This is a genomic window from Paenibacillus sp. FSL R7-269 (assembly GCF_000517865.1).
Taxonomy (GTDB): Bacteria; Bacillota; Bacilli; order Paenibacillales; family Paenibacillaceae; genus Paenibacillus_AQ.
In genome coordinates this window covers 1-57,671 of the sequence record NZ_ASPS01000097.1, presented here as the reverse complement: position 1 = coordinate 57,671, position 57,671 = coordinate 1, and the positions used below count along the sequence as shown (strand labels likewise).

46 protein-coding genes are annotated in these 57,671 nt (G+C 54.3%); 8 read left to right on the top strand and 38 right to left on the bottom strand.

Annotation, left to right across the window (positions count from 1 at the left end; translation table 11 throughout):
* Positions 1–218 precede the first annotated feature (218 nt).
* The 7 genes from cysI to C162_RS29460 form a co-directional block, all read right to left on the bottom strand.
* Complete coding sequence (cysI, locus tag C162_RS29490) at positions 219–1,934, bottom strand: assimilatory sulfite reductase (NADPH) hemoprotein subunit (protein ID WP_036700819.1); 1,716 nt, start codon at positions 1,932–1,934, stop codon at positions 219–221.
* Between the two features lie 33 nt (positions 1,935–1,967).
* On the bottom strand, positions 1,968–3,818 hold the full coding sequence (locus C162_RS29485) for an assimilatory sulfite reductase (NADPH) flavoprotein subunit (protein ID WP_036700995.1): 1,851 nt from the start codon (positions 3,816–3,818) through the stop codon (positions 1,968–1,970).
* 250 nt (positions 3,819–4,068) lie between these two features.
* The gene (gene lspA / locus C162_RS29480) at positions 4,069–4,533 is read right to left on the bottom strand and encodes a signal peptidase II (protein ID WP_036700817.1); all 465 of its coding nucleotides are present in this window, start codon (positions 4,531–4,533) and stop codon (positions 4,069–4,071) included.
* Positions 4,534–4,743: 210 nt separating this feature from the next.
* Complete coding sequence (locus tag C162_RS29475; protein ID WP_036700815.1) at positions 4,744–5,718, bottom strand: aldo/keto reductase; 975 nt, start codon at positions 5,716–5,718, stop codon at positions 4,744–4,746.
* 216 nt (positions 5,719–5,934) lie between these two features.
* Positions 5,935–9,228, bottom strand: coding sequence for an ATP-binding protein (locus C162_RS34760; protein ID WP_051494027.1), 3,294 nt, complete (start codon positions 9,226–9,228; stop codon positions 5,935–5,937).
* Entirely contained in the window at positions 9,215–9,589 is a 375-nt protein-coding gene (locus C162_RS29465) for a response regulator (RefSeq protein WP_036700813.1), read from the bottom strand. The genes C162_RS34760 and C162_RS29465 overlap by 14 nt, the downstream gene beginning before the upstream one ends.
* Positions 9,590–9,643: 54 nt before the next feature.
* A complete protein-coding gene (locus tag C162_RS29460) occupies positions 9,644–11,278 on the bottom strand; it encodes a GGDEF domain-containing response regulator (protein WP_036700811.1) in 1,635 nt (544 codons plus the stop codon).
* A gap of 233 nt (positions 11,279–11,511) precedes the next feature.
* On the opposite strand from C162_RS29460, the gene C162_RS29455 reads away from it, so the two are divergent.
* Together C162_RS29455 and C162_RS29450 are read left to right on the top strand one after the other, a co-directional pair.
* Complete coding sequence (locus tag C162_RS29455) at positions 11,512–11,781, top strand: ACT domain-containing protein (RefSeq protein WP_036700808.1); 270 nt, start codon at positions 11,512–11,514, stop codon at positions 11,779–11,781.
* Between the two features lie 25 nt (positions 11,782–11,806).
* Entirely contained in the window at positions 11,807–13,165 is a 1,359-nt protein-coding gene (locus C162_RS29450; protein WP_036700806.1) for a PFL family protein, read from the top strand.
* A gap of 344 nt (positions 13,166–13,509) precedes the next feature.
* Here the strand turns inward: C162_RS29450 and C162_RS29445 are convergent, their stop codons facing one another.
* The 3 genes from C162_RS29445 to C162_RS29435 all read right to left on the bottom strand — a co-directional run bounded on the left by C162_RS29445 (position 13,510) and on the right by C162_RS29435 (position 16,675).
* The gene (locus tag C162_RS29445) at positions 13,510–14,406 is read right to left on the bottom strand and encodes a sigma-70 family RNA polymerase sigma factor (RefSeq protein WP_051494041.1); all 897 of its coding nucleotides are present in this window, start codon (positions 14,404–14,406) and stop codon (positions 13,510–13,512) included.
* A 96-nt stretch (positions 14,407–14,502) separates the two neighbouring features.
* Positions 14,503–14,949, bottom strand: a complete 447-nt coding sequence (locus C162_RS29440; protein WP_036700804.1) for a carboxymuconolactone decarboxylase family protein — start codon at positions 14,947–14,949, stop codon at positions 14,503–14,505.
* Positions 14,950–15,220: 271 nt separating this feature from the next.
* Positions 15,221–16,675, bottom strand: coding sequence for an MFS transporter (locus C162_RS29435; RefSeq protein ID WP_036700799.1), 1,455 nt, complete (start codon positions 16,673–16,675; stop codon positions 15,221–15,223).
* A 166-nt stretch (positions 16,676–16,841) separates the two neighbouring features.
* On the opposite strand from C162_RS29435, the gene C162_RS29430 reads away from it, so the two are divergent.
* Positions 16,842–17,333: a MarR family winged helix-turn-helix transcriptional regulator gene (locus C162_RS29430; protein ID WP_235218567.1), complete on the top strand. Its 492-nt coding sequence runs from the start codon at positions 16,842–16,844 to the stop codon at positions 17,331–17,333.
* Between the two features lie 9 nt (positions 17,334–17,342).
* Here C162_RS29430 and C162_RS29425 read toward each other — a convergent pair whose 3' ends face one another.
* Both C162_RS29425 and C162_RS29420 read right to left on the bottom strand, forming a co-directional pair.
* Positions 17,343–18,803: a response regulator transcription factor gene (locus C162_RS29425; RefSeq protein WP_036700787.1), complete on the bottom strand. Its 1,461-nt coding sequence runs from the start codon at positions 18,801–18,803 to the stop codon at positions 17,343–17,345.
* 241 nt (positions 18,804–19,044) lie between these two features.
* Entirely contained in the window at positions 19,045–19,920 is an 876-nt protein-coding gene (locus tag C162_RS29420) for an SMP-30/gluconolactonase/LRE family protein (RefSeq protein ID WP_235218566.1), read from the bottom strand.
* 126 nt (positions 19,921–20,046) lie between these two features.
* Between C162_RS29420 and C162_RS29415 the strand changes: the two genes are divergently transcribed.
* Positions 20,047–20,673 (top strand): GyrI-like domain-containing protein, encoded by a 627-nt coding sequence (locus C162_RS29415; RefSeq protein WP_036700983.1) that lies wholly within the window; start codon positions 20,047–20,049, stop codon positions 20,671–20,673.
* A 2-nt stretch (positions 20,674–20,675) separates the two neighbouring features.
* On the opposite strand, the gene C162_RS29410 is transcribed toward C162_RS29415, so the two are convergent.
* The 5 genes from C162_RS29410 to C162_RS29390 form a co-directional block, all read right to left on the bottom strand.
* Complete coding sequence (locus tag C162_RS29410) at positions 20,676–21,341, bottom strand: hypothetical protein (RefSeq protein WP_036700780.1); 666 nt, start codon at positions 21,339–21,341, stop codon at positions 20,676–20,678.
* Complete coding sequence (locus C162_RS34755; protein ID WP_051494026.1) at positions 21,334–22,020, bottom strand: hypothetical protein; 687 nt, start codon at positions 22,018–22,020, stop codon at positions 21,334–21,336. Before C162_RS34755 ends, C162_RS29410 begins: the two co-directional genes overlap by 8 nt.
* Positions 22,021–22,053: 33 nt before the next feature.
* Positions 22,054–22,695 (bottom strand): DUF4004 family protein, encoded by a 642-nt coding sequence (locus C162_RS29400; RefSeq protein WP_036700777.1) that lies wholly within the window; start codon positions 22,693–22,695, stop codon positions 22,054–22,056.
* Between the two features lie 271 nt (positions 22,696–22,966).
* Complete coding sequence (locus C162_RS29395) at positions 22,967–24,298, bottom strand: vWA domain-containing protein (RefSeq protein ID WP_036700776.1); 1,332 nt, start codon at positions 24,296–24,298, stop codon at positions 22,967–22,969.
* Positions 24,299–24,497: 199 nt separating this feature from the next.
* The gene (locus tag C162_RS29390; protein WP_036700774.1) at positions 24,498–25,109 is read right to left on the bottom strand and encodes a 50S ribosomal protein L25; all 612 of its coding nucleotides are present in this window, start codon (positions 25,107–25,109) and stop codon (positions 24,498–24,500) included.
* 358 nt (positions 25,110–25,467) lie between these two features.
* On the opposite strand from C162_RS29390, the gene C162_RS29385 reads away from it, so the two are divergent.
* Positions 25,468–25,743, top strand: a complete 276-nt coding sequence (locus tag C162_RS29385) for a GNAT family N-acetyltransferase (protein WP_036700773.1) — start codon at positions 25,468–25,470, stop codon at positions 25,741–25,743.
* Between the two features lie 12 nt (positions 25,744–25,755).
* A complete protein-coding gene (locus C162_RS29380; protein WP_036700770.1) occupies positions 25,756–26,613 on the top strand; it encodes a GNAT family N-acetyltransferase in 858 nt (285 codons plus the stop codon).
* 175 nt (positions 26,614–26,788) lie between these two features.
* On the opposite strand, the gene C162_RS29375 is transcribed toward C162_RS29380, so the two are convergent.
* From C162_RS29375 to C162_RS29360, 4 genes are all read right to left on the bottom strand, one after another.
* Positions 26,789–27,622: a hypothetical protein gene (locus C162_RS29375; RefSeq protein WP_156949738.1), complete on the bottom strand. Its 834-nt coding sequence runs from the start codon at positions 27,620–27,622 to the stop codon at positions 26,789–26,791.
* Positions 27,571–28,023 (bottom strand): flavodoxin, encoded by a 453-nt coding sequence (locus C162_RS29370; protein ID WP_036700768.1) that lies wholly within the window; start codon positions 28,021–28,023, stop codon positions 27,571–27,573. The genes C162_RS29375 and C162_RS29370 overlap by 52 nt, the downstream gene beginning before the upstream one ends.
* A gap of 257 nt (positions 28,024–28,280) precedes the next feature.
* Complete coding sequence (locus C162_RS29365) at positions 28,281–28,646, bottom strand: VOC family protein (RefSeq protein WP_036700766.1); 366 nt, start codon at positions 28,644–28,646, stop codon at positions 28,281–28,283.
* Between the two features lie 105 nt (positions 28,647–28,751).
* Positions 28,752–29,570, bottom strand: coding sequence for a helix-turn-helix domain-containing protein (locus C162_RS29360; protein ID WP_036700765.1), 819 nt, complete (start codon positions 29,568–29,570; stop codon positions 28,752–28,754).
* Positions 29,571–29,850: 280 nt separating this feature from the next.
* Here C162_RS29360 and C162_RS29355 point away from each other — a divergent pair, with 280 nt between their 5' ends.
* Positions 29,851–30,714 carry a class I SAM-dependent methyltransferase gene (locus tag C162_RS29355; protein WP_036700763.1) on the top strand — a complete coding sequence of 288 codons (864 nt, stop codon included), beginning with the start codon at positions 29,851–29,853 and terminating at the stop codon, positions 30,712–30,714.
* A 3-nt stretch (positions 30,715–30,717) separates the two neighbouring features.
* The gene (locus C162_RS29350) at positions 30,718–31,464 is read left to right on the top strand and encodes an RluA family pseudouridine synthase (protein WP_036700760.1); all 747 of its coding nucleotides are present in this window, start codon (positions 30,718–30,720) and stop codon (positions 31,462–31,464) included.
* Between the two features lie 51 nt (positions 31,465–31,515).
* Here C162_RS29350 and C162_RS29345 read toward each other — a convergent pair whose 3' ends face one another.
* The 17 genes from C162_RS29345 to C162_RS29265 form a co-directional block, all read right to left on the bottom strand.
* Positions 31,516–31,959, bottom strand: a complete 444-nt coding sequence (locus tag C162_RS29345) for a MarR family winged helix-turn-helix transcriptional regulator (protein WP_036700758.1) — start codon at positions 31,957–31,959, stop codon at positions 31,516–31,518.
* A 179-nt stretch (positions 31,960–32,138) separates the two neighbouring features.
* Positions 32,139–34,580 carry a DNA gyrase subunit A gene (gene gyrA, locus C162_RS29340; RefSeq protein WP_036700755.1) on the bottom strand — a complete coding sequence of 814 codons (2,442 nt, stop codon included), beginning with the start codon at positions 34,578–34,580 and terminating at the stop codon, positions 32,139–32,141.
* A gap of 383 nt (positions 34,581–34,963) precedes the next feature.
* On the bottom strand, positions 34,964–36,946 hold the full coding sequence (gene parE, locus C162_RS29335) for a DNA topoisomerase IV subunit B (RefSeq protein ID WP_036700752.1): 1,983 nt from the start codon (positions 36,944–36,946) through the stop codon (positions 34,964–34,966).
* A gap of 72 nt (positions 36,947–37,018) precedes the next feature.
* Complete coding sequence (locus tag C162_RS29330) at positions 37,019–38,008, bottom strand: ABC transporter permease (protein WP_036700746.1); 990 nt, start codon at positions 38,006–38,008, stop codon at positions 37,019–37,021.
* Positions 38,001–38,984, bottom strand: coding sequence for an ABC transporter ATP-binding protein (locus C162_RS29325; protein WP_036700740.1), 984 nt, complete (start codon positions 38,982–38,984; stop codon positions 38,001–38,003). The genes C162_RS29330 and C162_RS29325 overlap by 8 nt, the downstream gene beginning before the upstream one ends.
* Before the next feature lie 48 nt (positions 38,985–39,032).
* Positions 39,033–39,950 (bottom strand): GDSL-type esterase/lipase family protein, encoded by a 918-nt coding sequence (locus tag C162_RS29320; RefSeq protein ID WP_051494024.1) that lies wholly within the window; start codon positions 39,948–39,950, stop codon positions 39,033–39,035.
* A gap of 410 nt (positions 39,951–40,360) precedes the next feature.
* Complete coding sequence (locus C162_RS29315; RefSeq protein WP_051494023.1) at positions 40,361–41,152, bottom strand: CAP domain-containing protein; 792 nt, start codon at positions 41,150–41,152, stop codon at positions 40,361–40,363.
* Between the two features lie 456 nt (positions 41,153–41,608).
* Positions 41,609–43,570: a WG repeat-containing protein gene (locus C162_RS29310; protein WP_036700738.1), complete on the bottom strand. Its 1,962-nt coding sequence runs from the start codon at positions 43,568–43,570 to the stop codon at positions 41,609–41,611.
* Between the two features lie 1,203 nt (positions 43,571–44,773).
* Positions 44,774–45,781, bottom strand: a complete 1,008-nt coding sequence (mglC, locus tag C162_RS29305; RefSeq protein ID WP_036700737.1) for a galactose/methyl galactoside ABC transporter permease MglC — start codon at positions 45,779–45,781, stop codon at positions 44,774–44,776.
* Positions 45,782–45,891: 110 nt separating this feature from the next.
* Positions 45,892–47,403 carry a sugar ABC transporter ATP-binding protein gene (locus C162_RS29300; RefSeq protein WP_036700736.1) on the bottom strand — a complete coding sequence of 504 codons (1,512 nt, stop codon included), beginning with the start codon at positions 47,401–47,403 and terminating at the stop codon, positions 45,892–45,894.
* Between the two features lie 161 nt (positions 47,404–47,564).
* Positions 47,565–48,635 (bottom strand): galactose ABC transporter substrate-binding protein, encoded by a 1,071-nt coding sequence (locus C162_RS29295; protein ID WP_036700733.1) that lies wholly within the window; start codon positions 48,633–48,635, stop codon positions 47,565–47,567.
* Positions 48,636–48,763: 128 nt separating this feature from the next.
* On the bottom strand, positions 48,764–49,786 hold the full coding sequence (locus tag C162_RS29290; protein WP_036700732.1) for a substrate-binding domain-containing protein: 1,023 nt from the start codon (positions 49,784–49,786) through the stop codon (positions 48,764–48,766).
* Positions 49,783–51,609 (bottom strand): sensor histidine kinase, encoded by a 1,827-nt coding sequence (locus C162_RS29285; protein ID WP_084649087.1) that lies wholly within the window; start codon positions 51,607–51,609, stop codon positions 49,783–49,785. Before C162_RS29285 ends, C162_RS29290 begins: the two co-directional genes overlap by 4 nt.
* A gap of 2 nt (positions 51,610–51,611) precedes the next feature.
* The gene (locus tag C162_RS29280) at positions 51,612–53,261 is read right to left on the bottom strand and encodes a response regulator (RefSeq protein ID WP_036700729.1); all 1,650 of its coding nucleotides are present in this window, start codon (positions 53,259–53,261) and stop codon (positions 51,612–51,614) included.
* A 598-nt stretch (positions 53,262–53,859) separates the two neighbouring features.
* Entirely contained in the window at positions 53,860–54,324 is a 465-nt protein-coding gene (locus C162_RS29275; protein WP_036700727.1) for a GNAT family N-acetyltransferase, read from the bottom strand.
* Positions 54,314–55,504 carry a formate-dependent phosphoribosylglycinamide formyltransferase gene (gene purT, locus C162_RS29270; protein WP_036700725.1) on the bottom strand — a complete coding sequence of 397 codons (1,191 nt, stop codon included), beginning with the start codon at positions 55,502–55,504 and terminating at the stop codon, positions 54,314–54,316. The genes C162_RS29275 and purT overlap by 11 nt, the downstream gene beginning before the upstream one ends.
* Before the next feature lie 210 nt (positions 55,505–55,714).
* Positions 55,715–57,671, bottom strand: a 1,957-nt coding sequence (locus C162_RS29265) for a dynamin family protein (RefSeq protein ID WP_200869246.1), incomplete at its 5' end; no start/stop codon positions are given.

The following is a 57,671-nucleotide window of genomic DNA, read 5'->3' as shown; positions in this document are numbered from 1 at the left end:
AATCCATTACTCACTATATATAATGGCTCTTGATTATAATGGGGTAGTGCTACTCTATATTATGTAAGAAAACTTCCGAAAATCCAAATAAACAAACAAAATAAACCTGTCTTCCGCAAAAACACCAGAAAACAGGCTCATAACTAACCTTCCTATGATGGCTATTCCGTACAAGTTACTGGTAGTTATAGCATATACAGACCGCCAGGCATCAGCTGTTAGTCGTGGAAGTTGAGCCCCGAAGTAACTGCCTTGACATACCCGCTGCGGATCACATAATCGCCGAAGTGCTCACCGGCATTGCGCTCTCTTGCGTAGCTATGAATAATCGGCCCCAGGGTGTCCAGAATCTCCCGCTCGTCAATGTTCTCCTTATACAGCTTGTTCAGCCGGTCTCCGGTAAAGCCTGCACCCAGGTACATATTATATCTGCCCGGACCTTTCCCGATAAAAGCAATCTCGCCCAGCGCCGGTCTGGCACAGCCGTTAGGGCAGCCGGTCATACGGATGATAATCTCTTCATTGCGCAGCCCGGCTTCATCTATGATAACCTCCAGCTTATCCAGCAGGTGCGGCAGATAACGCTCTGCTTCCGCCATAGCCAGCCCGCAGGTCGGCAGGGCTACACAGGACATCGCACTTCTGCGCAGTGCAGAATGATGGGCCCCGTCCGTCAGCCCGTACTGCTTGGCAAGCTCTGTAATCTTGCGCTTCTTCGCCTGGGTCACTCCGCCGATAATCAGATTCTGGTTCGGGGTCAGCCGGAAGTCTCCGCTGTGAATCTTGGCAATCTCGCGCAGGCCGGTCATCAGCAGGTAGCCCTCCTGATCCTGAATCCGTCCGCTCTGGATATAGAGCGTCAGGTTCCATTTGCCGTCCATCCCCTTCACCCAACCATAGCGGTCGCCATTATGATCGAAGTGATAGTCGCGCGCCGGCTCCAGTGTCCAACCCAGCCGTTCGTGCAGCTCTCCCTTGAACCACTCCAGCCCGTGCCGGTCGATCGTATACTTGAAGCGGGCGTTCTTGCGGACTGAACGGTTGCCGTAATCACGCTGAATCGTAACTGTCTTCTCGGCCAGATCAATCATCTGCTCCGGACGGCAGAAGCCAATGATCCGTCCCAATTGGGGATACGTATTCGTATCGCCATGCGTCATTCCCATACCGCCGCCGACCGAGACGTTGAAGCCAGCCAGCTTGCCGTCCTCCAGAATGGCGATGAAGCCCAGATCCTGGGAGAACACATCTACATCATTGGATGGGGGCACCGCCAGGCCAATCTTGAATTTGCGGGGCAGGTAGACCGGGCCGTAGATCGGCTCAACCACCTTGCTGTCCACAACCTTTTCGCCGTCCAGCCAGATCTCATGATACGCACGGGTACGCGGGGCAAGATGATCACTGATTTTGTGGGCCCACTCCTGGACCTCGGCATGAACCTCCGACTGATACGGGTTCGGACCGCTCATCACATTACGGTTAACATCTCCGCAGGCCGCAAGCGTGGTCATCAGGGTGTCGTTGATCGTTCTGATCGTCTTCTTGAGGTTCCACTTCAGCACCCCATGCATCTGAAAAGCCTGCCGTGTCGTCAGGCGCAGTGTCCCGTTGCCGTACTTATGGGCCAGCTCATCCATGACCAGCCACTGTGCAGCAGACGCCACACCACCGGGCGCTACTACCCGCAGCATGAACTGGAACGCCGGCTCCAGCTTGGAGCGTTCCCGCTCACTGCGCAGATCCCGGTCATCCTGCATATAGCTGCCGTGGAATTTCAGCAGCCGGTTGTCATCCTCCGGCAGACCTCCTGTAATCGGATTGCTAAGGGTCTCGACAAGCGCACCGCGCAGATAATTACTCTCCAGCTTAATATGTTCAACATCACTCGGCGGTCCGCCAATCGGCTTTACCGCTGGTTCATTGTTTGCCATTGCTGATTCTCTCCTCTTCCGCTTAAGTCCCGCTTAATAGACATCCCGCTGGTAACGCTGCTCCTGCTGAAGGGTCTCCAGATAGGCGGCAGCCGCTTCTGCACTTAGTCCGCCTTCCTCCTGGATCACTGTAAGCAGTGCGGAATGCACATCATGAGCCATATGCTTCTCATCGCCGCACACATAGATATGTGCCCCTTCCTGCAGCCAGCGGTACAGCTCCTTGCTCTGCTCCAGGATACGGTGCTGTACATACACCTTCTCCTCAGTGTCGCGTGAGAAGGCCACATCCAGCCTGCTGAGGACACCGTCCTTCAGCATCCGCTGCCAATCCGTCTGGTAGAGGAAGTCTGTAACGAAATGACGGTCTCCATAGAACAGCCAGCTTGGACCCTCAGCACCCTGCTCCTCACGCTCCTCCAGGAAGGAACGGAACGGGGCAACTCCTGTGCCCGGACCGATCATAATTACCGGTACACTGGAATCAGCGGGCAGCTTGAAGTTCGGATTGTTCTGGATATATACCGGCAAAGTAGCACCCGGCTGTACACGCTCAGCACAGTGTACCGAGCAGACACCGTAACGCTCACGGCCATGTGACTCGTAACGCACAGCCCGCACCGTGAAGTGTACTTCATCCGGGTTGGCATTGTAGCTGCTGGCAATGGAATACAAGCGGGCCGGAAGCTTGCGCAGGATGGTCACGAAGATGCTGGCCGGAGCATTCCAGGGTCCATAGTCTTGCATAAGATCCAGCAGATCCCGGCCCTGGATATATTCCTTCAGTTCCTGTTCCCGCCCGGAGGCCAGCAGGTCCTTCAGGGCAGGTGCCGAGTTAAGCGTGGCAGCCTGCTCCAGGAGCGGCTTCGTCAGCACCGTAATTTCATAATGCCGCAGCAGCGCTTCCTGTAGCGTGCCTTCTGCGCCCTTCTTGTTCAGCGGAACACGTTCATTCGCATCCCAGCCCATAGCGGCAATGATCTCTTCTACCAGCTGCGGGTGGTTCTCGGGATAGACGCCAAGCGAATCCCCCGGCTCAAAGGTGATATTCGATCCGGCAAGCGACAGCTCCAGATGGCGGGTCTCGCGGTCTGAGCCGCGCCCGTTCAGATTAAGATTCTCCAGTACTTCGGCATGGAAAGGATGATTTCGTGAAAAGCCTGATTCCAGCGACTCCGCGCTCTCAGCAGCCTGAACCGCTGCATCCGCAATTCCTGAAACGTTCTGTGCGCCGTTAAGCGAGCTGATGACCTGGCCGAACCACTCGGCCACCGGCTCATCGTAATCGAGGTCGCAATCTACACGCGGGCTTAACCTTTGAGCGCCCAGTTCCTCCAGCTTCTGATCGAAGTCTTTGCCGGTCTGGCAGAAGAATTCATAGGAGGTATCGCCTAGCGCGAGTACCGAGAAGCGCAGGCCTGGAAGCTGCGGTGCTCTTTTGCTGTAGAGGAATTCATGGAAGGCACGGGCATTATCCGGCGGTTCCCCCTCGCCATGGGTGCTAACCAGCAGCAGCAGGTTCTCTGTCTTCTTCAGTCCATTCGGCTTGAAGCTGTTCATTGCAGAGACTGTGACCTTAAATCCCTGCTCCTCCAGCTTGCGGGAGAGGCTCACCGCGAGCCGCTGGCAGTTGCCGGTCTGGGAGCCGAACAATACGGTCACTTCACGCGATGCTTGCTGCGAAGCGGCTGTTGCTGACTCTACTACTACTGCTGGAGCAGCGGATACTGCTTGGACGCTTGATCCCTGGTTGCCCTGCACCGACAGCGCAGATAAATACCCGCTTAACCATACCTGTTGTGAAGGTGTCAGCGTAGGCAGAAGCTGGTTCAGCAGCTCTGCCTGGTTCTCATTAAAAGGACTGTTCGTAACTTGTAGTTGCAACAATATCGACCTCTCCTTAGCGTGCAATCTTCTTTCCTCTTAATATCATGAACTCAGGCTAACACAATACCGGCAAACGATCAACGAATCTTATAACAGCCATCATGTTCTTAAAAAGGTAAATACTTGCATAAAATGCACAAAACCCGGCTAAATCATAGTAAAACGCTCTGATTTAGCCGGGTTCATTACTAATTATGATAAGTTGCATTAGATAAAATGATAGACCGGAGTGCTAAGAGGCTGGAATTTATAACGGTCTGCGGGCTGCGGGTTGCCGGAAATGGTCCACAAGCAGGTACACCAGGATCAGAAGGCCTCCGGCATTGATCGCCAGATCGGCCAGATTAAGAATCCCTCCCCGGTCCCCGAAGACCAGGAAATCAGTCACCTGGTGATAGAGTACCCGGTCGATGGCATTACCGATGGCCCCGCCTACCAGGAAGCCGCTGGCTGCTTCGAGCAAGGGGCCGCGGATTTTACCCTGACGCCGGTAATAGAAGATTACTGCTACAAAAATCATGGCAACAATCGCAAAATATTTGCCAAACCCCTGAAATGAGCTAAAGGCCGCGCCGCTGTTCTCATAGTATACAAACCGCAAATGCGGTGTCCAGGAGGGAAGCATCTCCCCAAGCTCCATATGGGTACGCACTATCCATTTCGTTGCCTGATCAAGCATCAGAACGAGGACAGCTATCAGATAAAAAAGCATCGGCAGTTCCCCTATCTTCTCTAGTTGTTCAACTCACAGGATCAGTCTACCACATTTATCTGGATACTTACAAAAATATAGCCGGACCATCCCATCAGGGACAGTCCGGCCGTAATTGGTCAGATGATTCCGTATCATACACCTGCTGCGGGATATGCCGGGTTCCAAACCCTGCTTACCTTAGGCATGGTTAACATTCGTTGACTTCGCTTACCAGGCATACGCTTCCGGTGCCGGCTTGCCCGGTCCCGGAAAAATCTCATCCAGCTTCTTCAGCGTGGCCTCATCCAGCGTAATCTCGGTCACCCGCAGGGAGTCCTCGAACTGCTGGGTCGTGCGCGGCCCGATAATCGGTGCGGTCACAGCCGGATTCGCCAGTACCCAGGCCAGAGCAACCTGATCTTCATGCTCCCCCAGCTCTTTGCAGAGCGCGGAGAACTGTTCCAGCTGGCTGCGGTGCTGCTCCAGCTTGGCTGAACGGGCGCTGCGCACCCCGGTCTTGGCGAGTGCATTACGTCCCAGCAGGCCTCCGGCCAGCGGACTCCACGGAATGACACCTAGGCCCAGCTCCTGTGAGGCAGGCAGCACTTCAAGCTCTGGCGTCCGCTCGAGCAGGTTGTAGAGATGCTGCTCGGAGACAAGGCCGAGGAAATGGCGCTCCTTCGCCTTCGCCTGGGCAGCAGCAATATGCCAGCCCGCAAAGTTACTGGACCCGATATAGTCGGCTTTACCCTGGGACACGAGGATCTCGAATGCTCCCCACAGCTCGTCCCACGATACGTTCCGGTCGATATGATGCATCTGATATAATTCAATATGATCGGTCTGCAGGCGCCGCAGCGAGCCCTCGAAATGCCGTCTGATCTTGTAGGCAGACAAGCCTGAGCCGGAATTAGGACCGTCCTGCTCGTCGGACATGTCATTGTAGACCTTGGTGGCCAGCACTACCTTCTCGCGCCGTCCGCCGCCCTGCTGAAACCAGCGGCCGATAATTTCCTCCGTCCAGCCCCGCCGGTCCTGGCCGCCGTATACATTCGCTGTATCGAAGAAATTAATTCCCGCATCGAGGGCCGCATCCATAATTCTGAAGGCTTCCTTCTCCTCCGTCTCCGGCCCGAAATTCATTGTCCCCAGACACAACTGGCTCACCTTCAGCCCCGATTTACCCAAATAACTGTACTTCATCGCAATTCCTCCCTTTCACTCCTGCTAGATTGGCTGCTTCATATTCACTATAACCCTTAGAGTCTACTCTAAAGCAAGTTTTGCCGGGAACCGAATAAGCATACAAAAAAACAAGCCCCCCGAAAGAGACTTGTTCCGCTATAACTATATTCCATCATATTATTGCATTACCCATATACTCACTAAGCAGATACTCAGCACTACTCGATACTCACTCTAGCTTTCGCCAAGCGCCGAACCATGTCCGGCCTCACCGTTATCCGGGAACAGCACCTCGCCTGTCTTCAGCTGAATGTCCACAATCTCCTGAAGCGTACCCGACAGCTCGCCAGGCGGATAGGGCTTGGTCAGATATTTCCGCACGTTATCCATCATGCTCTTATTGTCCTTATCCAGCGCCGAGGAGATGACAATCGGCACCTTCTCGGTCCGGGGATCATTCTTGAGCATGCAGATCAGATCCCAGCCGTCCAGCTCATCGCCCAGCATCAGATCCACAATAATCGCTACGAAGGGCGTTTTGACGGCCTGGTCAAAAGCTTTTTGCGGATGATAGTGGTGGGTGACCCGGAAGCCCTTGCCCTTCAGCTCCTCCGAGAGCAGCAGCGACAGGCTGTAATCATCCTCCACAATCATTACATTCGGCTTCTGCTCCTTGCTGGCGTTCCATCTATGGGAAGGCTCCTCCTCCGGGTGGCCGGTCTCGGCCTGCATCAACGGAAGACGGAACCATACTGTCGAACCTTCGCCTTCAACAGACTCAATCCCGATTGTTCCCTTCTGCTTCTCAATAATTTCCTTGCAGATAGCCAGGCCGAGCCCCGTACCGCCAATCCGCTTGGATGCACTATTGTCCACTCTGCGGAATTTCTGGAACAGCTGCCCGATCTGATTCTTAGGAATCCCGAGTCCATGGTCCTGAATCCTCACCATAATGTTGCCCGGTTCGTTATGAAGCATGACCTTCACTTCACTTGCGCCCGGCGAGAACTTGATCGCATTGCTCAGCAGGTTGGTCAGCACCTGGATAATTTTATCCTTGTCTACTTCAACCTCTGGATTCAGAGCCTCATCCTCCAGCAGAATATGGTGGGTACCGCTCAGCTTGTACTGATCTATGACACTCAGGACCGTTTCACTAAGGTTGACCTTCTCCACATTGTACAGCTGTGTGCCGGACTCCATCCGCTGCAGGTCCAGGAAGTCGTTAATCAGCTCCGTCAGACGCTTGGCTTCCTTATGAATCGTCTCCAGATATTTCAGCTGCTTCTCCGGCTTCATCGTTTTGGACAGCAGCAGCTCCGTGAAGCCTAGTACACTCGACAGCGGAGTCCGCAGCTCATGGCTGACCGTGCTGACCAGTTCCGACTTCATCAGATCGAGCTCATATTCGCGGGTAATGTCACGGTGGACAAATAGCGTCCCCACCCGGACCTCCCGGCGGAAGACCGGTATGGCATAGGCATCCACATGCTTCAAGTCTTCCTTGCCGATAGAATACTTCATCGCACTGGAGTCAACGGTATGCTCGGACATCGCTTTCAGGTAAAAGCGCCCCAGCTCTTCGGATTCATTCACCCTGAGGGTGAAGTGCTCCATCCAGCGCTCCTTGGGAATCAGCATGCCTTCCGTCCAGTCCTCATAGCTGAACAATTGGCTCAGCGCCTTGTTGATATGCTGAATGACGCCCTCCGTGTTGACGAATTGGATGCCTTCATTGACGTTGTTCACAATATCCCGGTTCAGCTCACGGCCATTCTCGATCTCCTCGTACATGAACAGCCGTTCAATGGCCAGGGCGACCCGGTTCATTATCCCCTGAATTTCACTGGTCTCTTCCTCTGTGAACGGATGCCCGATGCGGGTTCCGCAGAAGACCGCCAGAATCTCATCCTCCGCATTCACTACAGTCGTATAGTAATCGTAACAATACACCTCATTGGCGGAAATCCCCTGCTCTCTGACTGAGCCTACCCGCTTCACCACATACGACTTTTCCACGCTCAGGCGGTACAGAATCTCCTTGCTGCCCTCACCGATGTACCGCTCCACATTCTCCGGCGGAACCCCTTTGACCACCGCTATCTTATCCTTGACCAGCAGGAAAAGGCTGGAGTCGAACGAGAACAGGCGGTTCATGAATTTGTTGAACTTGTCGGCGAATTCATGCTTGTCGAGCGTATAGGTAATTTCATGATTCAGCTGATTGTTAAGCTCCAGCATCATAGACGTCTGCTCCGTGCTTTTCAGCGTCTCCGCCAGCTCCTGCTGCACATTCTTCATTGAAGTAATATTATTGGCAATCAGGATATACTGGTAAATCTGGCCTTCATCGTTCAAGTAAGGCATGATTGTCAGCTGCAGCCAGAGCGGCGAACCTTCCTTCGCCGTAAGCTCTGCCTCCCCGCTCCACACGCCGCCGGTCGACAGCTTGCGGACCATTTGCTCTACCTGTGGTTCTGAAATATTATGCAGCTCAAACAGCCGGTAAGTGTATCCGATAACCTCGGAGCTCTTGTACCCTGTATAGACGCTCAGATTATCATTCGTGTAAGTGAACACGCCTTTGTTCGACAGAATGCCGACAGCAGAGGTCTGATTCAGCGCCTTCATCATGCTCTCGATCTCGCTGAGCGACCGCTCCAGCCTGAACTGCTGATCCTGCAGCTCGTCCTGCTGGGCATGCAGCTCTTCATTCTGCATCATCAGCTCTTCCTCTTTGTCCTGGATGCTATGGGCCATATTCAGGAAGGCGTCATAGAGCCGCCCGATCTCATCCTGCTTATGCAGCTTACCGAGCAGAACCGCATCCCCGGCAGCCAGCGAATTCGTTGCTTCCTCCAGCTTCACAATCGGATCGATGATAATTTTGAGCATCCGCCAGATCAGCAGGGTGAAGAACAGCAGCAGCAAGGTACTAAGCAGAAAAGCAATGAAGGTGAACGTATCCGCCTGCCTGATGGAGCGGGAGTTCAGCTCATTCAGCAGCACATCCGAATTGGTTTCGAATTGCTTGGTATAGCCCAGGTATTCGTTCACAGCCTTGGTGCTGCCGCTCTGGGACAAGCTCCGGATTCCCACGTAATCATTATTTTTCACCAGCCGCATCACTTCGGGCAAGGTCCGGCTTTTGTACTGTTCATAGAACACCTTAAGGTCATCTCTGTACCGGATTTCTTCAGCTGACAGCTTCAGGGAGGAGTACTGCTCCAGAATACCGTCAAGCCTCTTAAGCGCAGCGTTCAGCAGCGCAAGCTCATTGTCACTCTGAGTAGCCACATAACCTCTCGCCCGGAAAAAGACCTCGTTCAGCGTCACCGCCAGCTCGTTGATCGTCCCCGTCTTATGTTGCAGCACTTCACGTTTGTGATCCAGCTGTTCCTGCTGGACATTGATATAGAAGACAAGCCCGATTCCTCCCGCCATGATGGCAACGAACAGGAGCAGAAGAATCCGGTAATATTTCGTTTTGATGCTCCGGTCGGCAAGCTTAAGCTTAAGGTTTCTCACTCAGAATGTCCTCCACGAGCTGCAACAGCTCCATCGGGCTGAAAGGCTTGGGCATAAAATATCGGGCTCCCGCCTCTCTGGCCCGGTTACGGTCCATCTCCTGTGCCTTGGCGGTCAGCATCATAATCGGCGTCCGGCTCTTCAGCTCCCCGTCCAGCTCGCACAGCACTTCAATGCCGGTCATTACAGGCATCATGTAATCCAGAATGACCAGATCATAAGATTCTGCCGCCAGCCTGGCGAGCGCCTCGCCCCCATTCTCGGCGGTATGAACCTCCACATTCTCCAGATCCTCCAGCGTATCCTCAATCAGCATGCGCAGAACCTCTTCATCATCTACAATCAGTACCTTTTGTACCATAGCCCACTCTCACCTTTCAGTCATCCCTGCTTGGGATGCATTGCATTTAGACATTTAGAACAGAAACCGGTGGGACAGGCGCTCAATCCGGGTCAGCAGCTCCGGCAGATGGAACGGCTTAATGACATAATCGTCCGCCCCCATCTGCAGAGCATGGATAATATCCCGCTGGTTATTACGGCCGGTCAGCATAATCACTAGGATGTTCAGCTCAGGATAACTGCTGCGGATCTTCTCCAGCACCTCCAGCCCGTCAAGCCCCGGCATGACACCGTCCAGCAGAATAACATACTTCTCTTCAGGAGCATACCAGTCCGATTCCAGCAGAAGCGCACCGTCCGCATAACTCGTAACCTTCACTCTTGCGTTAGCCCCGGGCTGCCAGGCAGCGAATTGGGTCGTCACGATTCTGCGGATCAGCGGATCATCATCCACAATAATGACATTCAGCAGCGTCTCGCGCTGGCCCAGCAGCAGTTCCTCGCTGTACAGAGTGCTCTGGTTTCTGCCGTTATGCTTGCTGGCATATAGCGCCAGATCGGCTTCCTCTACCAATATATCGGCATCCTGCACCGCTCCGGTGATCTCGGTCACTCCGCAGGAGAACGTTACATGAAAGCTCTCACGCTTGGCCTGGAATTCCCGGGCAGCGAAGACTTCCTGAATCCGCTCCATCACAAGCAGCGCCTGCTCCGCAGGAGTATTGGGCATGAACAGGGCAAACTCCTCCCCGCCATAGCGGCAGAAGGTATCCTCCGTGCGGATGGACTGCTTCACCAGCTCCGAGAAGCTCTGCAGCACCTCGTCTCCCATCAGATGCCCGTAAGTATCATTAACCTGCTTGAACAGGTCCAGATCCAGCAGAGCGAGGGAGAAGGTCCGGCCTGTCCGTCTGAAATCGGCGATCAGCTGCTTCATTGTCTGGTTGAAGTACTTGCGGTTGAACGCCCCGGTCAGTTCGTCGACAATGATGGATTCCTGCCACTCCTTTTTCAGCTCAAAGCGGTTCTTGATCAAGACCAGGAACAGCTCGATGTCTACCGGCTTTTGTATGTAATCCATAACACCCAGCGAATAGGCATACTTCTGAACCTCAATCGAATGCTCGCCGCTGATAATAATGATCGGAATCCGCTCTTTCTTGGCTTTGCCGATAATCTGCTTCAGTACATCAATCCCGCTGCGGTCCGGCAGCAGAATATCAAGCAGAATCAAATCCGGCTTCGTCTCATAAAAAAGCTTCAGTCCGCGTCCGGCCGACAGCGCAATGCTGACATAATAGGACTTACGCTCCAGCGATTCCCGCAAAATAGAAACCAGCTCCACATCATCGTCCACGATCAAAATCTCGAACTGCTGATGGACATTGCCATGGGACAATGCGATCCCCGGAGTCAGCGGAGGCACCGCACCCACAGGCTCCGGCTCCTTAAACAGCTCCAGCAGCGGATAAATATAATCGCCCCACTCTGCTTCCGTCCAGCTTCTATGGTTATCATCCGAGAAATAGAGCAGCGCATTGCCGGAGAACCTCTCTACAGCATCGAGACCCACAGTGCCCGAGGTGCCCTTCAAGTTATGCAGGAAACGGTAGATATCCCTCTCCTCGACTGCTGACTGTTCCGACCATTTGTGCAGCGTTTCTCTGGTACGCTCTTCAACCAGCTCTTTATATTTTCTCGTTGTCATAATAGCTCCTTCAGTCCAGCTTATCCTACAAAAATCCAATAAATCATATTTCACATCAAGTGTCAATGTTATTATAACCTCAGGAAAATGCAAGCTCAAATCTCTGATCAGCCCGACACAAAAGCTTTGGTTGATAACCTATCCTTGATTTGACATAATAATTAAAATCGTTCATTCCGTTAATGCGGCAATGAGCGAAGATTATAGATCATGGATAACGGGAGGCTTTTCAATTGAAGGGGATTATTACTGTACTCGGGAAAGACAAGGTAGGCATTATCGCCAAAGTATGTACATACCTCGCAGAGCACAATCTGAACATTCTGGACATCTCCCAGACGATTGTGCAGGATTATTTCAACATGATGATGATCGTGGACATCTCTGCCCCCAGCAAGTCGTTCGAGGAGATTGTGGAGGAGCTTCAGCAGGTAGGGGAAGACATCGGTGTGGAAATCAAGCTGCAGCATGAGGATATCTTCAATATTATGCACCGGATTTAACCGGCGAGGAGAGGAGTGAGCGCTAGTGATCTCGATTGTAGAAGTTCAGGAGACGAATAAAATGATCCGGGAAATGAACCTGGATGTCCGCACCATTACGATGGGTATCAGCCTGATGGACTGCGCCCATACCGACATGAAGGTGTTCAACCAGAAGGTGTATGACAAAATTACCCGCTCTGCCGAGAAGCTCGTGAAGACCGGTGAGGATCTGGAGCGCCAATTCGGGGTACCGATTGTCAACAAACGGATCTCCGTGACGCCGATTTCGATAGCTGCGGGGGCTGTACATACCGATACCTACGTGCCTGTCGCCCAGATTCTGGACAAGGCTGCCAAGGAGGTAGGCGTCAACTTCATCGGCGGGTATTCCGCGCTGGTGCAGAAGGGCTGTACCAAGGGCGACCGGATTCTGATTGACAGTATCCCGGAAGCGCTGGCGGTAACCGAGAGAGTCTGCTCCTCCGTCAACGTCGGCTCCTCACGCAGCGGCATCAACATGGACGCAGTGAAGCTGATGGGTGACATCATTCTCCAGACGGCGGAGCGCACGAAGGACCGCGACTCCATCGGCTGTGCCAAGCTGGTTGTATTCTGTAACGCAGTCGAGGATAACCCGTTCATGGCCGGCGCCTTCCACGGGGTGGGCGAGCGGGAGTGTGTGATTAACGTGGGCGTAAGCGGCCCGGGTGTGATCAAGCGGGCGCTGGAAGAAGTGAAGGGACAGGACTTCGAGACACTGTGCGAGACAATCAAGCGTACCGCCTTCAAGGTCACACGTGTCGGCCAGCTGGTCGCCCAGGAAGCCTCCAAGCGCCTGAATGTGCCCTTCGGCATCATCGACCTGTCGCTGGCACCTACGCCTGAGATCGGCGATTCTATCGCAGAGATTTTCCAGGTCATGGGCTTGGAGGAAGCGGGTGCTCCAGGCACCACTGCTGCACTGGCCATCCTTAACGATAATGTCAAAAAAGGCGGAGTGATGGCCTCCTCCTATGTCGGCGGCTTAAGCGGCGCTTTCATCCCGGTCAGTGAAGACCACGGTATGATCCAGGCGGTCCAGCGCGGGGCGTTGACTCTGGAGAAGCTTGAAGCTATGACTTGTGTCTGCTCGGTAGGCCTTGACATGATTGCCATTCCCGGCAGCACCAGCAAAGAGACCCTCGCAGGCATCATTGCCGATGAAGCCGCCATCGGTATGGTCAACAACAAGACCACGGCGGTTCGCGTCATTCCGGTTATCGGCAAGGACGTCGGTGAGATGGTCGAATTCGGCGGCTTGCTCGGATACGCTCCAGTCATGGCTGTCAATCCGTTCAGTTGTGCGGGCTTCGTCAACCGCGGCGGACGGATTCCCGCGCCAATCCATAGCTTCAAGAACTAAGTGGGCGTGCAGGCTTAAATGCATTCTGTACATCTAAACCTACTGATTTTCGACCCATTCTGAGTTTAGTTGTATATAGTACATCTATAAGGCCGTTTATTTTTACTACTCACACTTTTAGGCAGATTTAGTTGTACAGACTACATTTAAACGTGGCATGTGTGAATTTTCGCTGTTTTTAAGTGTACGTTCTACAACTATCTCTAAATTTCACTGGGAGCTGAAGACTTACATCGCGGATGATGTGATTTGAATTATTCTTCATATCACCCCTAACAACTAATAAGACACGTTGCCTTCCCGATCAGGGAGAGTAACGTGTCTTTATTAGTTGTTACCGGGCATCAGCGCTGCGGCGGCTCTGACGGTACGGTAATGTGGGACAGCTTCGCAGGGTCCATTAAGAGATACAGGTTCTGAATCCGTTCTCCGCTGGAATCCGTGCTCAGGCAGAGCACGCACTTCACGACTCCCTGATCCGTGAAGATCAGACCCGGCTCACCGTTCAGAAGCCCGCAGGAAGGCTTCCATTCCCGCAAATAGTGCATAACCCGCTTCGAGGTCAGCAGTGCAGTAACTCCCCGGCGGCCGGTCATCGGCCGGAGAATCGTATGCACCTCGCGGCCCCCGCCGTCGGCAACCAGGACCGGATGCTCGCCCAGCAGCTCCAGCATGCTGCCCACATCATAGGAGGTGAACGCGGCAGTGAAGCGGATCAGCAGTTTCTCGGTGACTGCTCCATATCGGAGCGAGGGTAACCGGGAAGCCGGCTCTGTCTGCAGGATTCGCTTGGCCCGGCTGAAGATCTGCCGGCAGTTGCTGCCCGATTTGCCTACCATTCCGGCAATGGCTTCATAGTCGTATTCGAAGGCTTCCCGCAGTACGAATACCGCACGCTCCGTGGGAGACAGGCGCTCCAGCAGCACCAGAAAGGCATACGACAAATTATCCTTACGTTCTGCCGCCGCTTCCGGGCCATCGTATCCCTCGCTTACCGGCTCCGGCAGCCACTCCCCGATATAAGTCTCTCTGCGGCTGCGAGCCGAGTTCAGCATATTGAGGCAGCGGTTCGTCACGCCTTTGGCCACATAGGCTTTGATATTCTGAATGCCGCTCCGGTCCCGGTGCTGCAGCTCGGCGAACATATCCTGCACCGCATCCTCCGCATCAGCAACCACGCCTAACATCCGGTACGCAATGGAGAAGGCATAGCTTTTATAATTCCGGTACATCTCCTCCATACCCGGATTCTCAGCCGCAGGTGTCTGGGCCTGAGCCGTTATTTTACCCCTGTCCACTTCACGCAGCTCTCCTTCCTTACACTCCTGTCCTTATCCTTAGCCGAAGCAGCCCGGGAACATCCCGGTCGTAATGGCAATCCGGTTCCAGCTGTTGATCGTATTGATCGCCATAATCCAGTCTACCAGTTCCTCTTCGCTAAAATGCGTAAGCATCTTATTATACAGCTCCAACGGAACGCCCGCTTCACTGATCAGCGTGACCTGCTCGGCGAATTCCAGCAGCACACGTTCCTTCGCACTGAACAACGGCGCTTCGCGCCACACACTCAGCAGCAGAATATGATCGGCATAGTTGCCCAGCTTCATCAGATCCTTGCCATGCATATCCAGACAGAACGCACAGCCGTTGATCTGGGAGACCCGTATTTTAACCAGTTCATACAGCACTTTATCCTTGCTGCGGCTTCCTGCATGCTGCTCCAGCGCCATCATTGCCCGGAACGCCGGGCCGTTAACCTCACGATAATTCATTCGTAGACTCATATTGGGTCGCCTCCATTGTGGTTGTGTTGCTCTTCATAACTGTAGACAAGATGGAGCCGGATGTTGTGACAAAACATCCCCACAAACTCTCCCCACAAAGTGAAGTAATGCTTCGGAGTGAATTCAAATACTTTGCGGGGACCCCGAAAACATTACACAAAGTGAAGCTTTAGATCGATGATGAATCAGGTACTTTGCGGGGACCCCAAAACTCTGATTTTTTCAAAAAAAGCAGAACAGCGAAATCCGCAGCCCTGCTCTTGTATACACTCTATATGCTCAGGCTCTTAGCCCTTCTCGAAGAGAATAGCCGCCAGCCGGTAAGCAGCGCCGATAACAGGCAGATCCCGGACGAAGTCAGGAAGACTACATGCATCCCCGAGAGGAACAGCTCCGGACGTCCTTCCACCAGCCCGGTTACCCGGTAGCCGGCCTTGCTGCTCATTACATTGAACAGGATCGAAGTCGCTACGGTAATGCCGACGACCATCCCCACATTACGGACCAGCGAATTCACGCTGCCTGCCGAGCCCAGCTGTGTTCGCGGCACCGTGGACATAATCAGCGAGTTGTTCGGTGAGCCGAACATCCCGCTGCCGATGCCGAGCATGGCGATCCAGACACCGACCAGCATAACCGGGCTGCCCTCATGCAGCCGGGCCAGCCCGAACTGGGCTACCACCATCACGATCAGCCCTGCGAAGGTGAGCAGCTCCGAACCGATTTTGTCGGACAACGCCCCGCTTAACGGAGCAACTATCACCATACAGATCGGGTACAGCATAAGCAGGAACCCTGCATCGAAGGGAGACATGTTCAGCATATTCTGCGCATAGAACGGTGCGATAATATTGAAGCAGAAGTTCGAGACGAACACCAGAAAGGCACAGAATATGCTCAATGAAAACAAGGGATTCTTGAACAGGGTAAGTTGAAGCAGCGGCTGAGCACTGCGCTGCTCCACGATCAGGAAGACGATGAAGGTAATTACCGCAGCGGTGAGTGCGGCAAGAATCCGCGTATCCCCGTATCCAAGCTGCTGGCCGAGCAGTAGTCCTGCGAACAGAGAAACAATGAAGACGGCAAACAGCAGGCTGCCGGGAACATCAATCCCTGACTTCACACGTACCAGATCCTTCGGCAGCACCTTCCAGCCCAGCGCAATCGCCAGAATTCCAATCGGCACATTCACCCAGAAAATATACTCCCAGCCCATCGATGATACGATAATTCCGCCCAGGCTGGGCCCCGCTATACTGCCGAGGGACACGAAGGTTCCAATCAAGCCGAGAGCCTTGCCGCGTTCCGTTGACGGGAAAATATCCGTAACAATGCCCTGGCTGTTCGCCATGGTCATCGAAGCGCCGACCGCCTGCACTACACGCGAAGCAATGAGTAACGGCAAGTTGTGGCTTAATCCGCAGAGCAGCGAGCCGAGGGTGAAGACGACCATGCCCAGCTTGAACATCTTGATTTTGCCGGCGATGTCGCCCAGCTTCCCGAAGAACAGAATCACTGAACAGATCGCCATCAGATATCCGGTTGTCACCCACTCCACCTGGGCTACCGGCAGCCCCAGCTCCTTCACCAGCACCGGCAGCGCAATATTCACAATACTTCCATCCAGTGTAGACATAAAAGTAAACAAATTAAGAACGATCAGAATCAGCCAGCGCTTCTTCTGTATCCCGGCATCCTCCTGATAGGTCGCCTCTAAGCTGCTCATCCTATAACACCTCTTGTATCCAATGTAATATAGTTGCACACGCAACAAACTAATCCTACACAGTGTACTGCAAATTAGTTGCGTACGCAACAAAATTACGGTAAGATCTGAGGCATACGGTTTTCTTAGGCAGGCTACCGTTATAATCCTCAGCGAGGTGTCCATTGTGACTTCAAATAAAGAACCGGTCATTGAACCAAACAGAGAACCAAACAGTGAACCGATCAGAGAACCCATCGGGAAGCTGATCTCCCATCTCCACCGTCAGAACCAAAAAATACTGGCCAAGGAGCTGCTTCCCTACGGAATCGGCAGCGGTGGCCAGCATAGCTTCTTGAAGCTGGTGTTGAGTCATCCAGGGATCACCCAGGATCAGATGACCAGCCGGATTAAATGCGATAAAGCGACAACTACCCGCTCCGTCAAGCTGTTGGAGGCCTCGGGATATATCGAACGCCGGACGGACCCGAATGACCGCCGCTCCTTCCTGCTGTATCCAACTCCCCAGGCGCTCGACTTCGCCCCTGTCTTCCAGGCGCTGCTGGACGATTTCAACCGCGAGCTGTCCATGGATCTCACCGAGAGTGAGCTGGATGTGCTGTTAGATCTGCTCCGCAAGGTCACCCGCAACTCAGACCGGCTGAACGGGCAGGGTTGAGTGTATTAATTAAGTGGAGAAAATCAGGCTGTCCTTGCTGTCTCCGGGTTCAGCTGCGAAGCGTGCATCTTGAAGCCTGCCCTCAGCGCGGTATTCACTCGGCAGCTTGCCGACATGCTCCCGGAACAGCTTGCTGAAATAACGCTCATCTCCGAAGCCGGACCGGCAGGCAATTTCACACACCGGGACAGGGGTCTCCAGCAGCAGCGCTTTCGCCAGCTCCAGCCGCATGCGCCGCAGGCACTCCCCGAAAGTCTCACCGGCAAAGCGGGCGAAGCACCGGCTGAAATAGCCGCGGCTCATATGGATGGCAGCGGCAACATCGCCTTGATTGATTTTATCCCCGGCATGGCTCCTCATATAACGCACAGCGGTGATCAGGCAGAGCATCACCTCTTGGCTCAGGCCCAGCTCAATCATCCGGCGCTGGACATGCCCCGCGAACTGATTCAGCCAGACTTGCCAGTGCCGCCAGTGCCGGTTGCACTCTGCCGCCAGCGCAAGCTGCTGCGCTTCCTCCGCTGTAAGCAGCAGCCGGCTCCAGCTCCGCAGCAGCTCCTGGCCAAAGTCCGCCACTGCCTCAGGGTCCGGCTGCTGCATCGCAACCCCGCTGAGGAACAGGTCCCATTCTCTCCGCTCCAGCGTCCAGCGGAGATTCTGCGCCTGTCCCAGCGCGGAAGGGCCGCCCGTCTCCGGCCGTTGCCGCACGGCCAGCGCCTGCAGTTCACCATAGTGCAGCCTCGGGACCGCCTGGCCGCCCGCAGCATAGAACAGCGCCTGACGGGCCGACTGTTCCAGCACCGCAGCGATTCTCTTCAGCGGCTGACCGCGCACCCCCTCCAGCAGCGCCGCTGTCCAGCTTGTCCCAAGCACCGCTCCCACCTCTCCTCCGATCCGCGCTGCATCCACAGGATACGACAGCGGAGACAGCCACATCCCCTGCATAGCATGTAGTGTGGAATTTCTCACCAGAGACAGCGCATACAGCTGCTCTTCCTTTAGTTCCGCCGTAAGCGGCACATAGAGCAGCGCCTTGTCCTCAGCGATCACCCTATGCTCTGCCTTTGCAGGGGTGCTTTTGTTCCCGTCCTCCCACCTGATCCGCTCCACCAGTCTGCGGATGATTTCATCGGCATTCTCCGGCTCCAGCAGCGTCTTGACAATGTAATCCACCGCTCCCAGCCGCAGCGCCTCCTGCACCTCATCGAATTCATGATGGCAGGTCAGCACTACGCAGCGTACCGCGGGATACCGCAGCCTCACCTCTCGGATCAGCTCGAACCCGGTCATACCCGGCATCGACAGATCCACGAACAGCAGATCTGTCTCCTGCTCGCGCAGCAGCTCCAGCGCTGCTTGCCCGTCCCCGGCCTCTCCGGTAATCACCACCCCGAGGGACGGCCAATCCAGCAGTGAGATGAAACCCCTGCGCACCAGACGCTCATCATCTACGACAACAGCCTTAATCATCGAAGTCCTCCTTGCTTTTGATAGGAATAATGATTGATACTGGGTTCCGCTTTTCTCACCGCTCTTCGTGGAAGCGTTTCAATATATAGATACAATACCATATTTTGTTTATTCTGAAAATAAAAAGGCGGAACATAAAAAGAGCTGCTCACAGGCAGAATATCCGCCGTAGAAACAACTCCACTTCTGCTATTAGGTGCTAGGCAAGACTACCCGCCCGACTTCTCTCCCGCTGTCCTCCCTAAAAAGCCGCCCGATTAGCCTCACGGCCCCTCACTCCCGGCTTGAACCGGAACAATCCGCCCGCCTGCGGCCAGCGTTCAAGCTCTTCTGCACTCATGTATCCGCATGCTGTAGTGATGTACAGCTCGTCCAGATTCTCGCCGCCGAATGTGCAGGAGGTTACGTAATGCGACGGAACCTCAATTCTCTCCAGTTGCTCGCCTGTATGGGGATTCCACCGCGAGATACAGCCCCCGCGCCAGTGGGCGACCCAGAGCATGCCTTCACTGTCGATCGTCATTCCATCCGGCCAGCCTTCGCCTTCCGCCAACTGGATGACCGTCCGGCGCCCGCTTACCGAGCCGTCTGCCAGCGAATAATCCATCACATCGATCCCCTTGGTCAACGTGTCAATGTAATACATGACCCCTAAGCTGTCGTTCCAGGCCAAGCCGTTGGAGATGCCGATTCCAGTCAACACCTGCCGGACCTTACCAGCGGATTCCATTACATACAGGCTGCCGTCTCTTCCCGCAAACCTTCTGTTCATCGAGCCGAACCACAACCGTCCACGGCTGTCGCATTTGGCATCATTCAGCCGGTTCCCGGGAATTCCGGACTCCACCACTGCCAGCAGCTCCACAGGCTGATGCTCCATATATCTGTAGATCCCGTCCTCCATCGTCAGAATCCAGCCGCCTCGCTCCGCCGGTACGGCTGCACTTACCTTTCGCTCAAAGGAATGAATATCATCTGTACCCTTGCCAGGGTCATAGAGATGTAATTCATTGCTGTCAACATCCATCCAATACAATCTGCCCTTCCTGTGATCCCAATGAGGACCTTCTCCGAGTGCCGCCTTCGCAGCAACCACGCATTCCATCGTTCCGCTCAATATAAACCCTCCTCGAATAAATACTTTCTATGTACTACTGCCCCTCCAGCCTCCAACCTGACATACACCTGTCCGGTTCGCATGATATGCTAAATGCAGCACAATCCTATGAATGAGGTGACCCATATGAAGTTCGAATGGAGAAAACAAGACAAAGCCCTATACCTGCCTCCTGCCGAACCGGGACTGATTCAGGTACCCGCCTTCCCTTATTTCACCCTGCAGGGTGAAGGTAATCCCAACGGCAGCGCATTCGCGGAAGCAGTCGCTGTGCTGTATTCCTTATCCTACGCAGTCAAAATGCTGCCGAAAAAAGGCCCCGCACCCGAAGGCTACTACGACTACACCGTCTTCCCACTGGAAGGGCTATGGGATCTCAGCGAAGCCGGACGCCGCTCATCCGTTCTTGATAAGAACGAGCTGGTGTACACCTTAATGATCCGGCAGCCGGATTTCATGACCCCGGCGCTGGCCGCTGTAGTCCTGGAGCAGGTCAAGCGCAGTAAGCCGCATCCGCTGCTGGACAAGGCTGTCTTCGCCCGCTGCGAAGACGGCCTCAGTGTACAAATGACGCATATCGGCTCCTATGATGATGAACCGCACAGCTTTACCAGAATGGAGCAGTTCTGCGCTGCTCAAGGACTGCTGCGGGAGTCTCTCCTGCACCGCGAAATCTATATCTCGGATGCCCGGCGTGCCAGCCCGGAGAAGCTGCGAACCGTGCTGCGGTTCAAGGCCGCCCGGCAGGATTAACGCTACATTTTCACCGTGTTCCGTACTATTGAGCTCTTATGAACCTCCAGCACCTCCCGGTACTCCACCGTCTCAATCTCGCAGCCGGGGCCGATCACAATACTTCCGCCCCGGACAGTCTGCGCCTGTGTATGCTGAAGCTCAATCTGATCCCCTTCGATCAGCCGGGCCGTGAAGCTCAGCTTCTTCCCGGGTCTGAGCAACGCGCCGGAACGGCTGCGCTTGATCGAGATCCTGCCGCCGCCGACCGTATCCGCTCTACAGGGACCGAACAACGTCAGGTCGAGCTTCTCCGCATTGAGCAGTCCGCTGACCTCCAGGATTCCGGTAAGCTGCACCTGCTCTGCTTCACAATCGCCCGTAACTATAATCCCGCCGGTCAGCTTGATATCCTCAATCCGCAGCCCGCCGCCTGCCGTAAGCTCTCCTTGTCCGCGCAGGCTGGCTGCGTCCACCCGGCCCTTGACCTCACACTCTCCGGTGATTTTGATATCCTGCGCCCGAAGATTTCCCTTAACCGCAACCTCTCCGGTTTGCGCCAGCTTATGGCAATCCACATCTCCGCCAAAGGTACATTCTCCCGTCACCTTCACATCCTTAAAAACTCCGCCGACAGAGCTCGAAGTCCCGAGTATCTTCAGATCATGACGTTCTACCGCTTCATTCACCGATCTTCTCCTCCTCTCCCACCTGGGCACCGGGATGTACAGTCAGTCCCGATCTATACTCCACCCGGCCAATCGAGCAGCCCTCTCCGATAATAACCGTCCCGCCTCTAACTACATCTGCACTCGCGTATTCCAGATCTAGCGTATCGCCCTCGATGAGCTTGGCCCGCAGCCCGATTTTGAGCTTAGGAATCATCCCGCCTAATAGTCTGCCCCAGGCTGCATTGCCTTTTTTGCGGATCACCAGGCTCTCTACGCCAATCTCCCCCGCCTCAGACTGCCCCTGTAGCCCGAACTCAATCCGGCCCGCACTGAGCAGGCCCCCCACCGTGAATACCCCTTCACCGGTCAGCTCCTCCAGTTCACAATCGCCCTTCAGCTTCAGCATCCCGTCCATTACACAGCGCTCTCCCCGCAGACTACCCTCTGCATTCACCACTCCATTCAGCTTCATTTCACCAACCTGCAGATTGCCCTTCAGATTGAGGGTTCCGTTCATCTCCAGCTCATCGGCCGTGAGGTCGCCCTTCTGTTTCATCACGCCGTCGCAGCTATAGGTATGTGCGTGGAGCGCTCCGTTAATTTTACTGACGCCGTTGATATTCACGCTGTGATATCTGCCCCCGGCAGCCGTGTTGACCCCATCCATCACCAGATCCGGCAGTTCACTCTTCTCCATGGTCCAGCCTCCTCTAGTTTACTATTCCTTGCTCTATAAGCCGCCTTCACTCAAGCGCCCATTCAGTAGTTCCGCCAGATCGGCAGAACGAAGCCTGCTCACCACCCGTACCCCCTCATCGAAGGCCAACCCCGCGCCCGGCAATGCCATAATGAAGAAGCTAACCCCCATCTTCCGCACAAAAAACAGCTCCCACCCCTTCTCCCCGTATCCCGGCGCATGACTCTCCAGCGTCTGATAGAGCCGGTCTGCTTCCTCCCAGCTTAGCTCCCCCTTGCTGAGCAGCCCATCTGCCGCGAATACATTCAGAATCTGCTCGAAGGTCAACGGTAAATCCTCAGCCTCCGGTCTACCGAACCGCTCCAGACTGCTAACCGTAACAATGTTACGTTCTTTTAGCTGGGATACGGTTAACCTTATTCTGTACGGGGATGCCGGCTCTGACAGCTTATCTGCCAATTCATCCAGGGAGAGATCATCCTTCTTTTGTAAAATATGCTGCACCCGCCCCAAAATCCGCGCACGCGGAAAAAAGGTTTCCTGTCCCGTAAAGGTAGATTTGCGGATGAACCATTCCTCAGGAATCAGCTGCTTCCGCTTCCAGCGGTACAATTGCCCGTAAGAGATTCCCGTCTCATCGAGCAGCTCTTTTTTGGAGATTAAATCCTCTTCCATATCACCACTCCTTGCATCTATCGTAACATAACACTGTTACGTTGTAAACTAACAAGCAGCCTGAAACTGCCCCCTCCTGTTCAAAGGCGGCTTCTCCTCTCCACTCATGCACAAGTAGAAACGGCATAGCCGTCCTTTTAAAGGACGGTACCGTTTCAGCGAGAAATAGAAGGATAACTTATCGTGTGAAACATATAAATACTTATATTTTCAAAAAACAGGGCAGACCCCAGCCCTTCCCCGGCTTCGGATCTGCCCTCTATACTCCATTCTAAGAACGCACAACGCCCTTCTGCCGCGCTTCCCGCAGCCATTTCGGGTACTCGTTGAACAGCCGGTCATACAGGTCCTCATCGCTCACCTCGTCCAGATCATCCAGCGCGAAGAAGTCGGCATTATCCACATAACGGCCCTGCAGATCATCAAGCTCACGGAGTACGCCATAATCCGCATTGCCCAGCCCTACAAACTGCCAGAAGATATTATGCTTCGAGCTCTGGATCAGCAGCTTCGATATTTTGGGCGTCTCATAGATGCCCCCGTCGCTGAAGAACACCACATAGACCGGCAGGTCGCCCGGCTCCTCCTTCGTATATTTCTTGATCAGATCCGCCATAACCACCGGCTCGTTGTTCCCGATGCCCAGTCCCCCGAACATCTTCGGTCCCGGATAGGTCCGCTTCACATAATCCTCATAGCCGTGTTCATTTACGCTCGGCATTCTCTTACTCTTGGTGGCGAAGAACCAGACATCCAGCATCCCGTCATCATCCATCTTAGCCGCCACAGCCAGCACCCGTTCAAAAGCCCGCTGCACGACTCCCTTCGCATATAATTGCGCCATAGAGCCAGATGCATCGAACACCACGGCCACCCTTGCCTTCTCCTGGTCGAGATTCTTCTTGCGCAGTGAAATTCCAACCTGCTGCTTCAGAAGATCAATCTTCGTCAAATTCAGTGCTGGCCGGGGAGCCTCCTCCTGGACTGCATCCTTAGGGGGTCCGCTGTATGTAGCCGCTGCTTCGGTATGGCCTGATACCGGCCCAGCCTCTGCTCCGCTGCCGTTATCCGGCGCCTCGTCTTCTACCTCAACCCCGTGCGCTTCCGCCAGCGGCTTCAGTCCGCCATGGAAGCCCCGTCCGACCGCGCGCAGCTTGAAGCCCCCGCCGTGGCGGTACAGCTCTGCCAGCACGAGCGAGGTCTCGGCATTGCCTTCCACAATCTCATACACCAGCTCCGTGTCCTTCCCTGCCGCGCTGATCCTGCAACCTCTGACATCGGCGAAGGTTCCGGGGCCGTCCAGCGTAGCCGCGAAGACACATTTATCGATGCCCGAGGCGCTAAGCGCACTTAGATCAATTGCGAACTCCCCGCTGTATTTATCAATAGAATTGAATACGACCGTGTGCTTGGGGTCAGCCGGCTGATTATAAAAGATAAAGAAATCATCGGACGGTACCTTCCCGTTCTCGCCCACCATGAAGCAGCTGATATCCAGAATAGCCGGAGAACTGCTGCAGGATATCTTCACGGTTGCCTGGGTGGAAGCCTCGTCCAGCTTCGCATTGGAGCCGCTTACCAGCTTGATTATATTAGGATTCATGAATGCACTCTCCTACTCTCTCATATGTAATTCCAGGATGTACCAGATCGCGTTCTGCAAAAAGGAGCAGACCATTCCCTGCTAAGGATATGTCTGCTCCTGGTTGATCAAAGACTATGACTCTCCATACAGCCGTTATCTCAGGCTATCTGCGGAGTGCTCTGCTTATAGCGATTCGATGGCTGCAGCCAGAAAAGTCTTATTCTTCAGACTTCTCAGCTTCGGCTGCTCCCTCGGCTGGAGCGGCAGCAGCTTCATCAGCCGGCTCTTCCATCACGAGCGGAGGCGAGATCCGTACAATCAACGTATCTTCAGGGGTAAGAATCTCCCAGCCTTCATGCTTCGGCAGATCGGATACCAGCAATTGATCACCGATCTCCAGGCTGCTAATGTCTACATCAAAGGAAGCTTCCAGCTTGTCCGGCAGGGTACGGATGTCCAGCTCATACAGCTCGATCTGCTGCACGCCGCCGCTCTTGACGCCGGCAGGGTCACCGGTGAAGTTGAAGGCTACCTTGGTATCCAGCTCCGCCTTCATATCAATCTGCTGCAAATCTACATGAAGCAGTGTACGGGATAACGGCTGGCGCTGCACTTCCTGAATAACTGCATTCTTCGAGCCGGAGCCCGGGAATTCGACCTTCAGGATGGCACGCGGGTTTTTGCCGAGAATATCATTAAGTGTTTTGGCATCTGCTGAGAAGGACTGGGTATCTGAACCTGCACCGTATACTACAACCGGTACAAAACCTTTACTGCGCTGGGAAGAATTCGATCCGGATCTTTCAGTCAAGCGTACTGTGGTATTCATGATATTTCCTCCTAATAGTTTTTTGAGCGCTACGCCCTTCGTTCGTAAAGCCGGGCAAATCGCCCGGGGGCGGCGTACGCCAAGTAGTGTCAGCATAGCTGCAATAAAAAACAAGACCAATTAGCCCTTATGTCTAATCAGTCTCTTATTAACCATATTTGCCTGCTATGGAATCAGTATAGCACCGGGAAATAAACAAGTCAAAATAGGGTATTTTTCAAATCCAATCCATATTTAAAAATGATTATGCTAAATAACAGACTAAAAATGGCCTCCGGTGCCGCTCTTCTCCTTTCTCGCTTTTTGCAGCACAGGGTAGTAAAATAAAAGCACTATATCCTGAATGGAGTGAAGATACATGGAACTGATTGCTAAGGGAGAAGGACGTTTCTATATCGCTGGTGACGGAAAAGACCTGGCCGAGATTACATACAGAACCGAAGAGAACACAGGGAATTTGGTGATTGATCATACCTTTGTCTCCGAAGATCTGCGCGGCCAGGGTGCGGGAGAGAAGCTTGTTCGGGCGGTTGTAGACCTGGCCCGTGAGCAGAATGTCAAGATTGCACCGGTGTGCCCGTATGCGGCCCATCAATTCGAGAAGCACACGGAATACAAGGATGTGCTCAAATAGGAGGAAGATCGTTTGACGAATACAGATACACTGACACAGATTGAAGAGCTGCAGCGGCGCTGCGAGCAATATGAGGGCATTGCCTTGAAGCTGAACTGGGACATGCTTCGGCATCCCGGAGAAGCAGGCGGTGCGCAATACCTGGTGACCTATGACAATGATGTGCTGACCGGATTCATCGGCCTGTACGGGATCAGCGGTGATATGGAGGTCTGCGGCATGGTCCGGCCGGGCTACCGCCGCCGGGGGATCTTCAGCTCCCTCTGGAAGCAGGCAGAGACCATCATCCGGCAGGACAAAATGAAGACACTGCTGCTGAACACCCCTGCGGCTTCGGCTTCAGGCAATGCCTATCTGAAGACCTTGCCGGTTGCCCTCAGCCATTCGGAGTTTCAGATGAAATGGGAGGGTAAGGGCAGCAAAGTCAGAGCCTCAGAGGTCAGTTCAGCCTCCGGCAATGTGCTGCTCCGGCCTGCTCGCCCTGAGGAGACGCCTCTGCTCATCGCCTTCGACTGCGACGGATTCCAGATGACCGAAGAGGACGCCGCTGAAATGTATGAGCTAAATGAACAGGAAGGCTCACAGGAGCACATTATCATTGAGCTAAGCGGCCAGCCCGCCGGGAAAATGCGCCTGTGGTCCGAGGACAACGAGACCTGGATCTACGGATTTGTGGTGGACAAAAAGCTGCGCGGTCTCGGCATCGGCCGGAGTGCCCTCCAGCAGACCATCGAGCGGGAGCAGCGGAATTATAACGGAGTGAATCTGGAGGTTGCGCTGGATAACCCGAATGCGCTGAAGCTCTATGAGAGCTGCGGATTCGTCGTGCTTAACCAGCAGGATTATTACACCTTTCCATTGAACAGCTAGCTTGGCAAGGAGTTTCAATAAGCATAAAGCATACATTGGATTCGTGCGCCTGCGTATGAGCACAATGTATGCTGTTTTTCGCATACAATTCCTAAACAAGCAAAAAGCATCCCCTCACGGTCAAATGACCCGGAAGGAGATGCTTTTTGTGTCGTCTTCATTTCAGCGTCTGCTTCTACATCAGTCCATAGCCCCGCACCTGGGCTTCATCCCGGTCACTGCGGCGGTTGCTGCATTTCACGCAGCCTGCTGCCTGCTCTTCCCGCTCCAGGAAGACAGACAGCAAGCGCACATAATCCAGCGATTCCTGCAGGGGCATGTCTGCCCCGTCATACAGCTGCCTGCGGCCATCCAGCAGCGAGTAGATGGCGATCGTCTCCGCCGGCTTCCCGTAAGCCTTATGGCAGAATACATTCGCCATATGCAGAAATCCGGTAATCACCTGCTGGTCAGCGTGTACCATGAATTTCTGGATATTCAGACTGCGTCCCGTAAGCTCCGAATTCCAGGCCAGCTGAAAAATCACCGCCAGCTCAATCTCAAGCTCCCGGACAGGAACATGCCACTGCTCGAAACGCATCACCGGAATCTCCCGGGCGAAACTGCCCGTGACTATCCGCATCAACTCATCGGCCACTGCCTGCTTGACATCCCAGTAATGCATTAGGGAAGGAAAATCGTTGCCCTTCGGCGGCCAGCGGCGCTCCAGCAGAAACTGGACCGGCGTCTCCCGGCGCACCTCGGGCCGGAGACTGTAGAAGTCATTAAGCGTATGTCCGACTGCATATTGAACCTGCTGTCTCCAGCGGGGAAGGCCGGTAGCAGGAGCTCCGCTGCCGGCCACCTCGGCCCCGCCCAGCATGATGTGCTCCATGCGGTAATCATTCAGGCGTCTATACCGGCCAGCTTCAGTATCCGGCTTCGTTCCTGTGAAGTCTCCTGCCGCCGCGCCCATCCTTAAGAGACCGCCGCGCAGGTCTCGATGAACTGGCGCCCGTAGGTGCGGCAAGCCTCTTTCTCCGCTGCATTCGGACCGTATTCAATCTTCAGGCTGGGCTGCACAATCTCGGCTCCGCGCTCCTTCAGCTTCTCTTCAATCTGATCCACCGCTCCGCAGTAGATCTCGTACCCGGTATCTCCGCTTCCGAAGGCCGCCGCCTTACAGGCGCTAAGATCAAGCCCATCCAGCTCTTCATAGAAATCCAGGAATTCATCCGGCAGCTCGCCGTCTCCCCATGTGTATGCTCCCAGCAGTACAGCCTCATAAGCTTTTATCTCATCCGCATTACAGTCGGTGACCGATTTCAGTACCGCCTCTCCGCCTGCCGCGCGTATTCCTTCCACGATCAGTTCAGCGATTTCCTCCGTATTGCCAGTTAAGCTGGCATATGCCACTAGCACTTTAGCCATGACTTTAATCCTCCCAAGGTACAAATGAAATTATTCTCTATATCCGGTCTCCTAAGCCAACCTCGTCTTGCTTACTTCACGCTGTGCTAATCTCATTCTATTTGATAATGATTATCATTGTCAACAATTAAAAAGCGCTTCTGCTCTTATCCTGGTCATCCTTCCCGCACAACACAAACAGCGCCAGCTCAGGACATAACTGCTGCCCGGAGCTGACGCTGCTCATTATTGCTTTTGTCATATGAAGTGTGGAACGATTAATACCCGCCTTCCAGCAAGGTAATTGCGTTGCCGTCGGGATCACGGAAATTCATCTCTTTACCGCCGTACTCCATGGTTGCCGGAGGCTGGCAATCCAGTCCTTTCGCCTTCAGCTGCTCGTACGTTTCATCCAGACTCCCGCAGGAGAATACCAAATTAACGGTTCCGGTAGTAAGGTTCTCCCACTTGTCAGCGTTCCATATAATGATGCCGGGCTGGCTGGCGTCTATCGCAATTTTGGCCCCGCCAGCTTCTCCATAGCCCTCGAATGGAACAGGAATGCCGAGTACCTCCGAGTAGAATGCTACCAGAGCTGCGGGGTCTTTACTGTACAGATTGATGCCGTCAAATGTTGTGATCATAATGATATCCTTCCCTTCATTGCTTGTGATGTGATCGGGCTGGTGTCAGCCGTTCTATGCTCATTGTACTTCTGCCTGCATGGCTTGTATTGCAAAAAAACGACATCAGCTCCGGGCATGGCTCAGCGCATCCAGCGGGGTCTTGCCTGCGAATTTCTTGAAGTTGTTGATCAAATGCGACTGATGGCTGTACCCGTAGGTGAACACTAGATCCTGCATTACACCTTGGGTCTGCTCAGAACGGTACAGATCCAGCCAGACATTCTGGAAGCGGATCAGATCGGCCACTTTTTTGGGCGGAAGACCGATATGCTGCCGGAACAGCCGTTCAAGCTGGCGGCTGCTTAAGCCCGAGCTGCTCTCCAGTGCCCCTGCCGTCATGATCCCGCGTGAAGTAAGCAGCCTATGAACCGCGTTCATCATCCCGTCACTGCTCCGATTTCCCCGTTCCAGTCTACGCAGAAGGAAGACTTCAGCAGCAGCAATGCGCTCAGTCATTGTACGGATATGCTGGAGCCTGTCTCCCAGTTCCTTACGGAAGGTCCGGAAATAATGCTCTACCGGAACATGCACATTCAGTACCTCTGTCAGCGGCTCGTCTGCGAAGAGATGAACGGCCCAGAAATGAAACCGGATAGCGAAACGCTGCGCCGACATAGGCTGTGCTGCTTGTCCTGTCTCGAACGGACTGTCATTAATCCCGCAAAAAATACCGCCCGACTCCCCTGTCCGCTCATCCCATTCCCATATAATATCCATGCAACTGTCAGGTATAACGGTCTCCGTCCGCTGCGGCGGCGGGGGCTGTGCTCCTGATCCCCAGAAGCAGCGGATATACGGCTGAAGCAGCCTGCCCGGCAGATACTCGCCGCCCCCGGCCGGATTGGCTGTAATCGGATGATACAGCGCCGAAAGATTATACAACTGAGTGCAGCCTCCTTCCCTTGCTGTAACCTTGTATTCAGATCATACACAATCCCTGTACGAAGCGCCAGAACGCCAGCTTTTCGATGGAATAAGCGCTCTGCTTATCGAATGATTATCTTGTAAACGGATCTGTCCTGCATTTCCTGGTAATATTATACGCCTGCTGCTTGTTGGCTACACTGGGAATAGTCGCAGCTTTGCAACCATTTTGTTTGTAGCTGCGGGCTTAAATGTTGTACAATAAAGGCTAAATGACTTTTTGAAGGATGGATTAATAATGTATATAGCCAGTGATTGGAAAGACTATGAAGTGATCGATACCGGGGGCGGGGAGAAGCTCGAACGCTGGGGCGATATTATCCTGCGCCGGCCGGACCCGCAGATCATCTGGCCGCTGGCCAGCGAGAGCGCCAAATGGCGGGATGTGCACGGACATTATCACCGCAGCTCCGCCGGAGGCGGACAGTGGGAGATGAAGAAGACGATACCGGAGGACTGGAAAATCAGCTACGGCAAGCTGAAGTTTAACCTCCGCCCGACGAACTTCAAGCACACCGGGCTGTTCCCGGAGCAGGCGGCCAACTGGCGCTGGATGATGGACAAGATCGCAGCGGCTAACCGCCCGATCTCCGTCCTCAACCTGTTCGCATATACCGGCGGAGCCACTGTTGCGGCAGCAAGTGCCGGAGCCTCCGTCGTGCATGTTGATGCGGCCAAAGGAATGGTGCAATGGGCCAAGGAGAATGTAGCCCTGTCCGGTCTTGCTGACAAGCCGCTCCGCTTCATTACCGATGATGTATTCAAATTCGTCCAGCGCGAACAGCGCCGCGGCAGCAAATACGATGCTATTATTATGGACCCTCCGTCCTACGGAAGAGGGCCGGGCGGAGAAATGTGGAAGCTCGAATCCAGTCTCTATCCCTTCCTGGAGAGCTGCATGGAGATAATGAGCGACCGTCCGTTATTCATGCTGATTAACTCCTACACGACCGGTATCTCGCCAACCGTACTGCGCAACATGCTGTCGATGACCATGGGTAAGCGCTATGGCGGCAAGCTGAATTCCGGTGAGATCGGCTTGCCGATTACAGCCTCCGGCATGAATCTGCCTTGCGGAATTCTGGGCCGCTGGGAGGCGTAAGCCATGACCGGAACGAATAACGGTACAGCAGGAGAGTCCGGCAGCAGCCCCTCCCGGTTCGAGATTCTCTATGAGGACAACCATCTGCTAGGCATTGTTAAGCCGGTCAACATTCCCGTTCAGGAGGATGCTACAGGCGACCCGGATCTCCTGACCCTGCTGAAGGAAGATGTGAAGGAACGCTACGCGAAGCCGGGCAACGTCTTCATGGGACTGGTTCACCGGCTTGACCGGCCTGTAGGCGGGGCGATGATCTTCGCCAAGACCTCGAAGGCAGCCTCCCGGCTATCTGCGAGTGTCCGCACCCATGCCTTCCAGAAGGTGTATCTGACAGTGGTGCATGGTCAGCTTCCGGGCGCAGAGGGCCGGCTGGAGCATACGCTGCTGAAGGACCCTAAGAGCAATACCGTCCAGGCTGTCCGGGAGGGGACGCCGGGCGGCAAGCAAGCCATCCTTGATTATACCGTGATCGGTACCGCAGAAGGCTATTCTCTGGTGAGGATTGACCTGCTGACCGGCCGCTCCCACCAGATCCGCGTTCAGCTCAGCAACATTGGCTGTCCGCTCTATGGAGATCAGAAGTACGGCGCGGCCGTGAACAGACCGGGACAGCAGATTGCCTTATGGTCCGCTCTCACCCGGTTCCCGCATCCGGTGACCAAAGAGGAAGTGGAGCTGCTCTCCCTGCCTCCCCGGTCCTATCCCTGGAATCTATGGACTCCGCAAATTCAAAAGCAGGCTATCCTTTAACGGACAGCCTGCTTTTTTACATTAATAAATGAATAGGTTCTCAGTTGGTGCTTATACGGACTGTACCGAAGCTGCGGCGTCCACTGCCGGGGCAACCGCCATCTTTCCCATAAGGTAGAGCAGCAGCTGCTGGTTATGGGAGGAAATGGGGTCCAGCGCTTCTGCAAAAAAGTCACTGCGGACCTTCAGTCCGCGCAGCGTCTCCTGCTGGCCTGTCTCGGTGATGCTCACCCAGACAATTCTGCGGTCCGCGGCATCGCGTTCACGAACAATCAGATTATGCTTCTCCATCCGGTCAAGCAGCATCGTCACGGCCGCCGGGCTGGTCGCCAGATGAGGGGCCAAATCAGAAGGCTTCATCGCATCACGCTCCTGCAGCAATTCCAGTACGGTTAGCTGGGCATCAGTCAGTGTAGGGGCAAGCTTGCTGTCCATATGTAGCTTATAGTCCTTTAATATCTTATGCCAGATTTTACTGAATTCAGTGGAGTGCACACTTATTCCTTCCTTTCCTGCGGATCTCTATCCGGTATATTAACTTTTTCGCCAGAAAAATTCCAAATCCTTCAAGGACGAAAAATAAAATCTTATCTGCAACTGTTGCCCCCAAATTAAAAGCGCAGGCAACCCGTTACTCCTGAGCTGCCCGCGCCATTCCATGCGGTCTTATATTCTTACTTGACGGCCTGAAAAAGAATAGAGATCTCGTCCTTCTTCTCGACAGCAACCAGCTGCTTGCCTGTAGAACGGCGCTCAGCAATCGGTGCCGACTCGGAGGAGAACGAATGTACAACGCCGCTCTGGGTGATAGCGGTCAGCTCCAGCGGCTCCTTGCAATAGAATGCGCCTGCCAGCCTGCTGCCATTCGGGCGGACACGCTTGCCTTCCTTGAACTCGAAGGTTGGCATCCCTTTGCCTCCGCGGCTCTGGGAAGGATAATCCACCATCAGGGAACGCTTGGCATAGCCGATGTCGGATATAGCCAGAATCTCGCCTTCATCCTCACTGACCCAGAAGCAGGAGACCACTTCATCTCCTTCACGGAGCTGTATTCCCCTAACTCCTGTGGCCACCCGGCCCATAGGATTCACTTCATTCTCACGGAAACGGATGCTCATACCGTCACGGGTAACCAGCACGATGTCCTTGTCACCCCTGCTCTGCGCGACTGTAATGATCTCATCGCCTTCGGCCACCTTGCAGGCGGCAACGGCTCCGGAACGGCTTGTGGAGTACTCCTTAAGCTCTGTACGCTTCACCTGGCCCTTGCGGGTGATGAAGACCAGACTTGCCTGCGGATCCTCCAGGTTGCCGACTGGCAGCACACTGACGACACCGTCTCCCTTCGCCAGTCCGAGCACGTTAACGATGGCCGTCCCCGGATCTTTCCATTTGAACTCTGGAATCTGATGAACGGGAAGCAGGAAGTATTGACCCTTGCGGGTGAAGACCAGCAGGCTCTCCCGGGTATTCAGATCCAGCAGCTTGACGATATGATCGCCATCCTTCACACCTGAAGAGTGGCGCTCCCCGCCCGAACGGGTGAATGACAGCATACCGGTCCGCTTGATATAACCGTCCGCAGAGAGTGCAACCAGCACATCCTCCGCATTAACCAGAACCTCCATGTTGACCTTAAGCTCCTCTACCTCTCCCTGAATCAGGGAACGGCGGTCGATTCCGTATTTGTCACGGATCTCCAGCAGCTCCTTGCGGATAACGGTAATCAGCTTCTTGTCGCTATCCAGAATCCCCTGAAGCACAGCAATCCGGGCCAGCATCTCATCCAGTTCCTTCTGAAGGGAGTTAATCTCCAGATTAGTGAGGCGGTAGAGCTGCAAGGTAAGGATGGAATCCGCCTGCCGTTCGCTGAAGCCAAACATCCATACCAGATTATTCTGGGCATCCTGACGGTTCTTCGAAGCTTTGATGGCAGCGATGACTTCATCCAGAATATTCAGCGCCTTGACCAGTCCCTCCAGGACATGGGCACGGTCCTCCGCCCGTTCCAGATCGAACCGGGTACGGTGGGTGACCACTTCACGCTGATGGGCAATGTAGGCTTCAAGGATCGCTTTGAGCCCCAGCTGCTGCGGAGCCTTATTAACTATGGCAACCATATTGAAGTTGTAGGTGACTTGGAGGTCGGTTTTTTTGAGCAGGTAGGCTAAGACGCCTTGTGCATCTGCCTCCTTCTTCAGCTCCACCACGATGCGCAGGCCCTCACGGCCGCTCTCATCGCGGACCTCGGCGATTCCTTCGATTTTTTTCTCCAGACGGATGTTCTCCATGGAGGTCACCAGCCGTGACTTCACGATCTGGAAAGGCACCTCGGTGATTACGATCTGCTGCTTCCCGCCGCGCAGGTTCTCAATCTCCGTCTTGGAACGCAGATAGATACGGCCTTTACCGCTTCGGTAAGCATCCATAATGCCGTCTCCGCCCATAATGGTTCCGCCTGTCGGGAAATCCGGCCCTTTGATGAAGGTCATGATATCCTCCAGTGCAATGTCCGGCTTCTGCATGACAGCAATACAAGCGTCAATGACTTCCCGCAGGTTATGCGGGGGAATCTCCGTGGCGAATCCGGCTGAGATCCCGCTGGTCCCGTTCACCAGCAGGTTCGGATAACGGGAGGGAACCACCACCGGCTCCTTGGCCGTATTATCGAAGTTGTCCTTGAACAGAACGGTGCGCTTCTCAATATCGCGCATCATCTCCATGGCAATCGGAGACAGACGCGCTTCTGTGTAACGCATTGCCGCTGCCGGGTCATCATCCATGGAACCCCAGTTGCCATGTCCATCTACCAGCACATGCCCCATCTTCCACGGCTGTGCCATCCGCACCATCCCGTCGTAGATCGAGGAGTCCCCGTGGGGATGGTAGTTACCCATGACATCACCGACGGTTTTGGCTGACTTGCGGTATGGCTTATCCGGCGTATTGCCGGAATCGTACATGGCATACAGAATCCGGCGCTGCACGGGCTTCAGCCCGTCGCGCACATCGGGGATCGCCCGGTCCTGAATGATATATTTGGAATACCGGCCAAACCGGTCACCGACGACCTCTTCCAGAAAAGCCGGCAAAAATTGCTCTGATAAACTGCTCATATCCTCTTCACCTTCTGTTCCTCATTCTGTCCGCTTTTTTAAAGATTGATGATCTGACCGCTGCGCTCTTGCGTTAATAAATTCAAAAACCAAACAATATTTTGATAACAGGTAAGACCGTAACTGCGGTGATTTTGGCCTTCGGCCGCTGTTGTCTCCAGATTTTCTGATTTAGAACCGCTGATCGCGGTAAAAATCCGGAGACAAAGGCGGACGCTGACGCTCCTACAGTTCCAAAATCCCCTCCGTTACTTTCCCTTGTATCAGTTTAACAAAACATAGTTCACAATCCATTGAATTCAAGAACCAACCGCTGCGCGTAAACCAATCATCAAAAAATTAAAACGCGGAAGTAATCGTCACTTCCCATTACTCTCTTACATTTACTCCACGATCTCCGTGAAGTCGACGTTCTCGACAATCCAGCGCTTGCGCGGATCGACTTTATCACCCATCAGAGTGGAGACGCGGCGTTCGGCTTTGGCGGCATCCTCGATCTGCACCTGAAGCAGCGTACGCGAATCGGGATTCATCGTGGTCTCCCACAGCTGGTCCGGGTTCATCTCACCCAGTCCTTTGTACCGCTGCAGCTCGAAATTCTTCCCGAATTCCTTCAGATAATTCTGCAATTCCTCATCGCTCCAGGCATAGCGGACCGTCTCCAGCTTACCCGATTTACGCGTCAGCTTATACAGCGGCGGCTGAGCGATATAGACTTTACCGGCATCGATCAGAGGCTTCATGTAGCGGTAGAAGAAGGTCAGCAGCAGCACCTGGATATGCGCTCCGTCCGTGTCGGCATCGGTCATAATAATGATTTTGGAATAATTGCTGTCCTCCACGGCAAAATCAGGCCCGATTCCCGCACCGATTGCCGAAATAATCGCCTTGTATTCATCGTTCTTCAGGATATCCAGCAGTTTGGCCTTCTCCGGGTTCATCGGCTTGCCCTTCAGCGGCAGGATCGCCTGAATCTTGGAATCCCGGCCCTGCTTCGCAGAGCCTCCGGCCGAATCGCCCTCCACGATGAAGATCTCGGTACGTGTAACGTCCTTGGACTGTGCAGGCGACAGCTTGCCGCCCAGGTTCGAGCTCTCGCTGCGTTTCTTGCCGCTGCGGATCTCATCACGGGCCTTACGGGCCGCTTCACGGGCCTTGGAGGCCTGAATCGATTTCTTCAGCAGGCTCTGCGCCACCTGGGGGTTTTCTTCCAGGAAGCGGGCCATTTTCTCCGAGACAATGAAGTCCACGGCACTGCGGGCAGAAGCACTCCCCAGCTGATCCTTCGTCTGTCCGACAAATTCCACATCCGACATCTTGATGCTGATGACCGCCATCATGCCTTCGCGCAGATCATTGCCCTCCAGATTCTTGTCCTTCTCCTTGAGCAGCTGCGTCCGGCGGGCGTAATCATTCAGCACACGGGTATAGGCTGTCTTGAAGCCTGTCTCGTGTGTCCCCCCGCTGCGTGTAGGTATGGAGTTCACGAATGAAGCAATGGTCTCCGTATATCCCGCATTATACTGCAGCGCGATTTCCACTTCGATCTCGTCCTTCTCGGAGCTGAAATGGATCACATCGTGCAGGACATCCTTGCCTTCATTGAGGAATTGCACGAACTGGCTGGCGCCGCCTTCATAAAAGAATTCATCCTGACGCCCGCTGCGCTCGTCGCTCAGATTGATCCGCAGCCCTGAGTTCAGGAAGGCAATCTCCTGCACCCGTTCCGCCAGCGTATCATAGTTAAACGATATCCCTGCGGAGAAGACGCGAATATCCGGCTTGAAGGTAATCTTCGAACCGGTTTTATTCGTATTCCCCAGTATCTCAAGACCGGTTACAGGCTCACCGACATGCTCTTTGCCACTCTTGTCGACCCAGTATTCAAAGCGCTGGCGGTGAATTTTGCCTTCCCGGTAGATCTCTACTTCCAGCCACTCGGACAACGCATTGGTTACCGAAGCCCCGACACCGTGCAGGCCGCCCGACTTCTTGTAGCCAGAGCCGCCGAATTTGCCGCCTGCATGCAGAATAGTGAATACCACCTGCGGCGTTGGGACTCCTGTCTTGTGCATTCCGGTTGGTATTCCGCGTCCGTTGTCAATCACGGTTACCGATCCGTCTTTGCGGAGGGTGATATCAATCTTCGAGCAAAACTTCGCCAAATGCTCATCTACGGCATTATCTACTATTTCCCATACTAAATGGTGCAGACCCGAGGAACTCGTACTGCCAATATACATGCCGGGCCGTTTGCGGACCGCAACCAGACCTTCGAGCACCTGAATGTCGTCAGCATCGTATCCAGTCCGGGCTGCTTCGCCGTTCTTAGAGACTTTTGCAAACATATCGATCTGTTCGAGCATTCATGCTCCTCCTTCTCTTGTCTTCCTATCTCTCTAAAATGCAAACAAACGTTTTCGTTCACTTTGTACATTCTAATTCAAAATATCCCGTTTCGTAAAGACGGCGAATGAAATGATTACGGCCGCAAGCCCCCAAATGCCCAGAACCGCCATCGAAAAGCCCAGTGTCATGCCCTCAATCGGCGCAGGAGTGCCCGCTAAATAAGTAGTCAGCTCCATGTTGACCATAAATAAATATTTGGCCGCCGTCCAGGCGGAAGCCATGTTGGTCAGGATGGTTCCAGCAATCAGCGCCGCCATCATCACTACAATGCTCGCAGCCGTGCTGCGGACCAGCACCGATACCATGAAGGCCAGCAGGGCCACTACGATGCTGACATACCAGATCAGACCGCCCTGCATCAGCAGGTACTTCCACTGCTCTACGGCATGAACCTTAGTCATATCCACAGTATCACCGTTTAGCTGGAAGCCTGTGAAGACCGGAACATTGAACCCCTTATAGCCAAAAGCCAGCCCCGAGATCAGATAGCTGATTACGAATACGGACAGGACTATTAGCGAGACGAACATCAGCAGCGCCGCCATTTTGCTGAACAGCACCTTCCAGCGTCTGACCGGGCGGGTCAGCAGCATTTTGATCGTGCCTGTCGTCCGCTCCCCGGAGACCAGGTCGGAAGCAACCGCCATGATCAGCAGCGGAATAAACAGAGAGACGGAATTATTGACAAACTCCCGGGTGAACGTCACTCCGCTCGGCTCATTCGGATTCACATCATGATCCAGATAATACTGTAATTGCTGGAGGAAAATCCGCCGGTACGATTTCCATTCCTCCGGTATCCGGTCGCTGCCGAGTGAGTTCTGGTTGTCGGTAATCTGCTGCTGGATCTCCAGTCTCCAGTCAGAGTTAAATTTGTCACGGCTGCGTTCGGCTATACGCATTTGTGCATAGGTAAACATTGGGACCAGCACGAGCAAGATGAGCAAGATGACATAGAAACGTTTCTTTTTAATAATCTTCAGACACTCATTTCGGATGAGCGGCAGCAGGTTAGTCAATGGCTTCACCTTCCGTTAGCTTCAAGAATAGCTGTTCCAGTGTAGGGTTGATTTTATGCACAGCCCGGACTTCCACCTCTTGTGCAACCAGCACGGCGACAATCTCCGGGATCAGCTCCTCGTCCATCACCGTAACCAGGGAATTCACGCCCATGCCTGCGATGACCGAGTCATCCAGGGTAACCTCGTCCAGATGAAGCAGAGCGATATCCGGCCGGCTAGCCATGATGTCTCTTGCCCGCTGAAGCGGCTCCAGCTCCCACAGGACATACGGTGAGTTACGGGCAACCAGCTCGTCTACAGCGCCTACAGCGAGTACGCGGCCTTTACTGATAATGGCTACCCGGTCGCACAGCAGCTGAATTTCGCTCAGTAAATGACTGGACACAAAGACCGCCAGTCCTTCGTCTGCCAGCTTACGGATGAATTCGCGCAGCTCCTTGATCCCCTTGGGGTCCAGGCCGTTGGTCGGCTCATCGAGAATCAGCAGCCGGGGACGGCCGAGCAGGGCTTGGGCAATACCGAGCCGCTGGCGCATCCCGAGCGAATACGTGCTGACTTTATCCTGAATGCGCTGATCGAGCCGCACGATTTCAACGACCTCGTTAATCCGCTGCGCGTCTACTCCGGGTTGCATACGGGCGAAATGCTGCAGGTTCTCCCAGCCCGTCAGATACGTATAGACCTCGGGATTCTCGACGATCGAGCCGACGTATTGCAGCGCTTTTTCCGGATTCCGGTTCACATTGTAGCCGCAGACGGTAATCATCCCTTCACTCGGGCGGATCAGATCCACCAGCATGCGGATGGTTGTGGTTTTGCCGGCTCCATTCGGACCGAGAAAGCCGAAAATCTCGCCTTTTTTCACATCAAACGTGACATCATCTATAATCCATTTGCGGCCGATTTTTTTGCGGACACCCCGGGCGGACAGGACGACTTCTTCCCCCGGTGCCTCATGAATAGTTCTCGCCATTTTATACAGCTCCTTGCCACAGTCATTTCTGTTCGAATAATCTCTTGATCAACGAACTGCTTGTACAATCCGCTCGCTCATCCGCTGATAACCGTCCCCGTTCGGGTGAAAATGATCGCTCGACAGGTATTTCGCCAAATGACGGTCAAACAGGTCAAAGGTCGGGACCAGCGTCATGTTCTGATGTCTGTTGATCATATCCATAGCCGCATTATTCCACGCCGTTACCGCCTGATTACCGGGAATTAGCAGCCCCTCGATATCTCCGAAGGGATTATACAGTCCGATGTAATAGACCTGGGCCTGCGGATTCACTTCTGCAACTGTATCCAGTATGCTGCCCAGCCGTTTAGCGGCCCCGGGCAGAGCGGAGAGGAGCGATTCCGGGGTCAGATCACCCGCAGATGCGGTTGGAACCGGCGCTACGCCTTCTACCTTGTTATTCGCAGGGGCTGTGCTCTGAGGTGCCGTTTGCTCCGAAGGCTTCGCTGAAGCGGCTGCTTGTCCGCTGCTCCCGCCTGTGCCCAGAATATCCGAGCCCCGGAACAGATCGTTCCCGCCAATGGAGATCAGGATCACATTCGCCTGACGCAGCGCGTACTGCACCCCTTCCTCTTGAAGTTTGCTCTGCAAGGCAGCTGTGGTCAGGCCGTTAATGCCCATATTGCCCAGCAATTCTGCCTTTCCTCCATTGGCCGACAAGGCATCCACGGTCCGCTTAACAAAGCCCTGCCCAGAGTTGTCGCCGGTCCCTTTGGCCAGAGAATCGCCAAGCGCCAGGATCTTGTATTCGTCACTTACCGCGGCTGCCTTTGCAGCCGTCTCCTGCGGAAGGGAGGAGAGGAATTGCTCCCCCTTCGGGTTCATGATATCGCCCACTGCATACACAAATCCTGTAATCAACAGTAAAGTTGCCAGGATGGACACCAGGCTCACTGTCCTCCAGGTCCATTTGGAATCATTCAATGCTATCCCTCCATCTGCCGTACTCTTCTGCTTAGCCCATTATTCACAGCATTATTAACTATGTAGATAAACATAATTCTTCTTTGCACAATTTGCAAACGAAAGAGGTGAGTTTAGGTGGGGGGCACGGCTGCGGTGATTTTGGACTTACGGCCGCTGTTGTCTTTGGATTTCCTGATTCAAACCGCTCCTCGCGGTAGAAATCCAAAGACAAAGGCGGACGCATTCGCTCCTACAGTTCCAAAATCCCCTCCGCCACTTCACACCTAAACGGTGAAAGCAGTAGGGCGGCACGATAGCGCTGCGCTGATCGTGCAAAGACCAATATTACTTCCATATCCTAAAAAACATAAAAACGCCCCCCGGCAGTGCCGGAGGGCGGAGTTAACGTTACTTTGAGATACTTCGGATTATTTACCGATGAATTCCTGGACCCAGTAGTTATTATCGAAGCCAACACCGATGTAGTTGAAATTCGCGCTCAGGATGTTAGCCTTATGACCCGGGCTATTCATCCACGCGGTCATAACTTCCTGAGGGGTCTTCTGGCCCATAGCGATATTCTCACCAGCCGCCTTATACGTAATGCCGAAGGCCGACATCATATCGAAAGGTGATCCGTAGGTTGGAGAAGTGTGTGAGAAATAGTTGTTCGAGCGCATGTCCGCTGCCTTCGCCGCAGCCACTTTGTTCAGGCTGTCCAATGCAGAGACAGGGGCTAGTCCAGCTGCAGCGCGCTCTTTGTTCACCAGAGCAACTACTTGCTGTGTGTAACTTGAGGCGTTAGTACCAACCGCAGGAACTGCAGATGGAGCCGGAGCCGGAGCCGGGGTTACCACAGGTTTTGCAGTGGCAACGGGTGCCGGTGCTGGCTTAGCTGTTGCTGCCGGGGCTGCTGTAGCCACTGGTGCAGCTGTGACAACCGGCTTAGCCGGAGCTACCGGCTGTGCTGCCGGGGCAGCTGCAACTGGCGTTGTGTATACAAAGGTTTTAGTGACAGTGTAAGTATTACCACCCAGTACAAAAGTCTTCGAATTGTTCTGCGTGAAATATTCCATGAGCTGTGTGAAATTCATATCTGATCCGGCTGCCGTAGGGGCACCGGCTGCTGCTGCGTTTGCTTGTAATGGAAGAGAAATGCCAAGCGCCATAACTGCGGCTACGCTTCCACCTATCACTCTTCTCAAAGTATTGCTTTTCATTCTGCCATCTCCTTAATCTTTGTTGTGGTATCTCGTGCTGCCAGGGGTGTCGGTCCACAAATGTTACAAAGTTGTAATCTGTTCCTAAGTCATTGTAACACAAAACTATCAGCTGTGCGCTTCTAAATTTTGTAATTTTATAGATAAAGAGGCTTGTCCCCTCCAGCAGCGGCATATGAAACAGCATTGCCGTCCTTTTCAGGACGGCTGTGTCTACCCTATATATCGGCGCTTCTATAGAGATTGAGCATAGAAAATACTTAAAGGGGAAGTGGTGAAGGAAAATTTTGGAACTGTAGGAGCGATAGCGTCCGCCTTTGTCACCGGATTTGCACCGCAAATTGCGGTACAAATTAAGAAATCTGGGGACAACAGCGGCCGGAGGACCAAACATTCTCTGGAGTCACGCCCACCCCTATAAGAAAACTTCAAAGTACAATCGATATAATATTTATTTTAATGAAAAGACTGCCAGAACTCCCCTTCGGTCGAAATCAGGCCCATAATCTCTGCATACGGAATGCGGAAGGTTGGGAATCCTGCCGAATAAGGAGCAATCTCATAAGGGGCAAAATACAGATACAGCGCCTCCGCATCCACATAAAAGGGCTGATCCGCTGTGATACCTTTATACGTATCAGGGAAAACATAGGAATACTGCGGATCATTCGCAATCTGCTTGCCGACAATGTCACTGAGCTTCTGCACATATTTGCTGCCGGGCTTGAATAGATCGCTGAGCGTGTAGAATTTGCCGGTGCGCAGGTTGATATGCTCGTAGATCCGGGTAGGCATGCCGTGCGCAGCGCCGAACGGAAAATGATAACCGCTAAGCTCCAGCACCAGCAGATTCTTGCGGAAGAAGGAAACGGCGAAATCTCCCGTATAGCTGAAATCCTGTGTGCCTCCACCCGTCCCCGCGCCGTATGGGAGCGACAGGATGCGCAGCTTGTCATTTACTGCCTTCGAGATCTCGGCAACCGCGATCCCTTCCACGACCGGATAATAGACCAGATAATCCCGGTTCGGCTTGTATTTCTTCTCCAGCACAGAGTATGGCGGTCTGAGCGGTATGACCCCGTTTTGACGCCAGACCTGCTTGCCTTTACGGTCATAATAGGAGGTCCGCAGATCAATATCCGCACGGATCAGGCTGCCGCTGAAGGACAGTGACCCTGAGCCAGGGATGACCGGAGGCTGGGCGGATTTTTTCCCGCTGGTATCAATAAAATACGTATCCTTGGCATCGTACACCGACGCGAGTCCCTGCTGATAATTGTTCACGCCCAGCAGCGGGTGGGTGCTGAGAATCCGTCCGGTCAGCGCATCGGCTATAACATAGCTGGAGCCTCTGTAGGGCTGATCCGCATACAGCGGGGTCCCCAGCGCCACACGGTTCTCTCCCAGCTGCTGCACCTCATAGTAGACGGCGGGAATAATCATTTTACCCTGCTTATCGATCAGACCGTAGGCGTTGCCGTAATCCGCAGCTGTGTTAATCACCGCCCGGCCCTCCGAGAACGGCAGTGCTGCCGTATACTGCGGCTGGATAGCAATCGTACCGTCCGTGTGGAGATAACCGTATTTTCCATCCTGCGTTGCCTGAAAGGCCAGCAGCCCATCCCCCGGATACCCGACAAAAGGATGTTTGTACGTATGCAGCACCGCGCCATGAACATCAATCAGCGCATACTCCCCTTCGGCTATTTTGACTAGTGCAGTCCCATTCGAGAAATCCCCGGCGTCCAGATAGATGGCTGGCAGCACCTGTTTGCCCTGGGCATCCAGATAGCCATACAGCGAGTTCCCTCCGGTAGTATTCTGCTTGGAGAACAGTGCGCGGCCTTCGTGCAGCGAATTCAGATAGTCATAGCGCGCGGACGTCACTTCTTTGCCTTTTTCATCAATAAAAGTGTAGCCCTTCGCATCCGACACCACGGCCCGCCCCTCGGAAAAAGGACCAATAAAAGAATAGACCGGTTTGACCCGCTCCCGCCCGGAGCTGTCAATCAGACCGCTGACATTTCCCCGCTGCACCACCGCCAGGCCATTCTGCTGAAACTCCTCTGCATAGTCATATCTCGGCTCAATCACAATCCGGCCGTCGTTGTTGATATATCCCCACAGCGTCCCGTCCTTAAGGTTAAAAGGAGCCGGATGCAGCAGCTCTGCCCGCAGGCCTCCGCCGTCATCCGGGAGCACAATGAGCGCCTCCAGCGGCTTTTTGGAGTAGTCTACACGGTATAAGCCCGCCTCTGCCGGGATCGTCGCGAACAAATCCTCTTCCGCCCGGATGAAATCCTCCTCCTGCTGCGGAATACACTCATTCCAGCCGATACCGTCCCACCGCCATACCTCCGCCACAATCAGACCATTGTCATTCCCTTTTCCCAGCTCGTTCAGCTTAATCCTCAGCATGCTGTCGTTCTCCTTTACAAAGGCTTTTGCCTATAGAATATGAACGTGAGGGGGAAAGGGTGTGTCTGTGCTTGGGCGATAATAAAGCGGTAATAAAACGTTAATAAAACAGAAAGGCGATGTCGTAACTGCGGTGAGTTTTGGACTTCCGGCCGCTGCCCAGTTTGGATTTCCTGATTCGGACCGCTGCTCGCGGTAGAAATCCAAACCTAAAGGCGGACGCTCCCGCTCCTCCAGTTCCAAAATCCCCTCCGTTACTGCTGCCTTTCTGTTGGTGAACCTTAAGGGCAACACAAACACACCCTTTCGGAGGGTGTGTGCCGGGGATACAAGGGCTGCTGTGCCTGCCCTTGAAATATGAGACTAATCCTTCTGCTGGGCTGGCAAAGGATTAGTAAAACTCTATAAAAGATAAAAGTATAAAACTCTATTCTGTGGATTGGATAAATAAGTAAATGCGCATACATGTCGAACCTAACCGCTGCCTGACTTCTAACCTCTTGCCACTCGCTGTCCGCCGTCTGACTGCTTCCTGATTGCCGTCCGCTGCCTGCCATCTGACTGCTAACTGTCTGCCACCTGGGCACTAACAGCTGCTGTCTACCGCTAACCTCTTCGCCTCTGGAACAGAATAAAAACTAATAATTAGTTACGGGAAGCTGCAAAATTCTGCCCAAAATGCAACATTCGACTCCCTGCACCGACTTTAAACTAACTTTGTTGTATGAAATGCAGCATTTGCTCGCCCATACCCCACTTAGAAGAGAAAATGTTGTAATTCGTGCAGCAATCCCCCCCGAGTCCCCTGTTCCAGCTCGCCGGAGTTGCATTTATTGCAACAAATCATGATCACCTGTTCCGAGTAGCGGAGGGAATTCGAGAGCTGGAGGAGCGGTAGCATCTGGAGGTCCAATACTCACCACCGCAGGCACGTATAATCAGATGATTTGGAGCAACGCTGCGACAAATCGGTGCAAGCCAAAAAACGTTTGCGTGGATACCGCAAACGCTCTTTGGCTGCCTACCCCACCCTTGGTGAGGTGATAGGAGTACCGGAGGGGATTTTGGAACTGTAGGAGCGGGAGCGTCCGCCTTTGTCTCCGGATTTCTACCGCGATTAGCGGTTTAAATCAAGAAATCTGGAGACAGCAGCGGCCGAAAGTCCAAAATCCCCGCAGTTACGACTAATCACCGAACCCCAAGCTACTTCTTCGAAGAATACTTACGCATATCAAACGATACCGCAGCGATGATGATCAAGCCCTTGATGATCAGCTGGTAGTAGGGGCTGATACCGATGAAGGTCAGGCCGTAGTTGATCAGGGTGAAGATAATAACCCCGACCAGGACACCCGGTACGGTGCCGATCCCGCCGGTGGTGGATACGCCGCCGACGACGCAGGCTGCGATGGCGTCAAGCTCGTACATGTTCCCGTAGTTGTTGGTAGCGCCGCCGGTTCTGGCTGCTTCAAGCACACCGGCCAGACCGTACAGAGCACCAGCGATGGCATAGATGTAGATCAGGTTCTTGGAGACGTTGATCCCGGATACCTTGGCTGCCTGCATGTTGCCGCCGATGGCGTACATGTTTTTGCCCAGCTTGGTTTTGTTGAACAGCACCCAGACGATCGCCGCGACTCCGAGGGCTATGAGTACGATGTACGGGATGGAATATTGGCCGCTGCCGATGAAGCCGGAGCCGATATCGGTGAAGTCCCGGCGCAGGCCGCCGATCGGCTGGGATTGGTTAGGGTCCATATCGAAGTACAGGGAGTTCAGGCCGTATACGATCAGCATCGTACCCAGAGTGGCGATAAATGGCGGAACGTTCAGCTTGGAGACAATAATCCCGTTGACGAGCCCGCAGAGCAGACCGGCCACAATGGCGATTAGAATCGGCAGCCAGACCTGCACCTGCGGTAGATCAGGGAAGAAACGGCGGGAGTAGTCGGGTATCTGCAGCATGGAAGCTGAGATCACCGCTGTGAAGCCGACCACCCGGCCTGCCGACAAGTCGGTCCCGGCGGTGATCAGGATAAAGGCCACCCCGAGAGCAATAATAACGCGTGTGGAGGACTGGATCAGTACATCCCGCAAGGTGTTAATGGACATGAAGCTTGGCTCGTATATGATAATCCCCATGATCAGCAGTACCAGCACGATGTAGATAGCGTTTTGAGTCACGAAGGACTGCGCTCTTTTAATAGTCATAATTGTGTTCCTCCTTAATTGTTACGCGAAGTTTAAGCATTCGTTGCTGAGCTTCTTCAGCCTTGCAGCAGCCCTATTGCCTTCGCCGTCCTGTGAGCTGTAGCTCCTGATTAATGCTGTGCAGCGAGACGCATCACTTCGGTTTCTGTAGCCTGCGTACCTTCTAATATTCCTGTCAGCCGTCCTTCCGACATTACCATGACACGGTCAGACATCCCCAGCAGCTCGGGCATTTCCGAGGAGATCATGATGATACTCTTCCCCTGCTTCGCCAGGTCGGCAATGATCGTATAGATCTCGAACTTCGCACCGACGTCAATTCCGCGTGTCGGCTCATCGAGCAGCAGCACCTCAGGCTCAGTGAGCAGCCATCTGGCCAGCAGCACCTTTTGCTGATTCCCGCCGGAGAGGTTCATAATCTGCGTCTTGGTCGTTGGTGTTTTGGTGCGCAGCTTTTCAATCATTTTATCGACTTCAACCTTCTTCTTGCGGCCGTTCAGCAGCAGATAAGGCGTCTTGTAGCGGTCCAGGTTGGCGATGGCGCCGTTCTCATGCACAGACAGCACCGGGAAAATCCCCGTCACGCGGCGCTCCTCGGTCAACAAGGCCAGCCCGTGTTTTTTGGCATCCTGCGGAGAGTTAATCTTCACCTTCTTGCCGTCTATCGAGATGGAGCCGGATTTCACCGCGCGAAGTCCAAACAACGCTTCCATGACCTCGGTTCGCTGTGCGCCGACCAGACCGCCGACCCCCAGAATCTCCCCGCGTCTTAATTCGAAGGAGACATCCTTGAAGGATCTGGGCTCCGGTGAGGTCAGGCCTTCTACCTTCATGAACACCTTGCCTGGAACATTGGTGCGCTCCGGGAAACGGTTCGTCAGATCGCGCCCGACCATCTTGGAGATAATCAGGTCCGTGGTCAGCTCGGCCGAAGGCCAGGTACCGATCTTTTTACCATCACGCATAATCGTCACTTCATCGGAGATCTCCAGGATTTCTTCCATTTTGTGAGATATATAGATAATAGCTACGCCTCTTTTTTGCAGGTCCCGGATGATCCGGAACAAATGCTCCACTTCCACGCTCGTTAAGGACGAGGTTGGCTCATCCATGACAATAACGCGGGAGTGAAAAGAGACCGCCTTCGCGATTTCGATAGATTGGATCTTGGATACAGACAGCTTGCCCACCAGCGTTTCGGGATTCAGGTCGATATCCAGATCTTTAAATAAGTTTTCTGTGTCTGTGAACATTTTTTTGTGGTCAATGAACTGAAGCGGCCCGATGCCCTTGGTCGGAAAACGCCCCAGCCAGATATTCTCCATCACACTGCGGAAAGGTACAGGGTGCAGCTCCTGATGGATCATCGAGATGCCGTGCTTCAGTGCTTCGCTCGAACTTGTGATGGAGGCCTTCTGGCCATCCAGGAAGATCTCACCGGCATCCGGTGAATAGATTCCAAAAAGACATTTCATCAGTGTGGACTTGCCTGCCCCGTTCTCGCCCATAAGTGCATGAACCGAGCCCGGACGAACCTTAATGCTGACTCCATCCAGCGCCTTAACGCCGGGAAATTCTTTGGTAATACCGTTCATTTCCAGCAAAAATTCCGAATTTGCCATGTTGTTACGCCCCCTACGCTTTTTTTCTTTTTCCATGAGAGGCACAGCGGTTCCATCCTGCTCCCTACCCGTAAGGAATTCCGGAGAGCGCGGTACAGCGCCCTCCGGGACTGGTATCTATGAAACGTATCTGTATCTGTATCCTTGCACCTGTTAACGAATTATTTCGCGTCTGCTACGTTGTCTTTGGTGATTTTTTTGTAGGAGATCCATACAAACTGGTTGTCTGTGATGTCGAAGCCTACGTTCTCTTTGGTTGGTGTTTCGCCTTTGGCCAGCAGAGCGGCCAGGGTAATCGCTGCTTTACCTTGGTTGTTGGCATCGTTCAGTACGGTACCCAGCATCGTTCCATCCTGCAAAGCCTGAACCGCAGGAGCTGTGGCATCCACGCCTACAACCGGCATGTACTTATCGCCGCTGAAGTAGCCTTGAGCCTTCAGAGCTTCGATGGCGCCGAGTGCCATGTCATCGTTGTTGGCCAGTACGGCTTCAATCTTGTCGCCGTGGGAGCCGAGGAAGGCTGCCATTTTCTCCTGGCCTTTTACACGATCCCACATCGCGGTATCTTCAGCCAGCTTCTCTACCTTGATGCCAGCATCTTCAATCGCCTGGATGGAGTACGTGGTGCGCAGCTCGGCATCCTGGTGTCCCGGTTCGCCCTTCAGCATGACATATTGCAGTACGCCATCACCGTTCTTGTCGGCTTCAGGGTGTGCCTTCCAGTAATCCACGATCAGCTGGCCGGACATGGTGCCGGACTCTTCAGCCTTGGCGCCTACGTAGTAGACTTTATCCCATTTCTTCATATCTTCCGGCAGCGGCTCGCGGTTCAGGAAAACCACTGGAATGTTCGCTGTCTTGGCCTTGTCAATGATGACGCCAGCAGCAGTGCGGTCTACCGGGTTGATCAGCATGCCGTTATATTTCTTGGTGATGAACAGATCCACCTTATCGTTCTGTGTTGGCTGGGAATTCTGGCTGTCTACGATATCAACCGTGGCAATACCCTTAGCAGCAGCATCGATGGCGTTGCGGACACCCGTCATGAACGTGTCGTCGAATTTGTAGATCGCTACGCCGACCTTTGGAGTCTCAGTTGAACCCGAATTCGCTGTGTTAGCCGCAGTTCCTGTGTTAGCAGCATCAGACGCCTTGTTATTGTTGCCGCCGCAGCCTGCGAGAGCAGCACCCAGCAATGCACTGGCAAGTAAAACGGAAGTGATTTTTTTCATGTCTAATTGACCTCCTGAGGATATTTCTTTATTTGGATGAACCCGGTGTGTCCCGGGTACATCCTTATTATGCCCTACGTGAAAACGGTTGCGAATATAAAATCCTACTCAGTTTCATGAAAATTCTGCTATCTTACAAACGGGAACAGCAGCTTCTGATTCTCCGGCCACAGCATATTCTCCAGATCGATAAGCTTGGTGCCGGTGTCCACGCGTTCGGGAATATCCATCCCTTCGAGTGCCTCCACAGCATATTTCACTGCCAGATACCCGTTGCTGAACGGATTCTGGATGACGGTAGCCTGCACAGTGCCATCCTGAAGCGATTCCATCATGGAGGGCGAGCTGTCAAAAGCAATCATTTGCACACTATCCCTCTTCAGGCCCTGAATCACCCTGGCCGCGCCTTGTGAAGCAATCTCATTCAGGGTGGCAATACCACGCAGCTCGGGATACTTGTTCAGCATCTCCCGGGTCAGATTCTCGGCGTCGGAGGTGCTGGAGGAGGTGTAGGCGATCGGTACGACCTTAACATTCGGGAAGCGGGCGGCGTAATTCAGAAAACCCTTTTCCCGCTCATCCGCATCCCGCGCACCATAGTCGATACTGCCATTCTTGCCGGAGTCCGGGGTAAGCGACGAATTGGTGAAGTTAATGATCCCGATCTCGCCGTAGCCCCCCAGCAGCTGGATCAGACGCTCGGCGGACTTCTGTCCGGCCTCGTAGCCGTTCGATCCCACGTAAGTCCGAACCTTGGCCGAGCCGACCTCCGCATCGACTGAGATGACCGGAATTCTGGAATACGCCGCCTGGTCCACTACCTGTGCCAGTCCCATATAGCTGCTGGCCGCGAGAATAATCACATCCGCCTTCTCCTTAATGGACTCCTCCACCATGACGACCTGCTCCTCAATATCACTCTCCGAATCCGGTGCCTTAAAGGTCAGATTGACATTGAATTCCTTCGCCGCAGCCTCTGCTCCCAGCTTCAAGGTGTTCCAGTAGTCCCCTTGGTTCATCTTGACAATCAGGTGGATATTCCGCGTCTTGCTGGTGCTGATATAAGCTGGCGAGGCATTGAAGCAAGAGGACACAGAGATCCACAGCACGCCGCACAGCAGCACGGTGAGCCATACACGCAGGCTTTTCACAGGTTCGTCTCCTCCTTCTGCTCATCCGTAGCCTCTCCCGCCGGGCGGGCCGGGAACACAATCGTAACAACCGTCCCCTCTTCCAGCTCACTCTCAAAAGCAAGCCCGTACTCCCGCCCGTAATACAGGCCGATCCGTTCATGCACATTCCGGACGCCGACCCCTGATCCGCTGGTGCTTTTGACGCTTCCGCTTAGAATGCCGTTCACCGTCTCCCTGGACATGCCAAGGCCGTTGTCGCTGACCTTGATGATAATTAGCCCGTCCTGAAGCCCGGCGGTGATCGAGATCAGCCCCTCGTCCGGCAGCATTTCGATCCCGTGATAGAGCGCGTTCTCCACGATAGGCTGCAGGATCAGCTTGATCGTCTGGCACTCCAGGACCTCCTCCTGCGCCGTGATCTCATAACGGAATTTATTCTTGAAGCGGAAGCTCTGAATCACCAGGTAATGGCGGATGTGGTCCAGCTCTTCCTGGATGGTAATAATATTCTTGCCTTTGCTGAGGCTGATACGGAAGAATCTTGAGAGTGACTGGATCATGGTGACGACTTCATCCGTTTTGCCGCGTTCGGCCAGCCGGATAACCGAATTCAGCGTATTGTACAGAAAATGCGGGTTGATCTGCGATTGCAGCACCTCAAGCTCGCCCTTACGCTTCGTCTCCTGCTCATAAATAATCTGCTCCATCAGCTGGCGGATACGCTGGAGCATCATGTTGAAGCGCCTCGACAGCTGCTCTACCTCATAGGCTCCGCTGACATTAATCGGCGTATTCAAATCCCCCTCCGCCACCTGCTTCACGGTACGCTCCAGCTTGCGGATGGGGCTTGCAATCAGCCAGGACAGGAAGACCGAGACCGCAATAACACAGACGAGCACAACACCAAGAAACCACGCCAGGAACTGGTTCAGATCCCGCTTGGTAGTGACAATCTCATCGTAATAGGCTACCCCGACAATCTTCCAGCCGGTCTGCGCCAGTGTGCGTACGGTAATAAACCGCTTCTCCCCGGTTGATTCGTCCAGATAGCTGCGGTAGGCGTATTCCAGCACCGGCTCCACATTCTCATACTTCAGCCCGGCGTAGATGAGCTGCTGCTGCGGGTGGTAGACGATATTGCCGAGCGGATCGAGGATGTAGGCGTAGCCTCTTTTGCCCAGCTTGACCTGCTTGCTGAGTTCGTCAATCGTTCTAAAGTTGAAGTCAAGCAGCAGCACCCCGGTTCTCAGTTCCCCGTTCTCTCTGTACTGAATCAGCTTGGAGATGGAGACCACCCAGGTATACCTGCCCTTGAACAGATTCTGGATATGCGGGGCGGAATAGGAGATCTCCGAGGTGCGCTTGGCTGTAGTGAACCAGCTCTGGCTCTCCAGCCCCGTGTTCATGCGCATCGTCTGCCCCGGCGTCCCTACGACGTACTGTCCCTGCGGGGTAAAAACAGCCACAGACACCAGATCCTCGCGGCTGCTCATCAGTGTATCCATCCGTTCATAGAGCAGCGGGGAATCGATGGAGGGCGTAGAGGTAATCTGCTTCTCGGCGGTCGCAAAAATACTGCCCATCCCCTTCACGTAAAGCTCCAGGTTATAGTTCACCTGTTCAATGATCTGCTGCATGTTGAGATTGGCATTCTCCTCCGCCGTGTTGGCGAATTTGCCGTACAGCATCACACTGACGATCACGGCCACCGCCGCAGTCACCGCCATGAACGTCAGCGTGATAATCAGCTGAATGCTCCGCAGCTTCGAGGACAGGCGCAGCCTGCCGCTCTTGCCAGGCCCAGGCCGCAGCGGGAAGAAATAACCCTTCGGCTTGTTCATGACTATTCTCCCCGCGCGCTGTTCTTATACTCTTTGGGGGATTGTCCGTATTTCTTGCGGAAGCAGAAGCTGAAATAATTCGGGTCGGCAAAGCCGATCCGCTCGGCGATCTCGAACGCCTTCAGCTCGGTGGAACGAAGCAGCTCCTTCGCGGCCTCCAGCCGGATTTGCAGCAGATAGCTGACGAAGGTCATCTTCATTTCTTTTTTGAAAATGCTGCTGAAATAGCCCGTGCTGATATGCAGATGCTGGCATACCCTGCCGATGGACATATCGGATTCTTCATAGTGGCTGCGGATATATTCCTTAGCCTGGTCTATGAGCTGCTTGTAGCTCGACTGGCGCCCCGATGCAATGGAATCCATCAGCCGGGTACATACGGTAATAATCCACTGCCGGGCTTCTTCCAGGTTGTTGAATTTGTTCATATCGCTTAGCGAGGTCAGGCCGGGTCCGATAAAATCATTCGTTCCGCTCCCGGATTCCTTCGCCACCCGCAGAATGGAGGTGATGATCTCCAGCAGGAAGATCTGATAATCCTGCGCCGACACCTGCTCCGTATCCAGTCCCCGAAACAGCTCGTCCACGACTTCGCGCAGCTCCTGGACGGTGCCCAGCTTGATCGTGCGGATCAGCGACTGCTGGGTCAGCTCATCATAGTCCAGCATCCGGCTGGACCGTGACTCCACATCCTCAATCCAGATGACCCGGTTGTTGCCGAGGATCAGCCGGTAATCAAGCGCTTGCAGCGCATCCCCGAAGGAATGGAACAGCATGGACGGTGCCTTGCAGACAGTGCCGGCCCCGGCAGTTACCGTCAGCTTCAGGAAGCGCTGCACATTCTGGCAGATCTCTTCGAGAATGGCAAAGGTTCTGGCGGTGATGTCGCTCTCCTCCGGGCTCTGGCTGACCGAGAGCAGCACAACATCATCCCGGTGGATGAATACCTTGCCGAAGCCATGCTTCTGGCAGATCTCCTCCGCGATGTTCAGCACAGCATAGAGCTGGAGATTACGGTCTCCGGTATCCCGCAGGGACACGGGCCGCCCTTCCTGAAGCCCGGGGGAACGGTCCGGACGGATATAATCGATGCTGATCACCGAGGACTGGAACAATGCTCCGGTGAGGGGGATGCCGTACTCTGTGCTTTTCTCAGCGATCTCTGCGGAACGCAGACGGCGGGACACCAGGGTAGAGAGGAACTGCTCGCGCAGAAGCGGCAGGCTCTTGCGGTAATGCTCGCTCAGCACGAACACATTCTCCTTCTCGGCGATCTCGGTCTCGATCGTCGCGCGAACCTTAAGCAGAACATCAATCAGCTCCCGGGACGAGAAGGGCTTCAGGATATATTCATCAATCTGCAGCTTGATCGCCTTCTGGGCGTATTCGAATTCATCATAGCCGGTCAGAATGATAATCTTCGTATTTGGATGGCGGCTGCGTATCCATTCTGCGAGCTGCAACCCGTTCATAAAAGGCATCTGGATATCGGTAACGACCACATCCGGCAGCAGCCGGTCGATCGCATCCGCCGCCTCCCGCCCGTTCTCGGCCTGCTCAACGACCTCGAAGCCGTACTGCTCCCAGTCAATCTGGGCAATAATGCCTTCTCTTACATCTTCCTCGTCTTCGGCGAGTATTAATTTGTACATGCTTCATCCCTCTTCGGCATAGGATATGGAGGTTCACAGAACTATAATAGCTGATTCAAATGGTCCAATCTATGTTTATATAGAAGGAGCAATTTACTATATAGCGTGTCCTGATATAACGCAAGCGGAAATTATGTACATAGGTTAGAGCACTTAAGAAGTTAACAAAAAGCAAAAGAAGCGGAGGGGAAGTTTGGAACTATAGGAGCGATAGCGGCCGGAGGGCCAAATGTTCACCGCAGCGACGACCAAGCTTTGAGTTGTACTCTTTTTAATCAACAAGTGGATTTCGCGCACTTAATTTGATCATATTAACCATTAAGGCTAATTTCAGTGGATAAATGACATTTATTTCTGCGGATTTGCTCATAACGCTGGGGTTACCGACGAATAGATGTACTTTTTCCAACTGCTGTTCTAGATAGGGGGATTTCGGGCGAAATAGAAGCTCTTTTCCCACTAAATTCCTGGGGCGACCTCGGGGAAAAGGCGGAGCGGGGAGCATTCCAGACCAGCAGTGGCGGGGTTGTCACGCTATCTCCAAAAAAAAACCATCCCGATTACGCCGGGATGGGGATGTTCGGTTACACGTATAGGATTATAGCAGGGCTTTATTGAAGCGGTAGCCTGTTGTCTTTTCAAAGCCGATATGGCGGTAAAACGCATGTGCAGGTGCACGTTCAACGCGGTTGCCGCTCCGCAGGAACAGCTGGCAGCAGCCCTGATGGCGTGCCCATTCTTCCGCTGCGCTCACGAGTCTTTTGCCAAGGCCTTGTCCTCTAAGCTCCTCTGATACGATCAGCGCGGTAATCTCCGTAATACAATCGGCATGCTTGTAGTAGGACTTCACCTGCCGTAAACCGATCATTCCCACAACTTCGTTATTGAGCTCTGCGACCAGTGTGCAGTGGAACGGATCATGCTCCATGCCTTCCATTCTCTCTTTCATCACGCTAAGCGTTGTCGGATAGCCGAATTCACGCAAAAGGGCTGTCACTCTCTCCAGATCATTCATGCCGCATTTGCGAATTTGCAGTACCTGCTCCTGAGTACTACTGTTCATCCTTGTATACCTCCACTTGTAGCTTAGACGCAGCCTGCTTGGCCGTCATCCGCGCGATTTCAACATCTTCCGCTGAACTGAGTGTTACTGCCATCCGCCGCCCTGGGCGGATCTCCGGCTTACCGAATATCCGGACCTGCGTGCGGGGAAGGGCCAATGCCTCTTCAATCCCGTTCACCGCAAAAGCTTGTCCGGTTCCATCAGTCTTCAGGGTGGCCGAAGCTCCCGGTGTCAACAAACGTACCGCTTCCAGCGGAAATCCAAGAATGGCTCTGACATGCAGAGCAAATTCCGACAAATCTTGCGTAATCATTGTAACCATACCTGTGTCATGCGGCCGGGGGGACACTTCACTGAACAGAACCCCATCCGCGGTGAGGAACAGCTCCACACCAAAAATTCCATAACCACCAAGCTGATCGGTAACCGCCCGGGCGATAGCCTCAGCCTCTTCCAGCTGCGCCCCGCTCATCTGATGCGGCTGCCAGGACTCTACATAATCGCCATCCTGCTGAATGTGGCCGATCGGCGGACAGAATACGGTTCCGCTAACCGAACGGACGGTAAGCAGTGTAATCTCGCTCTCAAAGGTAACAAAAGCCTCCACGATGACGCGTGTCCCCTTCGCACGTGCGCCTTCAAGCGCCGTATTCCAGCAGCCTTCCGCATCGCCTGGTGTTCTGCACACGCTCTGGCCTTTGCCTGATGAGCTCATGATCGGCTTAATCACACAAGGCGTTCCCAGCTCTGACACGGCCTGGCGAAGTTCATCCAGACTGTCAGCGAACCGGTAGGCCGCTGTAGGCAGGCCCAGCTCTTCTGCCGCCAGACGGCGGATGCCTTCGCGGTCCATGGTCAGCCGAGCAGCACGGGCGGTAGGAACAACGAGGAATCCTTCTTCCTCCAGCTCCACCAGCGCCCCTGTAGCAATGGCTTCAATCTCCGGTACAATCAAATCCGGCTTCTCAGTACGGATAAGCTGCTTGAGTGCCTCTGCATCCAGCATGTCCAGTACATAAGAGCGGTGGGCCACGCCCATCGCGGGTGCCGCTTCATAACGATCCACAGCTACGGTCTCTACGCCAAGGCGCTGAGCTTCGATAATGACTTCCTTACCCAGTTCACCGCTGCCGAGCAGCAGCAGCTTTTTACTCCGGGCTGATAAAGGAGCTCCCCACATTGTCGACTCCAACCTCTTTTCGCAAATTTGTCTGCTGACTTCTCTGTTTCTGTAAAATGTCGCAGTTTGATTGTAAATTTTCAGTCTTCTTTATTTTCATCCATCATCCACCAGATTGCAAGTGTTCTTCGACATTTTCCTACAAACTTCACAGATGGCTGTTCAACAGACAATTGAAAACGGTTTATCAAGTGAAAAACCTATAAATTTTTATATTTCAACGAAAGCCTGCTCCTGAAGCCGTAATTCTTCGGCGATCCGGCCCCAATGCTGCGCACCATCACCCCCTTTCAGCAGCGCCGACATGGCTGCCTCCTGTTCAGACAGGCCTTCACGCAGCTGGTCTGCGGCCTGGGATAAGGCCGCTGCCGCTGCATCGGTATAGAATGTCAACAGAGAGTGCTCCTGTCCTTGCGCCGCCGCAGCTACCGCTTCTTTGAACCACGGCTCGGCAGCCGCGCGGATCTCTGTCCGGCCCGGTCCCTCGAAGAAGTGGCGCGGAGATTTGAAGCGGCTCCACAGTCCGGCCCAGTCCAGCGGAGCCAGAACGCAGTTCAGCTTCGCAGGTGCGGGCCAGCGCTCATCCGGATTCTCCAGCAGCTGAAGCTCCTGATCCGGGATGGACAGCTCGGCAGCAGCCGCTGTGGCCGCCTGGGTCACGAATCTGCGCCCTGCCGACTCCAGCCGCAGGGTCGTTGCCCACAGCTCCTGCTCCAGTTCACGCAGAAGACTGCGCTCCAGCTCCCGCCCGCAGGCGATGAAGATGTCCTTCAGGTTCCCTCCGTCTTCCCGGAGAATGGATGGATGGAAGGACTCCTGGAAGGAACGCCCGAACGAAAAGGCAATCCGCTGCCGGACATGATAGAGAAGCTCTGCACCTTCACGGCGCAGGTCCCGGAGCGGCCGGTCTTCCTGCGCAAGCGCAGCCAGCCGCAGATTCGCCGCTTCCCGGCGCTGCCGGAACTGCTTCATTCCTTCCGCCTGCTGGTCTGCTTCCATCAGCGCAAGGCGTTGCCATTCTTCGGCGCGCCCGCGCACCGAGCTTAGGCTGTCCTTGGCTGCTGCCAGAGACAGTCCCGGCAGTTCATCACCGGCGAACGCGGAGAGTGCGGCTTCAAAGCTGCCGAACCCGGAGGCCTCGTAAGCCTCCCCCGCTCCGCTTGTCTTGCCCTCCAGCGCAAGCAGGCTGGACACGCTGTAAATCTGCGGTGAGGTCAGGCCTCCGGCCCGCAGATTTTGCGCCACATGCTGCTTCACCTCTTCAAGCTCGGCCTCGTCCGCTGCGAGGTCTGAGGCGTTGATGATGAAGAACATTTTGTCGAGCGCGAAGCTGTCTTTGATTCTCCCCAACTGGGCAAGCAGGCTGCGGTCAGCCTTGGAGAAGGCGTGGTTATAGTAGGTCACGAAGCAGATGGCATCGGCGTTCTTCATGTAGCCGAAGGTTACACCGGTGTGACGGGCATGTAAGGAATCCGCACCTGGCGTGTCCACCAATACGATGCCGCTACGTGTCAGCGGACTGTCATAATACAGATCCGTGCTCTGCACGAAGCAGGCGCGCTTCTCGTCAGCGACCAGGCTGCGGTATTCCGCCAGGCTGACCGTCCGCTCTGTTCCGAGCAGCGGACGGGATTCCTCCCATCCGGCGGCAGCTGCCCGCAGGAAGCCGGCATGCGGCAGCGCGGACGGATGGAGCCCTCCGGTCTGCAGCCGGGACACGGCTGCGGTCCACGAGTCGTGCTGCGGCGGCGTCAGCTGCAGCACGCTGAAGGAATGGAGGATGTCCTCCCAGACCTCCTCCGCCCGCTTCATGGTGATGGCCGCCGCCCCATGGGCGAAGCCGCCCTCCGGCGCCAGAATCCGCCCGACGGCAGCTGTTGCCGGATGCGGCGACACGGGCAGCACCTCTTCGCCCAGCAGGGCGTTAGCGAAGGAGGATTTGCCGGCGCTGAACGCTCCGAACAGCGCCATCGTGAAGCGGCCGCCGGCGAGATCCTCCGCCCGCGCCGCCAGGCTGCGCGCCGCCGAGGCCATAGCCGGCTCGCTCCGCAGCACCCCGGCCGCCGCGTGCAGCGCCGCTGCGGCCTGTGTCAGCCGGCGGCGCCCGCCCGCCGGCTGTGCCGTGCCCGCCGCCCAGGCCGGGGCGGCGCCAGGGCTTGCCGCCCCC

What these genes read in the sequence shown, in the direction of transcription:
- C162_RS34755 (WP_051494026.1), bottom strand. Translation starts at nt 22,020, where the DNA reads ATGGAGAAGAGTGAACTGCCGGATCTGGTGATGGATGGGGTCAACACG.
- C162_RS29355 (WP_036700763.1), top strand. Translation starts at nt 29,851, where the DNA reads ATGTATATAGCCAGTGATTGGAAAGACTATGAAGTGATCGATACCGGG.
- C162_RS29440 (WP_036700804.1), bottom strand. Translation starts at nt 14,949, where the DNA reads ATGAGTCTACGAATGAATTATCGTGAGGTTAACGGCCCGGCGTTCCGG.
- C162_RS29275 (WP_036700727.1), bottom strand. Translation starts at nt 54,324, where the DNA reads ATGAACAGTAGTACTCAGGAGCAGGTACTGCAAATTCGCAAATGCGGC.
- C162_RS29310 (WP_036700738.1), bottom strand. Translation starts at nt 43,570, where the DNA reads ATGCTGAGGATTAAGCTGAACGAGCTGGGAAAAGGGAATGACAATGGT.
- C162_RS29365 (WP_036700766.1), bottom strand. Translation starts at nt 28,646, where the DNA reads ATGATCACAACATTTGACGGCATCAATCTGTACAGTAAAGACCCCGCA.
- C162_RS29300 (WP_036700736.1), bottom strand. Translation starts at nt 47,403, where the DNA reads ATGGCAAATTCGGAATTTTTGCTGGAAATGAACGGTATTACCAAAGAA.
- C162_RS29475 (WP_036700815.1), bottom strand. Translation starts at nt 5,718, where the DNA reads ATGAAGTACAGTTATTTGGGTAAATCGGGGCTGAAGGTGAGCCAGTTG.
- lspA (WP_036700817.1), bottom strand. Translation starts at nt 4,533, where the DNA reads ATGCTTTTTTATCTGATAGCTGTCCTCGTTCTGATGCTTGATCAGGCA.
- C162_RS29460 (WP_036700811.1), bottom strand. Translation starts at nt 11,278, where the DNA reads ATGACAACGAGAAAATATAAAGAGCTGGTTGAAGAGCGTACCAGAGAA.
- C162_RS29390 (WP_036700774.1), bottom strand. Translation starts at nt 25,109, where the DNA reads ATGAATACCACAGTACGCTTGACTGAAAGATCCGGATCGAATTCTTCC.
- purT (WP_036700725.1), bottom strand. Translation starts at nt 55,504, where the DNA reads ATGTGGGGAGCTCCTTTATCAGCCCGGAGTAAAAAGCTGCTGCTGCTC.
- C162_RS29425 (WP_036700787.1), bottom strand. Translation starts at nt 18,803, where the DNA reads ATGATTAAGGCTGTTGTCGTAGATGATGAGCGTCTGGTGCGCAGGGGT.
- C162_RS29415 (WP_036700983.1), top strand. Translation starts at nt 20,047, where the DNA reads ATGAAGTTCGAATGGAGAAAACAAGACAAAGCCCTATACCTGCCTCCT.
- C162_RS29445 (WP_051494041.1), bottom strand. Translation starts at nt 14,406, where the DNA reads ATGGAGGAGATGTACCGGAATTATAAAAGCTATGCCTTCTCCATTGCG.
- gyrA (WP_036700755.1), bottom strand. Translation starts at nt 34,580, where the DNA reads ATGAGCAGTTTATCAGAGCAATTTTTGCCGGCTTTTCTGGAAGAGGTC.
- C162_RS29285 (WP_084649087.1), bottom strand. Translation starts at nt 51,609, where the DNA reads ATGAACAAGCCGAAGGGTTATTTCTTCCCGCTGCGGCCTGGGCCTGGC.
- C162_RS29400 (WP_036700777.1), bottom strand. Translation starts at nt 22,695, where the DNA reads ATGGAAGAGGATTTAATCTCCAAAAAAGAGCTGCTCGATGAGACGGGA.
- C162_RS29350 (WP_036700760.1), top strand. Translation starts at nt 30,718, where the DNA reads ATGACCGGAACGAATAACGGTACAGCAGGAGAGTCCGGCAGCAGCCCC.
- C162_RS29295 (WP_036700733.1), bottom strand. Translation starts at nt 48,635, where the DNA reads ATGAAAAAAATCACTTCCGTTTTACTTGCCAGTGCATTGCTGGGTGCT.
- C162_RS29325 (WP_036700740.1), bottom strand. Translation starts at nt 38,984, where the DNA reads ATGGCGAGAACTATTCATGAGGCACCGGGGGAAGAAGTCGTCCTGTCC.
- C162_RS29435 (WP_036700799.1), bottom strand. Translation starts at nt 16,675, where the DNA reads ATGAGCAGCTTAGAGGCGACCTATCAGGAGGATGCCGGGATACAGAAG.
- parE (WP_036700752.1), bottom strand. Translation starts at nt 36,946, where the DNA reads ATGCTCGAACAGATCGATATGTTTGCAAAAGTCTCTAAGAACGGCGAA.
- C162_RS29385 (WP_036700773.1), top strand. Translation starts at nt 25,468, where the DNA reads ATGGAACTGATTGCTAAGGGAGAAGGACGTTTCTATATCGCTGGTGAC.
- C162_RS29395 (WP_036700776.1), bottom strand. Translation starts at nt 24,298, where the DNA reads ATGAATCCTAATATAATCAAGCTGGTAAGCGGCTCCAATGCGAAGCTG.
- C162_RS29370 (WP_036700768.1), bottom strand. Translation starts at nt 28,023, where the DNA reads ATGGCTAAAGTGCTAGTGGCATATGCCAGCTTAACTGGCAATACGGAG.
- C162_RS29280 (WP_036700729.1), bottom strand. Translation starts at nt 53,261, where the DNA reads ATGTACAAATTAATACTCGCCGAAGACGAGGAAGATGTAAGAGAAGGC.
- mglC (WP_036700737.1), bottom strand. Translation starts at nt 45,781, where the DNA reads ATGACTATTAAAAGAGCGCAGTCCTTCGTGACTCAAAACGCTATCTAC.
- cysI (WP_036700819.1), bottom strand. Translation starts at nt 1,934, where the DNA reads ATGGCAAACAATGAACCAGCGGTAAAGCCGATTGGCGGACCGCCGAGT.
- C162_RS29465 (WP_036700813.1), bottom strand. Translation starts at nt 9,589, where the DNA reads ATGGTACAAAAGGTACTGATTGTAGATGATGAAGAGGTTCTGCGCATG.
- C162_RS29315 (WP_051494023.1), bottom strand. Translation starts at nt 41,152, where the DNA reads ATGAAAAGCAATACTTTGAGAAGAGTGATAGGTGGAAGCGTAGCCGCA.